Source organism: Rouxiella silvae (assembly GCF_002093625.1).
In the GTDB taxonomy this organism is placed as follows: domain Bacteria; phylum Pseudomonadota; class Gammaproteobacteria; order Enterobacterales; family Enterobacteriaceae; genus Rouxiella; species Rouxiella silvae.
In genome coordinates, this window is record NZ_MRWD01000039.1 from 1 (window position 1) to 54,208 (window position 54,208).

The 54,208-nt window shown below is 51.8% G+C and carries 48 protein-coding genes and 1 riboswitch; of the genes, 31 read left to right on the forward strand and 17 right to left on the reverse strand.

What is annotated here, in order from left to right; translation table 11 throughout:
• The first annotated feature begins 428 nt into the window (after positions 1–428).
• The gene (locus BS639_RS15820; RefSeq protein WP_055775588.1) at positions 429–791 is read left to right on the forward strand and encodes a hypothetical protein; all 363 of its coding nucleotides are present in this window, start codon (positions 429–431) and stop codon (positions 789–791) included.
• A 66-nt stretch (positions 792–857) separates the two neighbouring features.
• On the opposite strand, the gene BS639_RS15825 is transcribed toward BS639_RS15820, so the two are convergent.
• On the reverse strand, positions 858–1,643 hold the full coding sequence (locus tag BS639_RS15825; protein ID WP_084983585.1) for a DsbA family protein: 786 nt from the start codon (positions 1,641–1,643) through the stop codon (positions 858–860).
• 197 nt (positions 1,644–1,840) lie between these two features.
• Positions 1,841–2,557, reverse strand: a complete 717-nt coding sequence (locus BS639_RS15830; RefSeq protein ID WP_055775583.1) for a DUF3053 domain-containing protein — start codon at positions 2,555–2,557, stop codon at positions 1,841–1,843.
• A gap of 351 nt (positions 2,558–2,908) precedes the next feature.
• Positions 2,909–3,011, forward strand: a riboswitch (guanidine-I (ykkC/yxkD leader).
• A 68-nt stretch (positions 3,012–3,079) separates the two neighbouring features.
• Here BS639_RS15830 and BS639_RS15835 point away from each other — a divergent pair.
• The 7 genes from BS639_RS15835 (at position 3,080) to BS639_RS15865 (ending at position 11,870) form a co-directional block, all read left to right on the forward strand.
• Positions 3,080–4,144 (forward strand): putative urea ABC transporter substrate-binding protein, encoded by a 1,065-nt coding sequence (locus BS639_RS15835; protein ID WP_055775576.1) that lies wholly within the window; start codon positions 3,080–3,082, stop codon positions 4,142–4,144.
• 37 nt (positions 4,145–4,181) lie between these two features.
• The gene (locus BS639_RS15840) at positions 4,182–4,994 is read left to right on the forward strand and encodes an ABC transporter permease (RefSeq protein WP_055775573.1); all 813 of its coding nucleotides are present in this window, start codon (positions 4,182–4,184) and stop codon (positions 4,992–4,994) included.
• A 21-nt stretch (positions 4,995–5,015) separates the two neighbouring features.
• A complete protein-coding gene (locus tag BS639_RS15845; protein WP_055775571.1) occupies positions 5,016–5,729 on the forward strand; it encodes an ABC transporter ATP-binding protein in 714 nt (237 codons plus the stop codon).
• 11 nt (positions 5,730–5,740) lie between these two features.
• A complete protein-coding gene (locus BS639_RS15850; RefSeq protein ID WP_084983586.1) occupies positions 5,741–6,475 on the forward strand; it encodes an urea amidolyase associated protein UAAP1 in 735 nt (244 codons plus the stop codon).
• Positions 6,475–7,110, forward strand: coding sequence for an urea amidolyase associated protein UAAP2 (locus BS639_RS15855; RefSeq protein WP_084983587.1), 636 nt, complete (start codon positions 6,475–6,477; stop codon positions 7,108–7,110). The genes BS639_RS15850 and BS639_RS15855 overlap by 1 nt, the downstream gene beginning before the upstream one ends.
• Positions 7,111–7,208: 98 nt before the next feature.
• Entirely contained in the window at positions 7,209–10,805 is a 3,597-nt protein-coding gene (gene uca / locus BS639_RS15860) for an urea carboxylase (protein ID WP_084983588.1), read from the forward strand.
• 162 nt (positions 10,806–10,967) lie between these two features.
• On the forward strand, positions 10,968–11,870 hold the full coding sequence (locus tag BS639_RS15865) for a Kdo hydroxylase family protein (RefSeq protein WP_084983589.1): 903 nt from the start codon (positions 10,968–10,970) through the stop codon (positions 11,868–11,870).
• On the opposite strand, the gene BS639_RS15870 is transcribed toward BS639_RS15865, so the two are convergent.
• Positions 11,855–12,538 (reverse strand): DJ-1/PfpI family protein, encoded by a 684-nt coding sequence (locus tag BS639_RS15870; RefSeq protein ID WP_084983590.1) that lies wholly within the window; start codon positions 12,536–12,538, stop codon positions 11,855–11,857. The genes BS639_RS15865 and BS639_RS15870 overlap by 16 nt on opposite strands.
• A gap of 107 nt (positions 12,539–12,645) precedes the next feature.
• On the opposite strand from BS639_RS15870, the gene BS639_RS15875 reads away from it, so the two are divergent.
• Complete coding sequence (locus BS639_RS15875; RefSeq protein WP_084983591.1) at positions 12,646–13,590, forward strand: GlxA family transcriptional regulator; 945 nt, start codon at positions 12,646–12,648, stop codon at positions 13,588–13,590.
• Between the two features lie 21 nt (positions 13,591–13,611).
• Here BS639_RS15875 and BS639_RS15880 read toward each other — a convergent pair whose 3' ends face one another.
• The 3 genes from BS639_RS15880 to glyQ all read right to left on the reverse strand — a co-directional run bounded on the left by BS639_RS15880 (position 13,612) and on the right by glyQ (position 18,026).
• On the reverse strand, positions 13,612–14,802 hold the full coding sequence (locus BS639_RS15880) for a trans-sulfuration enzyme family protein (protein WP_084983592.1): 1,191 nt from the start codon (positions 14,800–14,802) through the stop codon (positions 13,612–13,614).
• Positions 14,803–15,032: 230 nt separating this feature from the next.
• Entirely contained in the window at positions 15,033–17,102 is a 2,070-nt protein-coding gene (gene glyS, locus BS639_RS15885) for a glycine--tRNA ligase subunit beta (RefSeq protein WP_084983593.1), read from the reverse strand.
• A gap of 9 nt (positions 17,103–17,111) precedes the next feature.
• Positions 17,112–18,026, reverse strand: a complete 915-nt coding sequence (glyQ, locus tag BS639_RS15890) for a glycine--tRNA ligase subunit alpha (protein ID WP_055775539.1) — start codon at positions 18,024–18,026, stop codon at positions 17,112–17,114.
• A 389-nt stretch (positions 18,027–18,415) separates the two neighbouring features.
• Here glyQ and BS639_RS15895 point away from each other — a divergent pair, with 389 nt between their 5' ends.
• Genes BS639_RS15895 through BS639_RS15905 form a run of 3 tightly spaced genes read left to right on the forward strand, consistent with a single transcriptional unit; the run spans position 18,416 to position 20,818 of the window.
• Positions 18,416–19,753: an MFS transporter gene (locus BS639_RS15895; protein ID WP_084983594.1), complete on the forward strand. Its 1,338-nt coding sequence runs from the start codon at positions 18,416–18,418 to the stop codon at positions 19,751–19,753.
• Positions 19,754–19,805: 52 nt separating this feature from the next.
• Positions 19,806–20,372 (forward strand): DNA-3-methyladenine glycosylase I, encoded by a 567-nt coding sequence (locus BS639_RS15900; protein ID WP_084983595.1) that lies wholly within the window; start codon positions 19,806–19,808, stop codon positions 20,370–20,372.
• Complete coding sequence (locus tag BS639_RS15905; protein WP_084983609.1) at positions 20,369–20,818, forward strand: N-acetyltransferase; 450 nt, start codon at positions 20,369–20,371, stop codon at positions 20,816–20,818. Before BS639_RS15900 ends, BS639_RS15905 begins: the two co-directional genes overlap by 4 nt.
• Positions 20,819–20,852: 34 nt before the next feature.
• Here BS639_RS15905 and BS639_RS15910 read toward each other — a convergent pair whose 3' ends face one another.
• Positions 20,853–21,614 carry a FadR/GntR family transcriptional regulator gene (locus BS639_RS15910; RefSeq protein WP_084983596.1) on the reverse strand — a complete coding sequence of 254 codons (762 nt, stop codon included), beginning with the start codon at positions 21,612–21,614 and terminating at the stop codon, positions 20,853–20,855.
• 253 nt (positions 21,615–21,867) lie between these two features.
• Between BS639_RS15910 and BS639_RS15915 the strand changes: the two genes are divergently transcribed.
• The 13 genes from BS639_RS15915 (at position 21,868) to BS639_RS15975 (ending at position 35,200) form a co-directional block, all read left to right on the forward strand.
• The gene (locus BS639_RS15915) at positions 21,868–22,608 is read left to right on the forward strand and encodes an SDR family oxidoreductase (RefSeq protein WP_084983597.1); all 741 of its coding nucleotides are present in this window, start codon (positions 21,868–21,870) and stop codon (positions 22,606–22,608) included.
• A 41-nt stretch (positions 22,609–22,649) separates the two neighbouring features.
• Positions 22,650–23,492 carry a fumarylacetoacetate hydrolase family protein gene (locus BS639_RS15920; RefSeq protein ID WP_084983598.1) on the forward strand — a complete coding sequence of 281 codons (843 nt, stop codon included), beginning with the start codon at positions 22,650–22,652 and terminating at the stop codon, positions 23,490–23,492.
• A 50-nt stretch (positions 23,493–23,542) separates the two neighbouring features.
• The gene (locus BS639_RS15925; protein WP_084983599.1) at positions 23,543–24,820 is read left to right on the forward strand and encodes an L-fuconate dehydratase; all 1,278 of its coding nucleotides are present in this window, start codon (positions 23,543–23,545) and stop codon (positions 24,818–24,820) included.
• A gap of 25 nt (positions 24,821–24,845) precedes the next feature.
• Complete coding sequence (locus BS639_RS15930) at positions 24,846–25,730, forward strand: amidohydrolase family protein (protein WP_084983600.1); 885 nt, start codon at positions 24,846–24,848, stop codon at positions 25,728–25,730.
• Positions 25,714–26,490 (forward strand): L-fucose dehydrogenase, encoded by a 777-nt coding sequence (locus tag BS639_RS15935; RefSeq protein WP_084983601.1) that lies wholly within the window; start codon positions 25,714–25,716, stop codon positions 26,488–26,490. The genes BS639_RS15930 and BS639_RS15935 overlap by 17 nt, the downstream gene beginning before the upstream one ends.
• Positions 26,487–26,855, forward strand: a complete 369-nt coding sequence (locus tag BS639_RS15940) for an L-rhamnose mutarotase (protein ID WP_233427686.1) — start codon at positions 26,487–26,489, stop codon at positions 26,853–26,855. Before BS639_RS15935 ends, BS639_RS15940 begins: the two co-directional genes overlap by 4 nt.
• A 148-nt stretch (positions 26,856–27,003) precedes the next feature.
• Positions 27,004–28,233 (forward strand): L-fucose:H+ symporter permease, encoded by a 1,230-nt coding sequence (gene fucP / locus BS639_RS15945; protein WP_084983611.1) that lies wholly within the window; start codon positions 27,004–27,006, stop codon positions 28,231–28,233.
• Between the two features lie 174 nt (positions 28,234–28,407).
• Positions 28,408–29,070: an OmpA family lipoprotein gene (locus BS639_RS15950; RefSeq protein WP_055775502.1), complete on the forward strand. Its 663-nt coding sequence runs from the start codon at positions 28,408–28,410 to the stop codon at positions 29,068–29,070.
• Positions 29,071–29,230: 160 nt separating this feature from the next.
• Complete coding sequence (locus tag BS639_RS15955) at positions 29,231–30,268, forward strand: LacI family DNA-binding transcriptional regulator (RefSeq protein WP_084983602.1); 1,038 nt, start codon at positions 29,231–29,233, stop codon at positions 30,266–30,268.
• A 228-nt stretch (positions 30,269–30,496) separates the two neighbouring features.
• Complete coding sequence (locus BS639_RS15960) at positions 30,497–31,279, forward strand: sugar phosphate isomerase/epimerase family protein (protein ID WP_084983603.1); 783 nt, start codon at positions 30,497–30,499, stop codon at positions 31,277–31,279.
• 88 nt (positions 31,280–31,367) lie between these two features.
• Entirely contained in the window at positions 31,368–32,636 is a 1,269-nt protein-coding gene (locus tag BS639_RS15965) for an MFS transporter (RefSeq protein WP_055775493.1), read from the forward strand.
• Between the two features lie 115 nt (positions 32,637–32,751).
• A complete protein-coding gene (ghrB, locus tag BS639_RS15970; protein WP_055775489.1) occupies positions 32,752–33,732 on the forward strand; it encodes a glyoxylate/hydroxypyruvate reductase GhrB in 981 nt (326 codons plus the stop codon).
• A 208-nt stretch (positions 33,733–33,940) separates the two neighbouring features.
• A complete protein-coding gene (locus BS639_RS15975; protein ID WP_055775486.1) occupies positions 33,941–35,200 on the forward strand; it encodes a valine--pyruvate transaminase in 1,260 nt (419 codons plus the stop codon).
• A gap of 96 nt (positions 35,201–35,296) precedes the next feature.
• On the opposite strand, the gene ibpB is transcribed toward BS639_RS15975, so the two are convergent.
• Together ibpB and ibpA are read right to left on the reverse strand one after the other, a co-directional pair.
• The gene (gene ibpB / locus BS639_RS15980) at positions 35,297–35,740 is read right to left on the reverse strand and encodes a small heat shock chaperone IbpB (RefSeq protein WP_084983604.1); all 444 of its coding nucleotides are present in this window, start codon (positions 35,738–35,740) and stop codon (positions 35,297–35,299) included.
• Between the two features lie 127 nt (positions 35,741–35,867).
• Positions 35,868–36,278, reverse strand: coding sequence for a small heat shock chaperone IbpA (gene ibpA / locus BS639_RS15985; RefSeq protein WP_084983605.1), 411 nt, complete (start codon positions 36,276–36,278; stop codon positions 35,868–35,870).
• Between the two features lie 344 nt (positions 36,279–36,622).
• Between ibpA and BS639_RS15990 the strand changes: the two genes are divergently transcribed.
• Entirely contained in the window at positions 36,623–36,967 is a 345-nt protein-coding gene (locus BS639_RS15990; RefSeq protein WP_084983606.1) for a YceK/YidQ family lipoprotein, read from the forward strand.
• A 22-nt stretch (positions 36,968–36,989) separates the two neighbouring features.
• Here BS639_RS15990 and BS639_RS15995 read toward each other — a convergent pair whose 3' ends face one another.
• The 7 genes from BS639_RS15995 to dnaA all read right to left on the reverse strand — a co-directional run bounded on the left by BS639_RS15995 (position 36,990) and on the right by dnaA (position 48,443).
• Positions 36,990–38,267, reverse strand: coding sequence for a DUF3748 domain-containing protein (locus BS639_RS15995; protein WP_084983607.1), 1,278 nt, complete (start codon positions 38,265–38,267; stop codon positions 36,990–36,992).
• Positions 38,268–38,277: 10 nt separating this feature from the next.
• A complete protein-coding gene (gene yidA, locus BS639_RS16000; protein ID WP_084983612.1) occupies positions 38,278–39,093 on the reverse strand; it encodes a sugar-phosphatase in 816 nt (271 codons plus the stop codon).
• A gap of 132 nt (positions 39,094–39,225) precedes the next feature.
• Positions 39,226–42,225: a hypothetical protein gene (locus BS639_RS16005; protein WP_084983608.1), complete on the reverse strand. Its 3,000-nt coding sequence runs from the start codon at positions 42,223–42,225 to the stop codon at positions 39,226–39,228.
• 158 nt (positions 42,226–42,383) lie between these two features.
• A complete protein-coding gene (gene gyrB / locus BS639_RS16010; protein WP_055775466.1) occupies positions 42,384–44,798 on the reverse strand; it encodes a DNA topoisomerase (ATP-hydrolyzing) subunit B in 2,415 nt (804 codons plus the stop codon).
• Positions 44,799–44,817: 19 nt separating this feature from the next.
• Positions 44,818–45,906 (reverse strand): DNA replication/repair protein RecF, encoded by a 1,089-nt coding sequence (gene recF / locus BS639_RS16015; RefSeq protein WP_055775461.1) that lies wholly within the window; start codon positions 45,904–45,906, stop codon positions 44,818–44,820.
• Positions 45,907–45,943: 37 nt separating this feature from the next.
• Positions 45,944–47,044: a DNA polymerase III subunit beta gene (gene dnaN / locus BS639_RS16020; RefSeq protein WP_055775458.1), complete on the reverse strand. Its 1,101-nt coding sequence runs from the start codon at positions 47,042–47,044 to the stop codon at positions 45,944–45,946.
• A gap of 4 nt (positions 47,045–47,048) precedes the next feature.
• Positions 47,049–48,443 carry a chromosomal replication initiator protein DnaA gene (gene dnaA, locus BS639_RS16025; RefSeq protein WP_055775455.1) on the reverse strand — a complete coding sequence of 465 codons (1,395 nt, stop codon included), beginning with the start codon at positions 48,441–48,443 and terminating at the stop codon, positions 47,049–47,051.
• A 763-nt stretch (positions 48,444–49,206) separates the two neighbouring features.
• On the opposite strand from dnaA, the gene rpmH reads away from it, so the two are divergent.
• The 5 genes from rpmH (at position 49,207) to mnmE (ending at position 53,051) form a co-directional block, all read left to right on the forward strand.
• Complete coding sequence (gene rpmH, locus BS639_RS16030) at positions 49,207–49,347, forward strand: 50S ribosomal protein L34 (protein ID WP_009637487.1); 141 nt, start codon at positions 49,207–49,209, stop codon at positions 49,345–49,347.
• Positions 49,348–49,365: 18 nt separating this feature from the next.
• Positions 49,366–49,725 (forward strand): ribonuclease P protein component, encoded by a 360-nt coding sequence (gene rnpA / locus BS639_RS16035; protein ID WP_009637488.1) that lies wholly within the window; start codon positions 49,366–49,368, stop codon positions 49,723–49,725.
• Positions 49,689–49,946 (forward strand): membrane protein insertion efficiency factor YidD, encoded by a 258-nt coding sequence (yidD, locus tag BS639_RS16040; RefSeq protein WP_055775452.1) that lies wholly within the window; start codon positions 49,689–49,691, stop codon positions 49,944–49,946. The genes rnpA and yidD overlap by 37 nt, the downstream gene beginning before the upstream one ends.
• A gap of 2 nt (positions 49,947–49,948) precedes the next feature.
• Positions 49,949–51,583, forward strand: a complete 1,635-nt coding sequence (gene yidC / locus BS639_RS16045) for a membrane protein insertase YidC (protein ID WP_055775449.1) — start codon at positions 49,949–49,951, stop codon at positions 51,581–51,583.
• Positions 51,584–51,686: 103 nt separating this feature from the next.
• Positions 51,687–53,051 (forward strand): tRNA uridine-5-carboxymethylaminomethyl(34) synthesis GTPase MnmE, encoded by a 1,365-nt coding sequence (gene mnmE / locus BS639_RS16050; protein WP_084983613.1) that lies wholly within the window; start codon positions 51,687–51,689, stop codon positions 53,049–53,051.
• Between the two features lie 75 nt (positions 53,052–53,126).
• On the opposite strand, the gene BS639_RS16055 is transcribed toward mnmE, so the two are convergent.
• On the reverse strand, positions 53,127–54,011 hold the full coding sequence (locus BS639_RS16055) for a hypothetical protein (RefSeq protein WP_139804122.1): 885 nt from the start codon (positions 54,009–54,011) through the stop codon (positions 53,127–53,129).
• Between the last annotated feature and the right edge of the window lie 197 nt (positions 54,012–54,208).

The following is a 54,208-nucleotide window of genomic DNA, read 5'->3' on the forward strand; positions in this document are numbered from 1 at the left end:
TAAAGAGACACTGCAACTTACTTATATGATGTAGTGAAAAAAATATTTAAAATTTCTATATATTTTCCAAAAATAGGTTTTCGCCCTGAGAGGTTAACTGCCCTATGCTGGAATTATGCGATTCCGTGTTGCAGCATCTCATGCCCGGTAAATTCTATCGCTAAGTCTTGCGCAACGTCCTGTGCTCGCATACGGTTTGCCTCTGGCTGCCTCTACGTCTTACCGCCAATGTTCAGTCTGATTAAAATCGAGAGTTACCTGTAATGTAAATTCGCCCGCGGTGGTTTGTAGATGACACAGCCAAGGCACTCTGTTTTGCTTATAAATCAATTTACTGAATAATAGTATTCATCAATACGCTAGATTTTATTCCAGCAGATCTTTACTCTGACCGCCCATGATCAAATCCTTTGAAATGAGTACGCGTAATGAAGAAGATTTTTCCGCTGTCAGCCATCATTATTCTGGTTATTGTTGCCATAACAGCCTGGCGGCTCAACAGAACCCCCGTACATGACCCGCACTATGATGCAACGGTCTGTGCCGCAGTGGATATTTTGGGTAAGAAACCGGTTGATGATAAGGAGTTGCTAGAGAGGATTCGTTACATTATCACTAATGAAAACAACTCTTATGCGGTCGATCAGGTGAAATATAATGCAACGTTGGCGCAGGTTTCAGTCAAGCGATATCAGGCATTAAGCACTCAACAGAAAACGTTTGCCGGTCAAAATATTGACAGCTGTATTCAGGCGATGGCCGCGGGCGCGGCAGAGAAAAACAATCAATAGCCGTTGGCTTAAAAAGATCTTTGAGTACGCAGAGCCTTCTCAGGCCCTGCGTTAACGCGTCAGTAATTACTTACCCTGCGCCTTGCTGATTGCGGCCTGCAGGTCTTCGGCAGACACAGCACCCGGCAATATCGTGGTGTTATTGGCGTTGGCACCGCTGGTTGGCATCACGATGAAACCAGGTGTTCCCTGGAAGCCCAGCGTTTTTGCCAGATCGTCATTCTTAGCCAGCGTCGCGTGCGTTTCCTGACGATGCGCATCGCTCGGCAGTGCCGCATGCACTTTTTCTACCGCACCAGAAATATCGGCGTCAGTCAGCTTGCCTTCGTCATGACCGGTAGCATAAATCGCATTGTGATAGTCCAAATAAGCCTGAGCGCCCTTCTGTTTGTAAACCGACAACCCGGTTTCAGCCGCAGTAATCGACGCCTTCCAGCGGTCACCAAAAATTGGCCACTCTTTAAACACGAAGCGTACATTTGGATTAGCTTTAATGGTCTGCTCCACCAGCGGCGCCATGTGGCTACAGTAGAGGCACTGGTAGTCGAAAAATTCTACGAATGCGACTTTCGCATCTTTTGGACCATAAGACGGGGTATCTTTATCCTGCAACAGCGCGGGCGCATTGGCTAACACGGCGGTCAAAGAATCACTGGCCTGTTGCTGCTGCTGTTGTGCTTGCAGCTTCTGGCTCGCCTGCACCAACACTTCAGGATGCGCGATGATGTAATCAGAGGCGATTTTGCCAATAGCCTGCTGCTGCGCGTCGGTAAAAGTGGCGCTGTCTGCTGCCGCAGCCAAACCAGGCATTGCGATCAGCCCAGCCAGCAAAGTCATCATATGACGTTTCATAAAAATACTTCCTTAGAGTTAGAGGCTTAAATTTTTTTCACAAATTTAAAACAGATGAATGACATAAAAACTAAAGTATTACACCGATGGCGGGCATCAATAAATTGTGAGCTTTTATTAATCATGCCGTTTTTTTGATAAAAAAAACCACGCTGCTACACGTGGTTTAGGTTTTGACCCACTTATTCAGCACGTTATCAGAGATTACCGGCAATAATCTTTTGTGCATCGACCAGCGCCTGTTGCTTACCCAGCAGGCCGGTCATCATTGCATTATACTGCGTGACCTGTTGCTGGGTCGGGAACTGCACGGCACCGTTGGCAAAAGCAACCTGCGTTCCCTGCTGCCCCAGGAAGTCACCCACGGCAATAATGTCCTGCGTGAAACCTGACAGAGCCGGAACAACCGGGATTAGAGCATTGGCCGGTTGAGTCACGTCCTGAGCATAAACTTGATTATAAATCGCTTTCAAATCATCAGGCTGCTTAAGCGCTGCCTGCGCGGTGTCGGCAGTCGCCTTGGCGGTCTGAATTTGCTGCGCCAGCGTATTGAGGGTACCGGCCGCCTGCTGCAACGCAGGCTTTTGCTGCAAATAGTCCTGCGGCACGCGAATCTGGGCAATGCTGTTCACTGCAGGAGACAAACTGTTATTAATGGACTGCTTCATCTGACGGGAGAAGGTCAGAATGATGGTGTAATCGTTAACGTAGTTGCCGAATTTCTGTCTCTGATCTTCGCTCAGCGTGGGCAGGTTCTGACCACTGCGCATCACGGTATTTTGCAAGTAGTCGATGAACGCTTTCCTTTGCTCCGGCTCTTTATCACCACAGGCGGTAAGTTGGAAAACCACCAGTAATGCAACTACAGGCGCCAGCCAGCGCGCGAAAGTCCTGCTCCTGATCCCTACAGTCATTTTCCTGACTCCTGATTTGAACTTCTTATTAAGTACTGATACCCAAAAAGTAGCTTAGTAGAATAGACCATCCTGCGGGCTTAGGATACAGCAAAGAAGCGACTGCCCAAAGCCAGTGCACGCTGCACGAATAGAGGGATTAATGCCGCCGGCGCTCGCTTAACTGCCGCGTCCCACCCTTTATCTCACGTCTGAAAACGTTTAAATAAAAATTATTAAGACGTTGATTTATCGACCCTTAGTTCTGATGTTTCCCTGATTTTTCTCACTATCTCACCAATTTGGCAAGGTTATTGCCTGTTGTTTAAGAGCAGGAGCGATAGCGGGAAACCGGTGTCGCCACACAATTTGAAATAGGGTCACTAGGGTTCCGGTCTGCACTGTGCAGATGGCTGGTCCGAGAGTGACCGACCGCCCTCTGGCGGTTACACGGCGGGATAAAAGCCCGGGAGGCCAAAGCGAGATCCAATCTCGCCGCCGACCTCCTGCACTTTTCCCGTGGTCAACGTCAGAGGAATTATCATGATTAAAGCTTGCCAACGCCTGCTGCTCAGCGCCCTATGCTTTGCCGCACTTCTCAGCCAGCCCGCCCTGGCCGCCGTTAAACCTACCTTTAAAATTGCCTGGTCAATTTATGCCGGATGGATGCCCTGGGACTATGCCCAGCAAAGCGGCATTCTCAAAAAATGGGCCGATAAATACGGCATCACGATTCAGTTCGTGCAGGTCAATGACTACATCGAATCGGTCAATCAATACACTTCGGGCGGATTTGACGGCTGCACTATGACCAACATGGACGCGCTGACCATTCCCGCAACCGGCGGCGTGGACAGCACTGCGCTTATCGTCGGTGACTATTCCAACGGCAACGACGGCATCATGCTCAAAGGCAAAGGTGACATTACCTCGTTGAAGGGCCAGTCGATTAATCTGGTCGAACTTTCAGTTTCGCAATACCTGCTGGCGCGGGCGCTGGAAAAATCGGGTATGAGCGAGAAAGACGTCACCGTAGTGAACACCGCCGATGCCGACCTGGTGGCCGCCTTTAGCACTCCGCAGGTGAAATCGATAGTCACCTGGAACCCGTTGCTGGCGGAAGCCAAAAAGCAGCCGGACAGCCACGAAATTTTCTCTTCCGCCCAAATCCCCGGCGAAATTCTCGACCTGCTGGTTGTTAACAGTAAAACCCTCACCGCCCACCCTGAACTCGGCAAAGCGCTGACCGGCGCCTGGTATGAAACGCTGAACGCCATCAAAGGCAACGGCAGCGACGCGGTTAAAGCGCGCACTTTTATGGCTCAGGAGTCCGGAACCGACCTCAAAGGTTTTGACCAGCAGTTGGCGGCAACTTACCTCTTTAGCTCACCGCAGCAAACGCTCGATTTCGTCAGCGGCGCGCAAATTAAAACCACCATGCAATCCGTGGCCGAGTTCTCCTTCAAACACGGCCTGCTGGGCGACGGTGCGGCCGATGCCACCACGGTGGGCATTACTACGCCTACGGGTAACTGGGGCAATCCGGCGAATCAAAAGCTGCGCTTTACCGATGAATTCGTGAAGCTCGCTGCCGCCAACAAACTGTAATCAAACACTTTTCATCGTTTTTTAAAAGGGCATTTCGATGCGCAAAATGATCAACTACCAACCGCAACGCTTGTCACGTAGTTTGCTTGGGCTGCTGCCCTTGCTGCTGCTGGTATTGGTTTATCTGATGGCTTCGGATGCCCGTTTGGCGGTCAATGCGTTCGACAAACTGCTGCCGAGCTTCTCCTCAATGGGCGACGCTTTCTATCGGATGGCGTTCGAGCCAAGTCCGCGCACCGGTGAATATTTGCTGTGGACTGACACCTACGTCAGTCTGACTCGCCTGCTGAGCGGCATTGCCATCAGTGCTTTTCTCGGCTTGGCGTTGGGCATATTTTGCGGCGCACTGCCCGCCGTGCGTTCACTAATTTCTCCGCTGGTGACGCTGTTTGCGCTCATCCCTCCGCTGGCGGTATTGCCGATCCTTTTTATCTGCTTTGGCCTCGGCGAACTGTCGAAAGTCGTGCTGATTGCCGTGGGCGTGACGCCGTTTATTGCACGCGATCTGCAACAGCACGTGCAGGCTATCCCGCACGAACAGTTGATAAAAGCACAGACCCTGAGCGCCCACAGCGGGCAAATTCTGTGGCGAATTATTTTGCCACAGCTGATGCCGCGCCTGCTCGATGCCGTGCGGCTTTCATTGGGTTCAGCTTGGTTGTTTCTCATTGCTGCCGAGGCCATTGCCGCTACCGAAGGGCTGGGTTACCGCATTTTCCTGATGCGCCGCTATCTGGCAATGGACGTGATTTTGCCTTATGTAGCGTGGATAACGCTGCTGGCTTTCCTCCTCGATGCCTTGCTGCGCTTGATAAGCCGCCGCTGCTGGCCGTGGTATTACGTTAAATAAGTTTTAAATACGGAGTGATGCATGAGCTTATTGAGTATGCGCAATCTCGAAAAACACTACGGCAATCAGGTGGTGCTGGAACGCGTTAACGCCGAGGTACAGGAGGGTGAATTTGTGTCGATCGTAGGCGCATCCGGCTGCGGTAAAACCACTTTTTTAAAAATGATGTTGGGAACCGAAAGCCCGAGCAAAGGCCAACTGCTGCTCGACGGGAAGCCTATCAAGCAGGAGCCGGGCGAAGATCGCGGCGTGGTTTTTCAACGCTACTCGGTGTTTCCCCATTTGACAGCGCTGCAAAACGTGATGCTCGGCGAAGAATTTGTCCAGGCACGCTGGCTGGGCCGCGTTTGGGGCAGCAAGCGCAAGGCGATTGCGGATAGCGCCAAGGAGATGCTGACTCAGGTTGGACTGGGTCATGCATTGGATAAATATCCGCATCAGCTCTCCGGCGGCATGCAGCAGCGGCTGGCATTGGCGCAGGCGTTAACCAAGAAACCGCGAATTTTGCTGCTCGATGAGCCTTTTGGGGCGCTGGATCCAGGTATTCGCAAGGATATGCATCAGTTAATCACTGAGCTGTGGAAGCAGCATCATCTGACTATTTTCATGATAACCCACGACCTGAAAGAGGGATTTTCCCTCGGCTCGCGGCTGTGGGTATTCGACAAAATCCGCCACGACCCGCAGGCGCCCGACGCTTGGGGTGCAAGCATTACCTACGATATTCCACTCTAAAGGAGAACGCGATGAGTGACTCTACAGACACCCAGTATCAAACACTGCTGCCGGCCGGTTCACACTGGTCGCTGCGGATAAAAAGCGGGTCGGCGCTGCGCTTTACCGACATTGAAGGTGGAGCCAACCTTGGCCTGCTGTTCTATAACCCGGAAAATCTGCTCGAGCGCTATAACGCGCCGGACACCTTAAAGTGCCAGCACACTTTTCGACTCACCGCAGGCCACTGTCTTTACTCCGACATGGGCCGTATTTTTTGCGGCATAGAGCACGACACGCTTGGCTGGCACGACACCGTGTGCGGCAGCATGAACGCCGCTCTGAGCGCACAGCGATTCGGCGCATTAAGCTATCAGCAAGCGCACAACGGCCGCTATCAAAACGGCTATGACAGCTTTTTAGTCGAATTGGCGAAATACGGGCTAGGCAAGCGTGACATGGCCGCCTGCATCAATCTGTTCTCCAAAGTGACTGTGGATAACGACGGCAATCTGGCGCTCGAGCCGCAACACGTCCCCGGAGCCAGCGTCACGCTGCGTTTCGCCATGGATACGTTGGTGGTGATGCACAGCTGTCCGCATCCGCTCACCGAGGTAGCGGATTATCCGCGCGCCCCCGTTGCTGTCGCCCTGCTGGCAGGGACGGCCCCGCTGCCGCCACACTGTTTGGCACAGGCTGAGAATCAGCGTGGTCAGGCAAATAATGACTTATACCATCACATCCCCTGCTGCCCAGGAGCACGCTAATGATCCAGACCAGCCCACGCTTTGTTGAGAACGCGTTAACCCACCAGCAGATTAACGCCGGTGACTATTGGTTGCACAGAATTGAAGCGGGACAAACGCTGCGCATTATTGACAGTGAAGGCAATCAGGCGGCTGACACGCTGTTTTTTAACGCCGACGACGTTGGCGAGCGCTACAGCATGACCGATACGCTACGCCAACAAAAAAATGTATTTATAACCGCGGGAAGCGTGCTGCTCTCTAACGACTGTCGCCCAATGCTGGAAATTGTTGCCGACACCTGCGGGCGTCACGACACGCTGGGTGGTGCCTGCGCCACGGAAAGCAACACCGTGCGCTATTCACTGGAAAAACGCCACATGCACGCCTGCCGCGACAGCTGGATGCTGGCAATTGCCGAGCATCCACACTACGGTCTGACTAAAAGAGATATTGCACACAATATTAACTTCTTTATGAACGTGCCGGTGACCGCGCAGGGTGACCTGACGTTTGCAGATGGCCTCTCAGCACCGGGAAAATACGTCGAAATGGTGGCAAAAATGAACATATTGGTGCTTATCTCCAACTGTCCGCAGTTGAATAACCCCTGCAATGGCTATAACCCTACGCCGATTGAAGCGGTGATCTGGTAAATCCGACCCGACAACGCGTGCCTCGGGACGACCCGCAGAACGTCACGCATCAGCAACATAGCAGGACGACCTGCCCGTCGAAGCACAGAGAGTCAACCATGTTTAAATGCGTTCTGATTGCCAACCGTGGCGCTATTGCAGTGCGTATCATTCGCACCCTCAAAAGGCTGGGCGTGCGCGCTATTGCGGTTTATGCCGAAGCAGACCAGCACTCTTTACACGTGCGTCAGGCCGATGAAGCATTTAGCCTCGGCGTGGGCAACGTGAGGGAAACTTACCTCAGCCAGGATAAATTACTGGCGATAGCCCACAGGTGCGGTGCCGAAGCTATTCATCCAGGCTATGGTTTCCTGTCTGAAAACGCCGCCTTTGTTGAACGCTGCACACAAGAAGGTTTCATATTCCTGGGACCCACGCCTGCCCAGATGTCGGCCTTCGGACTCAAACACAGTGCTCGCCAACTGGCTGAAACCTGCCAAGTACCGCTATTGCCAGGAAGCGGTCTGCTGCAAAACCTCGAGCAGGCACTGTTCTGCGCCGAAACCATGGGTTATCCGCTGATGCTAAAAAGTACCGCAGGCGGCGGTGGCATTGGCATGCAGCGCTGTGACGATGCCGCCAGCCTCAGCGAGGCCTTCATCCGCGTAAAACGCCTCGCGGGAAACAACTTCGCCGACGATGGCGTATTTTTAGAGAAGTTTGTCGCCGCAGCGCGCCATATTGAGGTACAAATTTTTGGCGACGGTGAAGGCTGTGTCATTGCTCTGGGCGAAAGAGACTGCTCCGCGCAGCGCCGTAACCAGAAAGTGATTGAGGAAACTCCAGCGCCAAATCTGCCACAGCCGGTGAGAGAAGCACTACAACAGACGGCCGTGCGCCTCGGGCAGGCCGTTAATTACCGCAGTGCCGGAACGGTGGAATATGTTTACGACGTCAGTACCGAACAGTTTTATTTTCTCGAAGTAAACACCCGTTTGCAGGTGGAGCACGGCGTTACCGAAATGGTCTACGGCGTTGATATCGTCAGTTGGATGGTGCAACTCGGCGCGGGATGTCTGCCGCCATTGGCCGAGTTGGGTCAGTGTAAACCGCAGGGTCACGCCATTCAGGTGAGGCTTTATGCCGAAGATCCGGCCAAGCAGTTTCAGCCCAGCGCGGGGTTGCTCAGCCTCGTCAGCTTCCCCGTCAGTGTGGAAAACGCCGCGCTGCGCATCGACAGTTGGATAGACAGCGGCTGTGACATTTCGCCGTTCTATGACCCGATGCTGGCGAAGGTTATCGTCCACGCCGACAGCCGCGCACAGGCACTCACCGCGCTGCGCCAATCGCTGCATGAAACGGCACTGTACGGGATTGAAACCAATCTGAATTATTTGCGCCATTTGCTGGCTCAACCGGTGGTGGTGCAGGGTAAAGTGATTACCGCAACGTTGGCACACGTTGCCTATCAGCCTGCGACCTTTGACGTGCTTTCACCCGGCACACTAACCAGTATTCAGGATTCACCGGGCCGCAGCGGCTATTGGCACGTCGGCGTGCCTCCTTCTGGTCCCTTCGACAGCCGCTCTTTTCGTCTAGGCAACCGTCTGCTGGGCAACGATGCGCAGGCGGCGGGGTTGGAAATTACGCTGCGCGGACCGACGCTGCGTTTTAATCAGGACTGTGCGTTTATTATCAGTGGGGCAGATATAGAGGCCCGACTCGATGACCAGTCGCTGCCAATGTGGAAAATCTGCAACGCGCATGCCGGAGAAACACTGCACCTTGGAAAAGTAGCGGGTGACGGCTGCCGCAGCTACCTGCTGCTGGCGGGTGGCATCGACTGCCCGCACTATCTCGGCAGCCGCAGCACTTTTACTCTTGGCAAATTCGGTGGACATGCCGGTCGCCAGCTGCGCAGCGGTGACGTGCTGCACCTTGCCGCGCCTCATAAGCAACAGCCAAAAACGCTGCCCGCCAACCTGCTGCCGGAATGGGGAGATGTGCGCACCCTGCGGGTCATTTATGGCCCGCAGGGTGCGCCGAAATTTTTCACCGAACGGGATATTGAGCACTTTTTCAACGCCATATGGCAAGTGCACTATAACTCGAGCCGCACCGGCATTCGTCTTATCGGCCCGAAACCGGAGTGGGCGCGCACCGACGGAGGTGAAGCGGGCATGCATCCTTCCAACATTCACGATAATGCCTATGCCTTCGGTACCGTCGATTTCACCGGTGATATGCCCGTTATTTTGGGTCCGGATGGCCCTTCGCTGGGCGGCTTTGTTTGTCCAGCCACGGTTATCCAGGCTGACCTCTGGCAGTTAGGTCAGCTCAAGTCGGGCGATAGCCTGCGTTTTGTGCCCGTTTCCCTTGAAGAGGCCGACCGATTATCGCATGAGGCTGAAGTTGAGCTCTCAACGCTGCTTTCCCAGCCGAAGGCTGGGATCGCGATGCAACGGCAAAATCCAGTTTTATGGCACCGAGCGGCGCAGGGAGCGCTGCCGTCGGTGACGCATCTCGCCGCAGGCGATCGATTTATTTTGGTGGAATATGGCGATCCAATTTTGGATATTTCGCTGCGTTTTCGTGCACATGCGCTGATGCAGTGGTTAGAAAACCATCCTTTACCCGGCATGCTGGAACTGACGCCAGGAATTCGATCGCTACAAATTCATTTCGACAGCCTAATCTGCCCCCGCAATTCACTGATTGATCATTTAAAACGGGCAGAACAGACGCTGGGTGATTTGCAGCAGGCCGAGGTTCCGTCACGCACCGTCTGGCTACCGCTAAGCTGGGACGACGATGCCTGCCGTGAGGCGATTGAGAAATATACCCAGTCGGTTCGCCCCGGTGCGCCTTGGTGCCCGAGCAATATCGAATTTATCCGTCGTATCAACGGCCTTGACAGCATAGAGCAAGTGAAGGAGACCGTTTTTGACGCCCGTTATCTGGTTATGGGCCTCGGCGACGTGTATCTCGGGGCTCCGGTGGCCACGCCGCTCAATCCACGCCATCGGCTAGTGACCACCAAATATAATCCGGCGCGAACTTGGACGGCGGAAAACTCGGTGGGGATCGGCGGTGCGTATCTTTGTGTGTATGGCATGGAGGGCCCAGGCGGCTATCAGTTTGTGGGCCGTACGCTGCAAATGTGGAATCGCGATCGCCAGACTGAGGCATTTGTTCAGCCTTGGCTGCTGCGCTTTTTCGACCAAATTCGTTTCTATCCGGTCAGCGCTGAAGAGCTCAAGGCAATACGCTTAGCCTTCCCCTATGGAAACACACCGCTGCGCACCGAGGAAGGCACATTCCGTCTCGCCGACTATCAGGCTGAACTTGCGGCGCAGCAAGAAGAGGTCGAGAACTTTCAGCAACATCGACAGTTGGCCTTTGAAAAAGAGCTGACACAATGGCGCGCCGAGGGCCAATTCACCTACGACAGCAGTTTGCAGGAGCAATCACCGCTGGGTGAGCAGGCCATTCCCGAAGGCTGCGTGGGAATCGACAGTCAGGTGGCGGGCAGTCTGTGGCAATGGCTGGTGAAAAAGGGAGACGGTGTTTCAGCGGGTCAAACGCTGGGTATTCTTGAATCGATGAAAATGGAAATTCCCATTATTTCGACGGTAAGCGGCACAGTAGAGAGTCTTTCACGTCAGACAGGGGCTCAGGTACAGGCGGGTCAAACGCTGGCCATCATCAAAGAGTGAACGTTACCCGTCCGCCGCCGTGGTGGACGGGGCTTTTACTGCACGTGAAGATCACATTTAAATGCAAAATTTTCATTCACCCTGACCTTTTTCGTTTAATGTCTTTTGTTTGTCTATGCTTGAATTTAATAAAATTAATTAACAGGAACGGCAAAGCAGATAATGAGCGAAAAGACCCAATTAGAAGAGCAAGAAGCGATTGTTACTTTTTCACAAAATAGCTGGGACGGGCAGCGCATTGAAGGATCTTCAGCGGTCAATGCGCTGGAGCAGGGCAAAGTTCTTTTTTTCCCCCATTTGGCTTTTCCCCTCAGTGCACAACAGCAGCGATTGTTGGACCCCGCGTTGGTTGATCCCAAGAAAAAAAATATTAGCTACAGCGTAGGCAATCACTTGATAAAAGGCGTGGCCGATGCCGCGGTTGAACCGCAGATAAGAAAGCTGCTGGAAAGCTATTACCAATCCTGCAGCGCGCTAATTTCTTCCGTTCTTCCGCAGTATCAACACGTTTTGCGTAAGCCGGTTAACAGCCTGCGCCTGCATCCCGTCACGGTGTGGCGCAACAACAGTTCTTGGCGCAAGGACGACAGCCGCCTGCACGTTGACGCTTTCCCTTTCCGCCCCAACTACGGTGAACGTATTCTGCGGATCTTTACTAATGTTAATCCACACGGAGAAGACCGCGTCTGGCGAGTTGGGGAACCTTTCTCGGAGTTGGCGACCAGAATGTTACCCAAGCTTTCATCGTATTCGCCACGAAAAAGCTGGCTGCTGGAAAAAATCGGCGTCACTAAAAGCCTCCGCAGCCACTACGATCATTTAATGCTGCAACTGCACGACAAAATGAAGGCTGACGGACACTATCAGCAGCATGGCCAACAGCTGACTCAGCGTTTCCCTACCGGAAGCACCTGGGTATGCTTCTCCGACCAAACGCCTCATGCGGCAATGTCCGGCCAGTTTATGCTGGAGCAAACCTTCCTGATGTCGGTGAAAGATATGCAAAACCCTGAGCTCTCTCCGCTAAAAACGCTGCAAAGGCTCACCCGTCAAAAGCTGATTTGACTGATATCGGCAATCACCTGTCGACGCTCTTCGCGCTGCGCGGCCATATTGCTCATCAACTGATTGACAATTTCCGGCGGCGCCACGTCGGGGTGACCGGCATTAAACGGGGGCGCGGGCGCGTATTCCAGACCCAGCTGTATCCGCTGCGCCAGCGCTTCATCTACCAACTCGGCGACCAGTGTCAGGGCAAAATCGATACCGGCCGTCACGCCGCCGCCGCTGATGATATTGCCGTCGCGCACCACTCTTTCTGAGACCGGAACCGCGCCAAACCACGCCAGCGTATCCAGATACATCCAGTGGCAGCCTGCGCGTTTTCCCTTCAGCAATCCGGCGGCGGCAAGGATGAGCGAACCGGTACATACCGAGGTGATATAGGTCGCCTTGGACGCCAACCTTTTTATTTGCTGCATAAAGTCAGCATCCTGCATTGCATCGGTACATCCCCCGCCACCCGGAACGCAGAGCACGTCACAGTCGACAAGATTTTCTAGCGACTGAAGCGACGAAAAGTGCAGCCCTTCCGACCCTATCGTTTTTCCCCCAATCGAGGCGGCAATGAGCTGTGCATCAGGCAAGCGCGACAGCACCTGCCAAGGGCCGGTGAAATCGAGTTGGGTCACGCCGGGATAAAGCGGAAAGACGATGGTTAACGGCTTTTTCATCACAAACTCCTGTTCGGTTAATTGGCATCCCTAGATTATCCGTATTATATTTGACGCAAAGGTCATATTTCCCTCATAAAACGCCATTTAACCTGAGGCACTCCATGATGAAACAGCTCGGTTTTATCGTCTTCCCCGATTTTAATTTACTGGATTTCGCCGGGCCGCTGACGGCTTTTGATACAGTATCGCGAGATTTACCCGCTCCGCTTTACCAGTGCCACGCGCTGTCGGTTGAAGGCGGTTTAATCACCAGTACACCGGGCGTTCAAGTGATGACTCAGCCGATCGCCACTGGCCTCGAGTTCGACACCTTGATTATTGCGGGCGGGCGCGGCGTGACCGCAGCCATGAATAACACACCGTTGCTGGATTTTTTACGCGACCAGCATCAGCGGGGAAAGCGCGTCACCAGCGTCTGCTCGGGGGCATTTATTCTTGCCGCCACCGGCCTGTTGGATCAGCAGCGCGTCACGACTCACTGGTCACAGGCGCAGCGTTTACAGCAGCGTTTCCCCGCGGTTAAGGTCGATCAGGACAGGATTTTTATTCAACAAGACAGGCTATGGACGTCCGCAGGCATTACCGCCGGTATCGACCTGGCGCTGGCGATGATTGAGCAGGACAACGGTGCTGAACTCGCGGCCAGAACGGCGCGGCAGTTAGTCGTTTATCAACGACGGGCGGGCGGCCAATCGCAGTTTTCGGTGCTTCAAGAGCTTGATCCCACGTCGAACAGAGTGCGCGCTGCGCTTACCTATGCCCGAGAACATTTGGCGCAACCGCTGTCGGTGAGTGACTTGGCCGATGCTGCCTGCCTGAGCCTCCGTCAGTTCGGTCGGCTGTTTCGCAGTGAAACGGGCCAAACACCGGCTAAAATTATTGAGCAACTGCGGGTTGAAGCGGCGCGTGAGCGCATAGAGAGCGGACACGGCACGCTGGAGGCCATCGCCAGACAGGTCGGATTCAATGACCCGGAGAGAATGCGTCGGGCATTTATTCGCCTGACTGGCGAGCCACCGCAGGGAATACGGCGGCGGGCGCAGCGCTGATTACGATTACCGAGATTCCGATTAAAGCCCTTTCAATGCCTGTTCGAAGTCGGCGATCAGGTCTTCGGTATCTTCAATGCCGATGCTGATCCTTACCAGCCCCTCGGTTATCCCGCTTTCAAGACGTATTTTTTCAGGCACCGCGCTGTGCGTCGTGGTGGCAGGATGGCAGGCCAGTGAATCGGTATCACCCAGCGATACCGCCTGCGTCACCAGCGTTAAACTGTCGAGGAAATGACGCGCCGCTTTTCGGCCGCCTTTCAGCTCAATCGCCATGATGCCACCGAACAGTTTCATCTGCTTACGCGCCACGTCGTGACCAGCATGTGTTTTCAGTCCCGGATAGAAAACCTCAGCCACTGCCGGATGTTCATCAAGGAACTCAGCAATCTTCTGCGCACTGTTGGAGCTGGCTTCAACGCGCAGCGGCAGCGTTTTAAGCCCGCGGGTCATCAGCGCGGCCTCAAACGGGCTTAGGCAACCGCCAAACTGCTTGAGGCACAGCGTGCGGATAGGATCAATCAGCTCGCGCCGTCCTGCCACTACGCCGCCGGTCGCATCGCCGTGGCCGCTGATATATTTAGTGGCTGAATGCAGCACCACGTCAATGCCGAGCGCCAGCGGACGCGTGAGGTAAGGCGTGGCAAAGGTGTTATCAACCACCGTTATCGCACCCGCTTCGCGAGACAATCGTGCAGCTTCTTCAAGTGAAACGATGCCCATTACCGGGTTGGCTGGCGTTTCAATAAACAGCATTTTGGTTTTTTCGGTAAATGCGCTTTGAAGTGATTCGAGGTCAGGAACAAACACCGGCTTAATGCCATAGCGCGGCAGCAGGTTGCGTATAACGCCTTCCGTACCGCCGTATAGCGCGCCAATATGAATAATTTCGTCACCGGTTTTTAGCAGCGCAAACAGAGTCGCACTGACCGCTGCCATGCCGCTGGCGCAGGCCACCGCCGACTCGGCGTCTTCCAATATCGCCATGCGCTCTTCGAAGGCGGTAACGGTCGGATTACCAAAACGGCTGTACATATAGCCGGGGTCTTCACCACTGAATCGTCGGGCACCGCTGTCGAAATCTCCATAAGAGAAGGAGGACGTGGCGACGATCGGGCTCGAAATCGCCCCGCTTTGCGCATCTGGATGCTGCCCGCCGTGAACGGCTAACGTACGCATGCCGAGTGACGAATGATTACCTGACTTTTTCATATCACAGTCCTGAGTATTGGATCCAATTAAGCCTATTTAATGGTAGCAGGATGCCAAGTTATCAATTGGTAACGTAGTTCTTATATGCGATATGAATATCACCAATCGATATAGGCGCGAAGTGGATAGAAATATGTACGCCTATTTTTTGTCTAACATGAGGAAATAACAGACAAAAAAAACCGGCTCGGGCGAGGTGCCAGAACCGGTTTTTTCAGCACACGACAGGATTATTGCAGAACTGAAATATCCGCAACCTGCAGGAACAGCTCACGCAGTTTGCTCAACAGCGTCAGACGGTTAATGCGCACCGCTTCGTCTTCTGCCATTACCATTACGCCGTCAAAGAAGGCGTCAACCGGTTCACGTAGCGAAGCCAGCTCAACCAACGCCTCTTGATACTGACCGGCAGCAAACAGCGGCTCCAGTTTGTCACGCAGCACCACCAGGTGGGTGGCCAGTTTCACTTCAGACGACTCTTTCAATACTGAGGCATGCACGTGGTCGTACAGCGCTTCGGTCGATTTCGCCAGAATGTTAGACACGCGTTTGTTGGCCGCAGCCAGCGTGGCGGCTTCGTCCAGCGTACGGAAGTAGCTCACCGCCTTCACCCGCGCATCAAAGTCGGCCGGTTTGGTCGGACGACGTGCCAACACCGCTTGAATAGTATCAACGGCGTGACCTTCTTCCTGATACCAAGCGCGGAAGCGACCGAGCATGAAATCAACCACGTCATCGACCACTTTCTCGTTGGTCAGCTTGTCGCCGTACAAACGCACCGCTTCTTCAGTCAACGTTTGCAGGTCCAGCGGCAGGTTTTTCTCAACGATAATACGCAGTACACCCAGCGCTGCACGACGCAGTGCAAACGGGTCTTTATCACCTTTTGGATGTTGCCCGATACCAAAAATACCGGCCAGCGTGTCCATTTTGTCAGCGATTGCCAGCGCACAGGCCACCAGCGAGTCAGGCAACTTGTCACCGGCAAAGCGCGGCTGATACTGCTCGTTCAGCGCAACGGCCACCTCTTCTGCTTCGCCGTCATGGCGCGCATAGTGCATCCCCATCACGCCCTGGGTGTCGGTGAACTCGAACACCATGTTGGTCATCAGGTCGCATTTGGACAGCAAACCGGCGCGCTGAGCGTTATCGACGTTGGCACCGATTTTATCGGCAATCCAACCAGATAGCGCCTGAATGCGATCAGTTTTGTCGCGCAGCGTACCCAGCTGTTTCTGGAACAACACGGTTTCAAGACGCGGCAGGTTATCTTCGAGACGTTTCTTGCGGTCGGTATTGAAGAAGAACTCGGCATCGGCCAGACGCGGACGAACCACCTTCTCGTTACCGGAGATAATCTGCTGCGGGTCTTTTGATTCGATGTTGGCTACAAAAATGAAGTTTGGTAACAGATTGCCCGCCGTGTCGTACACCGGGAAATACTTCTGATCGCCTTTCATGGTGTAAACCAGCGCTTCCGCCGGAACAGCCAAGAATTTCTCTTCAAATTTAGCGGTCAGCACCACCGGCCACTCAACCAGTGAGGTCACTTCTTCCAACAGGCTTTCGCTCAGGTCGGCAACGCCACCGATTTCAGCCGCGGCCTTCTCTGCGCCCTGCTTGATAACAGCTTTACGCTGTTCGTAATCGGCGATCACTTTACCGCGCTCTAACAGAATCTGTGGATACTGGTCGGCGTTATCGATAGTGAATTCCGGCTCGCCCATAAAGCGGTGACCGCGAACAGTGCGCGCCGAGTCAATGCCCAAAATGGTGCCAGGGATCAGTTCGTCGCCCAGCAGCAGGGTCACGGTATGTACTGGACGTACAAACTGCACGTCGGAATCGCCCCAACGCATCAGTTTTGGAATAGGCAATTTTTGCAGTGAGGTGGCAATCATCGCCGGGAGCAGCGCCTGAGCGCTTTCGCCTTTGACGTGAGCGCGATACACCAGCCACTCGCCTTTATCACCTACCAGACGCTCGGCCTGATCGACGGTGATACCACAGCCGCGTGCCCAACCTTCTGCGGCTTTGGTCGCTTTGCCTTCGGCGTCAAACGCCAGGGCAATCGCCGGACCGCGTTTTTCAACTTCGCGATCGGCCTGTGCCGCGCTCAGATTGGCAATTTTCACCGCCAAACGACGCGGAGCTGCAAACCACTGCACGTCGCCGTGCGGCAAATTGGCCGCATTCAGCTCGGCTTTCAGGTTGGCTGCGAAAGACTCGGCAAGATTACGCAGTGCCTTTGGTGGCAGCTCTTCCGTGCCGATTTCCACCAGAAATGTTTTTTCAGTCATCACTGTTTCTCACTTCTCGTTCTTTTTGCACATCGGGAAGCCCAGCGCCTCGCGGGAAGCATAATAAGCTTCGGCCACCAACTTGGTCAGGGTACGGATGCGCAGAATATAGCGCTGACGCTCGGTCACGGAGATCGCCTTACGCGCGTCCAGCAGGTTGAAGCAGTGGGCCGCCTTCAGAATGCGTTCGTAAGCAGGCAGTGCCAGCGGCTTTTCAAGCGCCAGCAGTTTCTGTGCTTCTTTCTCGTGCTGCTCAAAGCTGTGGAACAGGAATTCGACGTCGGCGTGTTCGAAGTTGTAAGTCGATTGCTCCACTTCGTTTTGATGGAAAACGTCGCCGTATGTGGTTTTGCCGAGTGGGCCATTGCTCCACACCAGGTCATACACGCTGTCTACGCCCTGAATGTACATCGCCAGACGCTCGAGGCCGTAGGTGATTTCGCCGGTAACCGGTTTGCACTCAAGGCCGCCAACCTGTTGAAAATAGGTAAACTGCGTCACTTCCATTCCGTTCAGCCAGACTTCCCAGCCCAGACCCCAGGCACCCAGCGTCGGGTTTTCCCAGTTATCTTCAACGAAACGGATGTCATGAATGGTCGGATCGAGACCGAGCACTTTCAGCGAGCCGAGGTACAGCTCCTGAATGTTGTCCGGTGAAGGTTTAATCATCACCTGGAACTGATAATAGTGCTGCAGACGGTTAGGGTTTTCACCGTAACGGCCGTCGGTAGGACGACGTGAGGGCTGGACGTAAGCGGCAGCAAAAGGCTCTGGGCCCAGCGCGCGCAGGCTGGTCATCGGGTGGGACGTTCCCGCGCCGACTTCCATATCCAATGGCTGCACGATAGTACAGCCCTGTTGTGCCCAGTAATCCTGAAGCGTCAGGATCAGGCCCTGAAAGGTCTTGGTATCAAACTTTTGCATGTTGGTTTCGCACGCGAGACAAGTGAGTTTATACCCCAAATAATTCGAGTTGCGGGAAGGCGACAAGCTCGTGAATCCCCGAGAGCTTAGATAACTAAGTGACTGGGGTAAGCGAGCACAGTCAACGCATCTGCAACTTGTAGTATGACGGGTATCAAAGAGTCGAACAGTATACCCGCTGAACGGAAGATAATCAGCTATCACTTCTTATATATGCATTTTGAAAAGCAGCGAATGCCACATCACGGCGCACACCCAACGCGAAATTGCCTGCCCATGGCGCATCAGGGCATTCAAACGCCCGCGCAGAGGGTGATTTTCGGCTCACGGCCAGACTGGCATCAAGATTGCTAGCATCCTTATGACTTGAAGGCTAAGGAGGCTCGCTTATGTCAACCGCACCATCCCAAAGTACTTATCGTTATCGAATTTTTGCGATGATTTTTTTCATTGCCCTCATCAACTATATCGATCGCGGCGCGCTCTCCTTTGCGGCCAATGATATTTCAGCAGAATTTCACTTCAGCAAGCTGCAGCTAGGTGCCGTGCTGGGCTATTTTGGCTTTGGCTATTTGTTTGGTTCACTGTGCGGTGGGTTTCTGGCCGACAGAATTGGCACCAAAAAAGTCTGGCTGATGGCGGGCGTACTGTGGTCATTACTCGAAATTGCCACCGCTTGGGCAGGCCAACTCGGCGTGGCGATGTTTAGCGGTTCTGCCATCATGGGCTTCGCGGTATTGCGTATCACCTTCGGTTTCGCCGAGGGTCCAGCCTATGCCTTGATGAATAAAACCATCGCGCATTGGGCACCGCGCAAAGAGCGCGGTTTCTCATTGGGTATTGGCCTGCTCAGCACTCAAGTTGGCGCACTGCTAACGGCTCCGCTGGCGGTGGGATTACTGCTGCTGACCCATGACTGGCGTACCATGTTTATGGTGCTTGGCATATTTTCACTGCTAGCGATCCTGATATTTGCCCGCTCGTTTACCGATACGCCCGGGCAGCATCCTAAAGTCAGTCGGGCCGAACTTGAAAAAATTAACGCTGACGCGCAGAGCGACGACAACGGGCCAGCTCAGCCTTGGTGGGCCTTTTTCACTAACCGCACGCTGGTGCTCAACGCGCTGGGCTACTTCTCTTTCCTGTATGTCACCTTTGTCTTGGTGACCTGGAGCCCAAAATATTTGCAGGACACCTTCCACTATGACCTGCATTCGCTGTGGTACGTCGCGATGATCCCCTGGACCGGTGCCTGCATAACTGTGCTGCTCGGCGGAAAAATTGCCGACAACCTGCTGCGTAAAACCGGCAATCTCAGATTGGCGCGCAACGTTTTTGCGGCGGTCACTCTGCTGCTGACCGCCACCTGTTTCGTACTTATCCCCTACGCGCACTCGCCGTTTGAAATCATTCTGCTGATGACCTTGGGTAACGCACTGAATGCGTTGGTAAATAATGTTTACTGGTCAGTAGTGATCGACGTGTCACCCAAAGCGTCGGTGGGAACCTACAGCGGCATGACACTGGCTATTGCCAACGTAGCCTCAATATTAGCCCCTACGCTGAGCGGTTATCTGGCGCAGTTTCACGGCTATGGCGCAATGTTTACCGCCACGGCAGCCGTTTCGTTTTGCAGCATGCTGTGCATGACACTGCTACAGCCTGAAAAACGCATGAAACTCGACACTGTGACGCAGGTTCCTCAGGTAGCGCTTGCAGAGAAATAGCAGAAAGACCAAGATTGCGGAGATAATTTATCCGCAATCTTGGGGCTATACGATGACGCGCTGCAGCTGGGTTTCCAACGATCCGCTTTATATTGAGTACCACGACAAAGAGTGGGGCGTGCCAGTAAAAGACCCGCGCGAACTGTTTGAAATGTTGTGCCTTGAGGGCCAGCAGGCGGGGCTTTCCTGGATTACGGTGTTAAAAAAACGCGAAAACTATCGCCGCTTCTTTCATCAGTTTGTGCCGGAACGTATTGCCGAAATGACTTCGGAAGACGTCGATGCGCTGGTGCTTGAAAGCGGAATTATCCGCCATCGTGGCAAAATAGAAGCGATTATCACCAATGCCAAAGTATGGCTGGCCATGCAGGCAGCCGGTGAAGACTTCTCGGCCTTCATCTGGCAGTTCGTTAACCATCAACCGGTCATCAATAATCCGCAGGGTCCCGGCGACATTCTGGCCAAAAACGAGGTCTCTGACGCGATGTCCAAGGCATTGAAAAAGCGCGGTTTCAAGTTTATCGGCTCGACCATCTGCTATGCGTTTATGCAGGCCAGCGGCCTGGTGAACGATCATCAAACCTATTGCCTATGCCATCCCCAACAGCAGCCTGCATAATCCGCCGATCGGCGAGTGCCGATCTTGATGAAATAATGCTGCTTTGGCTGCGCAGTACGCTAGCGGCACATCCGTTTATCGACGAGTCCTACTGGTATGAAAGTGCTGCGATGGTCAGAGAAACTTTTTTGCCGCAGTCAATAACGTGGGTGGCCAGCCGACCGGAAGACGGCGAAATTATCGGCTTTATCAGCGTACTGAATCAGCAATTCATCGGCGCACTTTTCGTCATTGAGCAGGTCTACGGCGCAGGCATTGCCCAGCGTTTGATGGCCGAGGTGAAGAACAATTATTCTTCGCTGCTGCTTGAGGTTTATCAGCAAAATCAGCGTGCCGTAGCATTCTACCGCCGGGAAGGTTTTGCGGTGATTGCTGACACTCATCACCCCGGTACCGGTTTAGCAACCTGGGTAATGAGTTGGAAGAGTGCCACACTGGCCGAGTAAATTGCTGTAGCGTTTAGCGGGCTACGTGGCTAAATCAGCCACGTCCAAATATAGCGATGACTGCATCAAGGTGCTCTTTCATGGCCTTTTTAGCGCCGCGGGCGTCGCGTGCCTCAATGGCGTTGAGGACAGCCAAATGTTCGACCTCCGAGCGATGAGGCATGTCCTGTGTCGTGTAGTGCAACTGCAGGCTGCGAAACATCGTGCCGTAGCGGTGCCCCAATAGGTGGGCAATGATAAACGCATAGGTTGGATTACTGCTGGCCTCGGCGATGCGAATATGAAACAGTCTGTCGCCGGGATGGGTAGCCGAACCTTGCCGATTGTCGCGACAGTTCTGCTCATAAGCCTGCCTGATCGCCGCAAGTTGCTCATCTGACGCGTGGCGCGCGGCCAGTGCAGCGGTCTCGGGTTCGATTAAACGTCGAGTTTGCAGCAGTGAAAAAGGGGGAAGCTCGGCGGTGAAATCAAGCTCGATATTGAGTTCGTCATCGACGTCGGCCCACTGATTACGGCCTGCCAACGCCATCACCGGTTCCTGTGATGGCGGCAATCTCCCCGCCGACGAATCACAGACAATGACGCCATTCCCCACCTTCACATCGACCAGTCCAATCACTTCCAAAGCAATCAACGCCTCGCGCACCGAAGCTCGACTCACCTGCAACTGGCTGGCCAGTTCCCGTTCCGACGGCAGGCGGCTTCCGGGTGGAAATTCTTTATTATCAATTAACGTTTTCAGTTGATCGGCTATCTGCCTATAAATTCTAGGATTTTCGAGCTTTTTAATCGGCATAGGTCACCTGAGGTCATTTTTGATTAAGCGATTCAGCTACGTTTTTTTAGAAAATTTTGTTGCCGATTTGTTTTTAATGTGTGAAATCTAATCAAATGAAAAGGCGTTTTAAGCTGAAATCTTTTAGATATCTTACCAAAAGAATCCTGCTTAACGCGCTTTTTTTTCTCCTTAATGGCCTGACCATTAGACCTTTATGAGGAGAAAAACGAGAGAAAATCCCCCGCAAAAAACGCTAAAAACAGGAGTTATGATGGACCTGACAGGCAAAAAAGTGTTGATAACTGCCGCCGGACAGGGGATTGGCCTTAATACCGCCACCCTTTTTGCACAACAAGGCGCAGATGTCATTGCGACGGACATCAACATAGATTCGCTTAAAGACATTCCAGGCATTCGCGCCTATCGGCTCAATGTGACCGACGCGCTGGCGATTAAAGATGCCGCCGACGAAATAGGCACGCTGGACGTGCTGTTTAACTGCGCTGGGGTGGTTCACAGCGGCGATATTTTAAGCTGTAGCGAGCAGGAGTGGCAGTTTGCGCTCGACCTCAACGTTACGGCGATGTTTCACACTATCCGCGCTTTTATTCCCGCCATGCTTGCCCGCAACAGCGGCTCAATCATCAACATGTCTTCGGTCGCCTCCAGCATAAAAGGCGTGCCTAACCGCTTTGCCTATAGCGCCTCAAAAGCAGCGGTGATTGGTCTCACCCGTTCAGTTGCAGCCGACTATGTTACCCGCGGTATTCGCTGTAACGCCATTTGCCCGGGAACGGTCGAGTCACCTTCTCTGCACCAGCGCATTGCCGCGCAGGCTAAAGCCGAAGGCCGCAGCGAAACCGAGGTTTATCAGGCCTTTGTGGCACGCCAGCCGATTGGCCGCATCGGTAAAACCAGTGAAATCGCGCAACTGGCGCTTTATCTGGCCTCCGACGCCAGCTCCTACACCACCGGCACCGTGCAGATCATTGACGGCGGCTGGAGCAATTAATTTTAGCTAATTGAATGGCTTAAACTTATAAGGATCGCGATATGAAGTTGTTACGTTACGGCCCACCCGGCAAAGAACGTCCGGCATTGCTGGATGACCAGGGAAAAATGCGCGACCTCTCGATGCACGTTGAGGATATCAGCGGTGAGTTTCTGCTGCCCGCCACGCTAAACAAACTTCGCCAGCTCGACGTTCACCGCCTCCCGCTGGTTGAAGGAAATCCGCGTATCGGTGCCTGCGTCGGTAAGGTCGGAAAATTTATCTGCATCGGTCTGAACTATGCCGACCATGCCGCTGAAACCGGCGCTGAAATCCCCAAAGAACCGGTGATTTTTAATAAGTGGACCAGCGCAATTGTAGGCCCAAACGACGACGTCGAAATTCCGCGTGATTCGCTAAAAACCGACTGGGAGGTCGAGCTGGGCGTGGTCATTGGCACTGGCGGACGCTACATCAGCGAAGAAGATGCCCTGTCACACGTAGCCGGTTACTGCGTGATCAACGACGTATCCGAGCGCGAATTTCAAATCGAACGCGGCGGCACCTGGGACAAAGGTAAAGGACACGACACCTTTGGCCCTACCGGCCCGTGGCTGGTGACTGCCGACGAGATTGCTAATCCGCATCACCTGAGCATGTGGCTGGAAGTTGACGGCAAGCGCTATCAGAACGGCAATACCGACACTATGGTGTTTAAAGTTCCTCAAATTATCAGCTATTTAAGCCGTTTCATGAGCCTTCAGGCCGGGGATATTATTTCTACCGGCACGCCTCCTGGCGTGGGAATGGGGCAAAAGCCGCCGGTGTATCTGCACGCCGGACAGGAAATACGTCTGGGGATTGAAGGCCTCGGCGAACAGCGCCAAAAAACGGTACAGGCCTGACTTGCATGAACGATAGCAATATTTTCCCCTTAGTAATGGAGTCGTAGCCCATGACAACGATCACCGCACTGCGCGTTGAAGACATTCGCTTTCCCACCTCACTGGCGCTCGATGGTTCGGATGCCATGAATCCAGACCCTGATTATTCAGCGGCCTATGTCATTTTAGAGACAGATAATCCGGCACTCAGCGGGCACGGTCTGACCTTCACGATTGGCCGCGGCAACGAGATTTGCTGTGCCGCTATTTCCGCTCTCGAACACTTGGTGGTCGGGCGTGATTTAGCCATTATCACCGCCGATATGGGCCAGTTCTGGCGTGATTTTACCGGCGACAGCCAACTGCGCTGGATTGGTCCAGATAAAGGCGCCATGCATCTGGCAACGGGCGCGGTCGTCAACGCGGTATGGGATCTGTGGAGTAAATCGGTGGGCAAACCCCTATGGCAGCTGGTAGCCGAGATGTCGCCCGAGGAGTTGGTGCGCTGCGTCGATTTCCGCTACATCACCGACTGTATTACCCCAGAGGAGGCGCTGACCTTGTTGCAGCAGCGCAGTGATAACAAGGCGCAGCGCCTTGAGAAACTGCTGGCGCAGGGGTATCCGTGCTACACCACCTCTGCCGGTTGGCTGGGTTATTCCGACGAAAAACTGCGCCGCCTGTGTCAGGAAGCCGTCGACGCCGGATTTGACTATCTCAAACTCAAGGTGGGTCGTGATTTACAGGACGATATTCGCCGAGTGCGCATTGCCCGCGAGGTAATTGGCCCTGAGCGTAAACTGATGATCGATGCGAATCAGGTGTGGGAAACCAACGACGCTATTCCGTGGGTCAACGCGCTGGCCTTTGCCAAACCGTGGTTTATCGAAGAGCCCACCAGCCCTGACGATATTGAAGGCCATCGCCGCATTCGTCAGGCAGTGGCGCCCATTAAAGTCGCCACCGGCGAAATGTGCCAAAACCGAATTATGTTCAAGCAGTTCATCGTGCGCGAGGCCATTGACGTGGTGCAAATTGACGCCTGCCGTATGGGCGGAGTTAACGAGGTGCTGGCGGTGATGCTGATGGCGGCGAAATACAATCTGCCAGTTTGTCCACACGCCGGTGGCGTAGGACTGTGCGAATACGTGCAGCATCTGTCGATGATCGATTATCTGTGCATTGCCGGAACCCACGAAGGACGAGTCATTGAGTACGTTGACCACCTGCACGAACATTTTGTGCACCCTTGCAACATCAAAGGCGCGGCCTATATGCCTCCGCAGGCACCCGGTTTCTCGATTGAGATGCACCCATCTTCAATCGAACAGTATCGCCACCGTGCCTGAACGCCAAGGATAAGGAGAGGGTTTGATGAGCGTTTCTGCTGTCCCTAAAATCGATGCCCACCAGCATTTCTGGCGCTACAGCCCGGAAAACTATCGCTGGATAAATGACCAGATGACGGTGCTTAAGCAGGATTTATTGCCCAAAAATCTCATACCTCAGCTAGCCGCTCATGGCATACAAGGGTCGGTGTTGGTTCAGGCCTGTTCACGTTTTGACGAAACGCGCTGGCTGCTCAATCTGGCAGAGGAAAACGATTTTGTAAAAGCGGTGGTGGGCTGGGTCGATATCGCCGGTTCGGCGCTGGGTAGCCAACTGGCGCTGTTGCAACAGCAACCGCTGCTGCGCGGCGTGCGTCATCAGGTTCAGGACGAGGCCTCGCCGGCCGACTGGCTGGCGAATTCGGCGGTGGGTCGCGGCGTCGAGCAGGTGCAAAGGCAAGGCTATGTCTATGAAATGTTAGTTAATCAGCAACATCTGGACGCGCTGGCCACCTTTGCGGGTCGCCACGACAGGCATTATCTGGTGCTCGACCACTTTGGCAAACCCGACCTGAGTCAGGGTGTTGCGCACTGGGTGAAACAGGTTAAACCTCTGGCGGCGATGCCACACGTCAGTTGTAAACTTTCAGGACTGTTGACCGAGCCAAGGCCCCGAGGCTTTGCGCCCAACGATCTGCTGCCGTGGTTTGATGCGGCGCTCTCACTTTTCGGCAGCCAGCGTCTGATGTTCGGATCCGACTGGCCGGTGTGTTTGCTGGCCGGTGACTATGGGAACGGCAAGTCTCTTTGTCAGCAGGCAACAGAGGCGCTCAGCCCCACGGAACGAGACGCCATCTTCGGCGGCAACGCCTGCAAAATTTATGCATTACATTCAGATTTAACGGGAGTCAGTCATGAATCTGCATCTTGATAAAAAAGTGGTGCTTGTCACCGGAGGTGGCTCCGGGATCGGCGCGGCCATTTCCCTGACGCTGGCAGAAGAAGGCGCTGTGCCGATTATCATCAGCAACAGTGAGCCACCAGCGGCGCTGCTCGATAAACTGCGTCAGTTTCAGCCACAGGCAGAATTTATTATTACCGAGCTGCGTGATGAAGCAAGCTGCGCCGCCGCGGTGAAAAAGGTGCTGGCGTGCCACGGCAGAATCGATGGGCTAGTCAACAATGCCGGTGCCAACGACGGCGTGAGCCTTGAGGCAGGGCGCGAGGCGTTTGTGCGCTCGCTGGAGCAAAACCTGATCCACTACTATTTGATGGCCCATCTGTGCCTCGGCGCTCTGCGCGCCTCTCAGGGTTCCATCGTTAATATCAGTTCAAAAACAGCACTGACCGGACAGGGCAACACCAGCGGCTACGCCTCGGCCAAGGGCGGTATTCTGGCGCTAACTCGCGAATGGGCGGCCTCATTGCTCAAAGACAACATTCGCGTAAACGCCGTTATTCCAGCTGAAGTCATGACACCGCTGTATGAAAGCTGGATAAAAAGCTTCGACCAGCCGGAGAAAAAGCTGCAGCAAATAACCTCGCACATTCCGCTGGGCCAGCGCATGACCACGCCGCAGGAGATTGCCAATACCGTGGTGTTTTTGCTCTCCTCGCGCGCTTCACACACTACCGGCCAATGGCTTTCTGTCGACGGCGGCTACACCCACCTCGATCGGGCGCTAACGTGAGTGCCTCTCGCGGTGAAACGCGCCGCTATTGTCAGGCACTGGACCTGGTTGATGACCCGCAGCTCATCGCCGAATACCAGCAATATCATCAGCATATTTGGCCGGAGGTTGCCCAGCACCTGCGCCAGCAAGGCATTCTAAACATGGAGATTTACCGGCTGGGCACCCGACTTTTCATGATCATGGAAACCAGCGCCGCCTTCGACAGCGCAATATTTTCACGCCGTAGCCAGGAAAACCCCAAGGTTTGCGAGTGGGAAGCGCTGATGTGGAAATATCAGCGCGCCACGCCGTGGACACCGAAAGGAGAAAAATGGGTGGCGATGGAGAGTCTGTTCTCCTTGCAGGAGCAAACGAGGTCATAACAGCAGCGTTAAAAACGTCTTTACCGAAACCTACATGAACATTGGTATTCAAGCTATCTGACATAAAAAACCAGTCGTAACAGGCTGAATCATTGAATTAATGCCCGCGCTTAATGAGATGCAGGCACCAGATACTGAGGAACGCACCATGCTCGCCAACAAAACCGAAACTCGGCCCTACAGCGGTGAAAAGCCAAAAACCAATTTCCGCGTGGCCTTTACTCTCGTCACCACGCTGTTTTTTCTGTGGGGATTGTCCTATGGGTTGCTGGACGTATTAAATAAACACTTTCAGGAAGTGCTACACGTTAATAAAGCACAGTCTGGCCTGCTGCAGGCCGCTTATTTCGGTGCCTATTTTATTATCGCCCTGCCCGCAGGATTCTTTATGGACCGCTATGGCTACAAGGCGGGTATTTTAGTCGGACTTTGCCTCTACGCACTGGGCGCTCTGCTGTTTGTACCGGCGGCGGCGGCCAGCAGCTTCGCGATGTTCCTGTTCGCATTATTCGTGATTGCCTTAGGGCTTGGTTGCCTCGAAACTGCGGCCAACCCTTATGCCACGGTGCTGGGCGACCCTTCGGGCGCAGAGAGAAGGCTTAACCTTTCGCAATCTTTCAACGGATTAGGGCAGTTTATCGGCCCAATTATTGGCGGCTCGCTGTTTTTTTCCGCACAACAGGGTGCGGCACAAGACGGGTTAGCCTCCGTTAAAATCACCTATGTGGCCATTGCGGCGCTGGTACTGCTGATAGCCCTGCTCTTTGGTCGTACTCGCCTGCCGGATATTCGCGAGCAGGAGTCGGCGCAGAGTCAGGTGCTTGAAAAAGGGCTGTGGCAGCACAAACATTTCACCGGCGGAGTGATCGCACAATTTTTCTACGTAGCGGCACAGGTTGGCGTCGGGGCATTCTTTATAAATTACACCACTGAGCACTGGCACACGTTATCGAACCAGAACGCCTCTTATCTGCTCTCGATTGGCTTGATAAGTTTCATGGTCGGCCGCTTCTTTAGCACCTGGTTAATGAGTTATGTTAAACCGGCCAAGCTGCTAATTATCTATTCGGCGATAAATATCGTGCTGTGCGGCATTGTCGTCGCCGGCATCGATAATGTTTCGGTTATTGCCTTGGTGGCCGTGTTCTTCTTTATGTCGATCATGTTCCCGACTATTTTTGCGATGGGCGTGAAAAACATGGGTTCGCAGACCAAACGTGCCAGCTCGCTAATGATCATGGCCATTGTGGGCGGGGCCATCATGCCTTACCTGATGGGTGCCATTGCCGACCATTACTCAACCGCCCTCTCGTATTCCTTACCGCTCATCTGTTTTGCCGTAGTACTGGTTTACGGGCTACGTCAGCGAGCGCAATAGCGGTCAATTTGATAAATAAACCGGCTCAAGATCCCGTGGGCCGGTAAATCTGTGTAGACACTCCCCTTTTCCTACCCTATAAGCAGACTTATCTGAGTGCTAATTTTGCGCCTTTCTCGCATAAAGAGTGCAGCAATCGCACCATGAAGAAATAACCCCAAGGGAAGAATAAAAATGAATAAACGTATTCTCGTTATTGCCAGTACGCTGTGTCTTACGCTTGGCCTGTCTGCCTGTACGACCAACCCTTACACCGGTGAGTCTGAAGCAGGGAAATCGGGGATCGGAGCCGGCATTGGTGCTGCTCTGGGCGCAGGCGTGGGCATGCTTTCTTCGTCAAAACATGACCGCGGCAAAGGCGCATTAATTGGCGCGGCAGCGGGTGCAGCTCTCGGCGGCGGCGCAGGCTATTATATGGACGTGCAGGAAGCGAAGCTGCGCGACAAAATGAAGGGCACCGGCGTTAGCGTAACCCGCCAGGGTGACAATATTGTGCTGAACATGCCAAATAATGTGACCTTCGACAGCAGCAGCAGCACGCTGAAACCGGCCGGTGCCAATACCTTGACCGGCGTGGCGATGGTGCTGAAAGAGTATCCGAAAACTGCCGTTAATATCGTCGGTTACACTGACAGTACCGGTGGCCAGGCGCTGAATATGAGGCTGTCCCAACAGCGTGCTGACGGCGTAGGCAGTGCGTTGATTACCCAAGGCGTGGCGGGCAGTCGCGTACACACTTCGGGCGCAGGCCCGGCCAATCCTATTGCCTCCAACGCAACGGCGGAAGGCAAGGCGCAGAACCGTCGTGTAGAAATAACGCTCAGCCCAATGCAGTAATATTTTCTCTAAAAAACCGGCAAGACATTGCCGGTTTCATTTCCCTGTAAAATCCACACTGCTTTGCCTCGCCGCTCTGTGCTAGTCTCGAATATCCAGAAATAACCTTTTTCTCTATTATCGCAACAGGTTAACTGGCGACCATCACAGGAGAGTAAACGTGAGCAGGGTTAAGACATCGCAGACACCCGCCCCTCGAGCAACCATCAGGGACGTGGCCAGCGCCGCCAAAACCGGAAAAACCAGCGTTTCGCGTTATTTAAACGGGGAACAGCACCTGCTTTCCGACGCATTGAAAGAACGTATTGAGCGGGCGATAGCCCTGTTGGACTATCAGCCGAGCCAGATGGCCCGCAGTCTAAAAAGTGGGGAAACGCGCCTTATTGGGCTGATCATCGCCGATATCACTAATCCCTACTCGGTAGAAGTGATGCGCGGCGTTGAAGCGGCTTGCCGTCAACAAGGGTTAACGCTGCTGGTCTGCAACACCAATAATGAGATCAATCAGGAAAAACACTACTTGCAGTTGCTGAGCAGTTATCGCGTAGACGGCATCGTGGTGAACGCCGTAGGCATGCGCGAGGATGCTATTTCATCCTTGCAACAGTCTCAGCTGCCGATGGTGCTGATTGACCGTAAAGTGGCCAATTTTTCCTGTGATGTCATTGGCTTGAACAATGCCGAAGCGACCACCGAGGTCACGCAGCATTTGCTGAAACAGGGATTTGAGGCGATTTTATTTTTAAGCGAACCCGTGACCATTAATACCCGCCTCGACAGGCTGCATACTTTCCTAAAACAGATGCAGAAAGAGCCGCAAAAGTTTGCCGAACAGGGTGAAGTCGAGTTGAGTAACAGTCAGGGGCTTGAAAAACTGCTGCAAGACTTCTCGGCACGCCATCCTGATAAGCGCCGCGCGGTTATCTCAGTCAATGGCGCACTGACGCTGGTGATTGCCCGCGTCATGCGCAAAATCGGCATGGTGTGGGGAAAAGACATTGGCCTGCTGGGCTTCGACGACCTTGAATGGGCCGAGCTGGCGGGGGTCGGTATTACTACGCTGAAGCAACCTACCTATGAAATGGGCTTCGCGGCCCTTAATCAGTTAGTCAAACGTATTCAGGGCAGTGATGAACCCATTCGTGAACACGCGTTTTCCGGTGAGTTGATCGTTCGAGGCTCCACTCATCCCCTTTAATCCCTCCTCAATGCATTACGCCGAAACCGTGACTTTGATCTCGTTCTTCAAGGACGAGATTATGTTTTCCTGTTAGCGAACTTTCTATTGGTACCGGTTCCAGTTAATGTGATGTTAACAGCTTCTTCGCCTTCGGCGAAAATTGGCCTACCTTTAACTATCGGGTTTACCGCGCTATCAGGTTTTCTTTCAAGTCTAAAAAACAACCACGCTTTAAGGATTATTGGCATGCAGACACCAGAGAATTTGGCAAAAATAGTTATTGTTACAGCAGCTTATGGTTATCAGACAGTCAAAGACCTCGGCGGCCAGGCTGAGCTACTTAAACATATTGCCGAGTCCGGCGCCGACGGCGTAGAGATCCGCCGCGAGCTGTTCGTCGAAGGTGAAATCAATCATCTGGATGCTCTGGCAGAAAAAATACGCCAGCACGGGCTGATTGCCTTTTACTCCGTTCCTGAATCTCTGTTTCTGCCGGGTGGCGAAGTCAACCCATCATTGGCGGACTTTTTAAGCGAAGCAGAAAGCTTGGGTGCGCATAAACTGAAAATTGCCCTCGGTAACTTCAAGCCGGGGCTAGATCTCACCGCGCTTAAAGTACTGGTTAAACAACACCGCGTTGAAGTGGTGGTCGAAAACGATCAAACGCCAGACGGCGGAATTCTTCATCCGATGAACGCCTTTTTCTTCGCCGCCGAATCGTTGCATCTTCCGGTTGCGATGACCTTCGATATGGCCAACTGGCTGTGGGTGGGTCAGGATGCGCTGGAAGCTGCTAAAACGTTGAGCGAACACGTCAGCTATGTCCACGTTAAAGCCGCGCAGGAACGTAATGGCAAGCTTCACGCCGTCGCGCTTGATGACAGCGACGGGAGTTGGAAACCGGTTCTGGCCGCATTACCTCGCTCAGCGCCGCGCGGTATCGAGTTCCCACTGGAAGGCGATGACCTGACTGCCGTGACGCGTTACTACGTTGATTTGTTGCGTAAGGAAGCCGCGGAAGCCCAGTAATAAACAGGAGGCAAGATGAGTGTTATCACAATAAAGTGCCGTCATAAAACGCGAAATAGCAAAACATGCTCGGGAAAAGAGGTGATAAATGAGTAAGGTAAAATTAGCCGCCAAGCGTTGGTGGTTTATTATGCCCATTATTTTTATTTCCTACAGCTTGGCGTACGTTGACCGTTCTAACTTCAGCTTTGCCTCCGCCGCCGGAATTAATGACGATCTGGGCATCACCAAGGGTATGTCCTCCCTGCTCGGTGCCCTGTTCTTTCTCGGTTATTTCTTCTTCCAAATCCCCGGAACAATTTATGCCGAGCGCCGCAGCGTTAAAAAGCTGGTGTTCTGGTGTTTACTGCTTTGGGGCGGCTTCGCCTCCTTAACCGGCATGGTAAACAGCATCCCCCTGCTGGCGGTTATCCGCTTCATGTTGGGCATTGTTGAGGCCGCGGTGATGCCTGCTCTGCTGGTTTACATCAGCAACTGGTTTACCCAATCTGAGCGCTCACGGGCCAATACCTTTCTAATCTTGGGTAATCCGGTCACGGTACTGTGGATGTCCGTGCTCTCCGGCTACCTCATTCACGCCTTCGGCTGGCGCGAGATGTTTATCTTTGAAGGTATTCCGGCGGTGATCTGGGCCGTTTTCTGGTGGTTTTTGGTGAAAGATAAGCCGGAACAGGTCAATTGGTTAAGCAAGGAGGAGAAACAAGCCTTAGCCGACGCGCTGGCGAAAGAGCAAGAAAATATCAAGGCCGTTGCCAACTACGGGCAGGCGTTTCGCTCGCGTAATGTCATCCTGCTGTGTCTACAGTATTTTACCTGGAGTATCGGCGTTTATGGCTTCGTTTTATGGTTGCCCTCGATTCTGCGTGCCGGAAAATCAATGGGCATGGTCGAAGCGGGTTGGCTCTCTTCCGCACCCTATCTTGCCGCCACAATAGCCATGATTGTGGTCTCGTGGGCGTCCGACAAAATGCAAAATCGCAAGCTGTTCATCTGGCCATTGCTGCTTATCAGTGCCATCGCATTTTTCGGATCCTGGGCCATCGGTCAGCATAATTTCTGGCTTTCGTATGGCTTGCTGGTCGTCGCTGGTGCAGCAATGTACGCACCTTATGGGCCATTTTTCGCCATTATTCCCGAAATGTTGCCCAAAAATGTGTCCGGTGGCGCGATGGCGTTGATCAACAGCCTTGGCGCTCTGGGCTCATTTTTTGGCTCCTGGTTTGTGGGTTATCTGAACGGCAGCACCGGGAGTCCGGCGGCATCGTTCATTTTTATGGCCGTCTCTCTACTGGCGTCCGTTGGTCTGACCCTGATGGTAAAACCGGAAAAAACAGCAACGCCGCTTGAGGCTCATTGAAATAGTCTCTATTTTAATCAATGCGCCAGTGTGAAAGAAAATTAGCCTTAATAAACAGTAAAAACAGCCTGACTAATTGAGTCTCTTACTAATCTTTAGCTTGATGGAGTATGTAATGAAGCCGTCTATTGTTCTCTACAAAAAAATTGCCGCCGACCTGCATCAGCGTCTTGAGCAACACTTCTCAGTCGTTGAATTCAATGGTATTAACGCCGAAAACCGTGTTCAGGTTTATGAAGCTTTGAAACAGGCTGATGGCCTGATTGGCTCCGGCGGGCCTATCAATAAAGAGCTAATCGATAATGCGCCCCGCCTGCGTGGCGTTTCAACTGCCTCCGCCGGATTCGACAGCTTTGACGTGGCGGAACTCACCCGTCGCGGCATTCCATTGTTTAATGCCCCGGCTGCACTCACCGATACCGTTGCCGACCTGGTTTTTTCATTGGTACTGGCAACCGCACGCCGCGTCGTTGAACTCACCAACCGCACAAAAGCGGGTGAGTGGAACGGCAATGCACCCACCGATTGGTTCGGCATCGACGTGCATCATAAAACCTTGGGAATTATCGGCATGGGCCGCATTGGTCTGGCCGTGGCACAGCGTGCGAATCTCGGCTTCGACATGCCGATTCTTTACAACGCACGCAGCCAGCACAGCGAGGCCGAAGAGCGTTTTGGTGCACGCAAGTGCGACTTGGATACGTTGCTAGAAGAGTCTGATTTTGTTGTGGTTATTCTTCCACTCAGCGACCAGACTTTCCACATCATCGGAAAAGAACAGTTCGCCAAAATGAAGTCTACCGGCATTTTGATCAGCGCAGGTCGCGGTCCGGTCATCGACGAGCAGGCACTGATTGAAGCACTGCAAAACGGCACCATCTACGGCGCAGGTCTGGACGTTTATGAAAAAGAACCGATGCCAAAAGATTCTGGCCTGCTGAAGCTGGATAACGTCGTCACTCTGCCGCACATCGGTTCGGCAACGGCACAAACCCGCTATGACATGGATGCGTTGGCGGTAGAAAATATCATCACTGCACTGTCAAACGAGACCAACGAGTTCTGTGTCAATGGTAAAGACCTGAAGAAATCCTGATTTCTTTCTGATTGCCTCCGCAGATATTGTTTTGCAGAGGCCGAGAGAAGGCGTGGCTCGGAACCGCTTGTCGGTTTTGTGCCACGCCCTTATTACTCCCTTACACCCCGCCCAATGCAAATTCTCTCTTAGTGTCTTCATCCGATTGCACTGCTTCGGCGCAGGCGTTAAGGTGGTCGTCACTTTTTGATAACACTAAAATCCTGCTATGACGTTTTCTGTTTTTGGCGAAAAATTTACCCGTTTCTCAGGCATAACCCGCCTGATGGGCGATATGAACGACGGACTGCGCACGCCTGGAGCGGTCATGCTCGGCGGCGGTAACCCGGCTCAAATCCCTGAAATGCAGGAATACTTTCAGGAATTGCTCGGCGATATGCTGGCCGAAGGCAAACTCACCGAAGCGCTGTGCAACTACGATGGTCCGCAGGGTAAAGACGTTTTGCGTCACGCGCTGGCCAAAATGCTCAGCGAAGAGCAGGGTTGGGAGCTTACTGCGGATAACATCGCGTTAACCAACGGCAGTCAGAGCGCCTTTTTCTACCTGTTTAACCTGTTTGCCGGTAGACGCAGCGACGGCTCGTTAAGCAAAGTGCTGTTCCCGCTGGCGCCCGAGTATCTGGGCTATGCCGATGCGGGCGTAGACGAAGAGCTGTTTGTCTCCGCCAAGCCAAATATTGAGCTGTTGCCAGAAGGTCAGTTTAAATATCACGTCGATTTTGACCATTTGCATATAGGTAAAGATATCGGCCTGATTTGCGTGTCGCGCCCAACGAATCCAACCGGCAACGTATTAACCGACGACGAACTTATTCGTCTTGACGCGTTGGCGCAGCAGCACAATATCCCCCTGCTTATCGATAACGCCTACGGTGTGCCGTTCCCAGGGATCGTGTTTACCGAAGCTACACCGCTGTGGAACCCGAATATTATTCTGTGCATGAGCCTGTCGAAACTGGGCCTGCCGGGTTCGCGCTGCGGTATCGTGGTTGCCGACGAGAAAACCATTAAAGCCATCAGCAATATGAACGGGATAATCAGTCTGTCACCCGGCAGCGTAGGCCCGGCGATGGCCAATGAGATGATTGCCCGCGGCGATTTGCTGCGCCTCTCCGAAGAGGTCATCAAGCCGTTTTATTTGCAGCGCGTGCAGGAGACGCTCGCCACGCTGCGCCGTTACTTGCCGGAAGAGCGCTGCCTGATCCACAAGCCAGAAGGCGCGATTTTCCTTTGGCTATGGTTCAAAGATTTGCCAATCACTACCGAAGTGCTGTATCAGCGTCTTAAAAAGCGCGGCGTGCTGATGGTACCCGGCGACTATTTCTTCCCTGGGCTGGAGCATCCGTGGGCGCACACCCAGCAGTGTATGCGCATGAATTATGTGCCGGAAGCCAGCCAAATTGAGCGCGGCGTGGCTATTCTCGCCGAAGAAGTTGAACGCGCGCATCGGGAACACCGCGACGCCTGAATCTGCACGCAAACAAACAAAAACCGGAAGCGCCGAGAGGGGCTTCCGGTTTTTTTTATGGCTCATTATACCGGCTTGATTTTGCTTAGCAGCGCATTACACCAGGTTACTTTCCAACGCCGCTTTTGCATCGACACCGTTACCGATGGCAATACGCTGCGGCTGAAGTGCCTGAGGCACGTTACGCACCAGACTTAAGTGCAGCAGCCCATTAACGAACTCGGCCGTCGAAACCTGCATGTGCTCTGCCAACGTGAAACTCAGCGTAAAGGCTTTACACACCAGCCCCTGATGTAAATATTCTACTTTCTTTTCGTCGACGGCGGGCGTTCCGCTTATCGTTAACCTCGGCCCTTCAACCTCAATATTCAAATCACTTTGTTTGAATCCGGCGAGCGCGAGAGAGATGCGATAATGATTATCGTCTGATTTCTCAATATTATACGGTGGGAAACTGGGCTCTCCGCCTTGCAATGAACTGGCCAACTTATCAAATCCAATCCATTGACGCAGAAGTGGGGAAAGATCGTGATTACGCATATATTAACTCCTTCTATGAAGCGAGATGTTTACATTCTCTGTGCTACCTTGGCGACAATGCCGCGGCTTAGCCCCCTTACGGCGAGCTCAACAGAGTTTTGGGTTTAATTGAAAGCTTTTTAATAAATCAAATAATATCAATGCGCCGAGGTTTTGATGATTCAGGCACAATGCGTTGTAAATCAATATAAAGTAAACCGTTAGCCAGATTGGCCGATTTTATTTGAATGTGCTCAGCCAGTTGGAATTTACGTTCAAAATTGCGCTCGGCAATACCCTGATATAAATAGGTACGCTCGGCCGGTGAGTTGACACGTGCACCCTTAACTAGCAGCAAATTATCCTGTGCCGTTATCTCTAATTCAGACTCGGCGAAACCCGCAACCGCAATAGCAATGCGATAGTGATTTTCATCAACAAGTTCAACATTATACGGAGGATATCCGCCGCCCTGATTTTGCCCAGATTCAATCAAGTTGAATAATCTGTCAAAACCAATCGCCGAGCGATACAGTGGGGAGAGATCGAAATTGCGCATTAAAACTGCCTCCTAAAAATAGTGTAGCGAGGGTGTAGACTGACCGTCCTTTAGGACCGGCCGATAACGCACAAATACCCTGACGGCGTATTCTTTTCCTGCGTCGTATGATAAAAATGGCGATGAAAAGTCACTTTTCAAGTTGCCAGAAGAAAAAAATTAAAATGAATGCTGACAATATTGCGAGTTATAGCAAATTTTTCCCTGATTTCATTAAGATATTTACCCCAGGTTAACGATAGTTTATTAAATAGGGACTACAATTTTAAACGCACTTTCTGAACCTGTTCTTGTAGGTTTTTTACGAAACATCCTCAGTCCGACAGTTAGAGATGAGTTTAAAGATGAAGAGATTTTTATTATTGCCTGTCGCGACAGGATGCGTTTTTATGGCAAGCGGTTGTTCAAGCGTGATGAGCCATACGGGGGAGTATCAAGGGTATTATCCGGGTGCAAAAGCCGACGTGAGAATGATTAAAAGTGATGAAACCAGCTGGGCCATGACGCCGCTGCTGATCCTCGACTTGCCGTTCAGTGCGGCACTCGACACCCTGATGCTGCCATACGACTATTATAATCGCGACAAAAAGGGCACGCTCGACAAAATTAAAGCAAGCGAAGAGCATAACCTGGCGCTCAGCCACGGCGTTGATATCAATCACGTTCCGCCGATGACTGCCGCAAACTAACGTTTTTTGCTGCCTTAAAATCTTAAATAGATGTGATAAATATCTGATTAAATCCTGATATTTCACGCATGTAAGCCACGCGGTTGCCATCGGGTGAAAACACCACAGCATCGGCAATAGGCGGCACGTCGGTACGCGCGGTTAAACGCCGCATTTCGCCGCTGGACGCGTCCAGCAGCATCACCGAGTTGTCGCATACCAGCGCCAGTTTTCCTCCCTGGGGATGCCAGCTAAATGCCGACTGGATATCCGACGAAGCCTGGCTTATTTGCTGTGGCTCGCCGCCTTCGGGAGAGATAAGCCACAGCTGCACCACACCCTCGGTATCCCTCATCAAGAAGGCAATCTGGCTTCCGTCCGCGGAGGCTCGCAACCAGTGGCGTGGCTGCAGCGCAATGCCCGGATAAGGCCTGTCGCCGGTGAAAGTTAATCGCCGTTGCACAACATTGGCAGGCGGCGCTGGCAAACGGGTCGAAGTACCCTGCAATGGCGCTTCCCCGGCCTGAGTATAGGCGGCATCGTCCTGCGGCAAATCCACCACAAACACTTCTGGCAGCTTTTTACCCTGCGCCGACAACGTATCGCCGATAAATGCCAACGCCCAACGTTGACGGTGACCATCAGTTCTTAGGTAACCCTGCTGACCAATCCAACCCTCTTCATAAGCACGATTTATCTGGTCACTGCCTGGCTGCGGTGTTGGTGTCGTTTGACTGACCAAAACACAATAATGGCTGCCGTCATACTCCCTTGGGTGGCTTTTCGCCACGGCAACGGGACGGTTAGCCAGCGCGATGCCAACATTGCGAAGATCTTCCGCAACGTTCAATTGGTGCATAACGTGATCGTTATAGGTAAAACTGAGGCGGGTGCCATCGGGGCTAAAAACGTGAACGTGAGATCCTCCGCGTAGCGCACCCGGGGTGTAAGGCTCGGTAATATCACACGCATCGAGAGTGGCGGGCATTGGTGAGTTTGCCGCATCAATAATGACACCGCGGCGATGATGGAAATCGTATTTCCAGTTTTCATCTGGGTTTTCCGGCCCGTGAATGAAAACATAACGTGGCGGAACTTCGGCACTAACGGTTACCACGCCAACGTGCGCCCCCTCGGTTGCGCGATAAAGCGTTTCGATCTCACCGCTGCTAACATTGATGCGCTCAATGGTTAATCCACTGAACTCACTGCCTTTGGGACGAACGTCGTAGGCTATCCACTGGCTGTCTGCCGTCCAGACGTTGATATTGGTCAGTTGATGACCACGCGCATCGAAAGTTAACTGCTTTTCACCCGCCACGTTTTTTTCCTTAGTCGTTCAGAACAAATTTTTCGACCGCATAAGCCACGCCGTCTTCAGTGTTGCTTTTGGTCACAAACTGACTGACCGCTTTAACGCTGTCCAGCGCATTATCCATCGCAACACCCAGTCCGGCATATTCCAACATCGCGATGTCATTTTCCTGATCACCCAAGGTCATAATATTTTCGCGTGGAATGCCCAGCTTTTCGGCGAGTTTTTGCACGCCCGTGCCTTTATTCACTGTTTTATCGAGAATTTCCAGGAAGTAAGGCGAGCTTTTCATGATGGTATAGCGCTCTTTGGCTTCATGAGGTATCTGGCTGATGGCAACGTCCAGGAGTTCAGGATTATCGATCATCATCACTTTCGGGAATCGTAGAGCAGGATCCATCTGTTCCACGCTGCGATAGCGCAGAGGAATACCGGTGGTAAAAGATTCATGTACGGAATAGGGGCTGATGTCTTTATTCGCGGTGTAAAGCTCACTGTGCGACAGCGCGTGGAAGCCAACGCCCAATTTACGCGCCAAACCTTCAAAATAAAGGTAATCTGCGAAATTAAGCGTTGTTTCGGCGAAAATACTGCCATCTTTCGCATTGTGAATTAGCGCGCCGTTGTTGGAAATGCAGTAAAATCCCTCTTTTTGCAGATCCAGCTCTTCGAGATAACGCTTGATGCCGATTAAAGGACGGCCGGTCGCCAAAACGACATGCACCCCTTTTTTAATCGCCGCGGTCAGTGCCTGTTTCACGGCAGGCGTGATTTCATGCTGCGGATTGAGCAACGTGCCATCCATATCTATTGCGATTAATTCAATTGCCATAGCGTCCTCAGAGTTAATGTCGTTTTTTTCCATGCTAACGCGTTTCTGCTGCGTAAAGCGAGGCAGAAAAAGGGAAAAAGGCGAATCGCTGCCTGCCTGTAAAATTCGACCAACGTGGATAAATCTTTTCTCTCAGAATTCTGAGTGCTTCATGTTTAACGCTTCGGCCGTAAAAATATTTCTTACTTTGAGCGAGTGATCGTAAGACACCTCATTTAACTTTATAAAAAATATGGGCTTATCGATTCGGGTCGGATTGCTAAATTTTACTGGGGTGATAGCGTCTATCTGGAAAAAGCTTTTGCGATTAAAGAGATACTCGCCTTCCATACGAAATTGTGTCGTTACACCATTAACGAAGGGCTTGCTGCTTTTGCCATTAATTTTAAAAACCACTATAGCAGCACCAGGCATATCTCTCCATTTCCTTACGAACATAAAGCCTTGATTCAGCGCTATATTTGCAAGCTTCCCGGAGCAGGAGGCTGACATAAATGCGGGGTAATTGCTGACAATATCACCAGGAGAAAACTTTAACATGGTGGCTTCAGGCGCATCGACGACTCGAATAAGCTGCTGACTGTTTGCCATTATAGGCAGGGCATCAATTGCTTCACTTAAATCGTTGGCGACTCTCCGCATTTCATCACTGGGTTTACCACTAAAAAGTGCTTGGTTAAGTTTAAAATTATTGTCACTATTTCCCTGTGCCCAATTTACTAGAGGGGAGTCTTTATAGCGTCTCTGCCCTTTCACATAAGTCCATCCTCGTAAAGCTTCCTTATACTTATTCGGTAACAGACTGAATACTCGCAAATAATTAAGACGGTATAATACTGAAGGTTTCGTTCCTTTCCATTTAACAGGATTGAGAATAACTTGAGTAATAAACTTTTCCCACTCAGGCGAATCGAATTTTTTGTCAAAATAAAGAGTGAAGGTATCACAGGCTCCACCAATGGACCGACGGCAACGTGTTTGCCCGAGTAATTTATTAGAGCGAGATCTTTTCAGTATGACTTTACGCAGTGGATTTTTTAATAGGCGATTCAGCATTCGCATCAAATCCAAGGGCGGTATAATAAAACAGGCGACCTCTTTTGCTGTTAATTTCGCCATTTTTGAGAGAGTAGGTTTTATAGCGTTAAAAATAGCCTGGCGTAACAAGGCCCCCGCCAATCCATGCAAACGCGCGGTTCTCATCGCACTAAGTGCCACTTTTATCCCGCTACTGCCCAGTTTGTATAACGGGATACCCAACATTATGAGTGTTAATCCCAGATCAATTATATCGCCTAACAAATCTGAAAAGGTTGGAGAATAGTGTGGGTCGTTAACCGAGCGCTGTATAACATCGAAAAAGGGAACCAGTGAGAGCACTTTTTCCGCAATCGTCTTATTCAGGTTATCTTCCCTAAAGGCGACAACAATGGCGATAAGCGCGTCATGTTGGAGTGTTATAAATGCATCATTGAGGGTAGGCGCCTTCATATCAACATTAATACTTTGGCTATATTTCTTAATGACCCACTGATTATCAGGGATCGATTTCTCCGTTCTAAGCCAAAGCAGATTATTCAACGCCTGAACATCAAGCATAGAACCTAAAAAAGTTTCATCGTTGCGCAAACTTTGTATCGACGCAATGTGTTGTTCAGATACTAGCTCACTAACATCAGCGGCCATAAATAACGGTTCCCAACTGCTGGCGGCGTAGATTTTCCCTGAATCACCCCGTAAAAAGTATATGTGTTTACCGCCAACGAACGTCCTCCAGTCTACCGGCTCTTTGGGGATTGTTTTGTAATATCCTATTCTTAACGAGAAAAGTGGGTGATAGACGCGCTCTAAATCCAGCTGGCTTATGCCCTGCATAGCCATTATCTGTTTAACGGTATTCGCGGCGTCGTCAGATGCGCTATCTCTCAGATATACGTTAAACTGCTCATAATATTTTTTAAGATCACCGATTCCACTGCGCGTTGAAAATGGCTCTGGCGTTTTACGTTGTAGAGGACGAAACTGCATTTTATAAAACTTTAAGATGGACTCAGCATTAAAAATGCGCTGACGGGTGGCGTGAGCCGCTAAAAACTGATGCTCAAAGTCTTCTTGCGAAGGGTCCAGGCCCCACTCGATGATGCGCGCCTGAATGTAATAGAGTGAAGACTCATAGCGAATAAACTTTGTGGCGAGTGACGACGTATAATATTCCGATTTACCATCTAACAATTGATTTACATGGGAAAATAAACTCTCATCTTTCAATGATTCATATTCACTCTTGCTGTATGCAATCCTGCCTGCCATCAGTCGATTACTGGCCAGTGAAAGGTAGCTGCTAAGCGGATTCTCTTTCAGATAGCGAATAATCTGATGCATCGGCTCAATCCAATGCTTGGTCTTTTCTAGCTGCTGTTTAAAGTTCAGGATCGGCGTTGTGTTAACCGGGGGCGTCGTCATATTAGAAATTGGTTGCCAATATTGCTCATCTCCTTCATTTTTTTTGTTTTTTACGTCCCTATCCAGCTGCTGTATTTTTGTTCTCTTTCGCTCGACGTTTTTGCAATAAATTCTTTGGGTCTTAACAGCGTTGTTTTTTTCGTGCCGAATTTGCGTGTGATTATTATTTTTTACGTCCGAACAAACGTTCTTACCTCGAGAATTCGAAGCGCGAGATAAGTAACCTTGAACGTTAAAATCCGAAAGAGTAACGGGCTGGATGTTCTGCGTAGCGTTCGGCGAAGACCGTATTTTTTTGTCGCGCTGCTTAATAGAATGTTGTTTTTGTAAAACATGGGGCGATGCTTGTGGTGAAAATGCAGACTGAACGGGGCGACTTAACGATTTATTATCTGCGAAAGATTTAACTTCGATAGAAGCAATTTTTGAATCCGCCTTTGCCCTGGAAACCGTAGCCAGCGCGCTAATCCCTACGGCAGCCGCCAAAAATAGACCTTTGGGCTGCCTGTCAGGCCTGCTTTTTAAGCTCGATAGCTGATGCGAAACATTTTTGCTCCCTTCCAAATAAATTCTCTCTGACTTTCCGGCTTGAGTATAAAAATCTCGGCCTTTTATTTCACTCTTCGTATAGCTGGTCGGTATATGCTGAACACTCTTAATTCCTGGCATGTTAGTACATTTCCCTCTGTATTTAACATAATACGCCAATCGACCTTTGCCGACCGCAGACAGCTAAAGTTCCTTTAATAACTTGAAATTTAGGCGAAAAAAAACCCGAAGCAGTTTCCCGCTTCGGGTTTAGAGAGAGTATCAGCAGAGTAGCGAAATTAAATATCGATATTCGCTGCTTTCAATGCATTTTCTTCAATGAAGGCACGACGAGGTTCTACCGCATCGCCCATCAAGGTGGTAAACAGCTGATCAGCGGCGATGGCATCTTTGATGGTCACACGCAGCATGCGGCGCTGGTCTGGGTCCATGGTTGTTTCCCACAGCTGATCCGGGTTCATTTCACCCAAACCTTTGTAACGCTGGATAGACAAACCACGACGTGACTCTTTCTCCAACCACTCCAGCGCCTGTTCGAAACTGGTAATCGGCTGACGACGTTCGCCACGTTCAATATAGGCATCTTCTTCGATCAGGCCGCGAAGTTGCTCACCCAAGGCGCAAAGTTTGCGGTATTCACCACCGTGTACAAACTCGAAGTCGAGATCGTAATCGGTATCAACCCCGTGTGTACGGATGCGCAGCACGGCTTCGAAAATTTGACGCTCGCGGTTTTCACGTACGATAGCGCTGTAGCTGCTACCGTGAGACTCTTTTTCATTGAGCAGAACAACCAGTTTTTCCATCCACTGCTGCACTTTTTCCTGACTGCTTAGGTCAGCTTCGCTCAGCGTAGGTTGGTAGATAAGGTTATTGAGCAGCGCGCGTGGATAACGACGTTCCATGCGGCCAATCATTTTCTGCACCGCATAGTGCTCGGCAACCAGCTTTTCCAAAGAAGGCCCTGACAAGGCTGGAGCGCTGGCATTGGTGTGCAGCGTTGCGCCGTCCATTGCGATGGTTATCTGGTACTGAATCATCGCTTCGTCATCTTTAATGTACTGTTCCTGCTTGCCTTTTTTCACTTTGTACAAAGGCGGCTGAGCAATAAAGATGTGGCCACGCTCAACGATTTCCGGCATCTGACGATAGAAGAAGGTCAGCAACAGAGTACGAATGTGCGAACCATCGACGTCGGCATCGGTCATGATAATGATGCTGTGGTAGCGCAGTTTGTCTGGATTGTATTCGTCACGGCCAATGCCACAGCCCAGCGCCGTAATCAGCGTAGCGACTTCTTGAGAAGAGAGCATTTTATCGAAACGCGCTTTCTCAACGTTCAGGATTTTACCTTTCAGCGGCAAAATGGCCTGGTTCTTACGGTTACGCCCCTGTTTTGCAGAGCCGCCCGCGGAGTCCCCTTCCACTAAATACAGTTCAGAGCGAGCCGGGTCGCGTTCCTGACAGTCTGCCAATTTACCCGGCAAACCGGCTAAATCGAGCGCACCTTTACGGCGAGTCATTTCACGCGCTTTACGTGCAGCTTCACGCGCACGGGCTGCATCAATGATTTTACCGACAACGATTTTCGCGTCGCCCGGGTTTTCCATCAGATAATCAACCAGCTTCTCGTTCATCAGGGTTTCAACCGCTGATTTTACTTCTGAAGAAACCAGCTTGTCTTTAGTCTGAGATGAGAACTTAGGATCGGGAACTTTCACAGAAACCACGGCAATCAGGCCTTCACGGGCGTCGTCACCGGTGGCGCTGATTTTTGATTTCTTGCTGTAGCCTTCTTTATCCATGTACGCGTTCAACGTACGGGTCATCGCCGTGCGGAAGCCGACCAGGTGAGTCCCCCCGTCGCGCTGCGGGATATTGTTGGTAAAGCAGTAAATGTTTTCTTGAAAACCGTCATTCCACTGCAGTGCAACTTCGACACCGATATCATCTTTCACGGTAGAGAAATAGAACACGTTTGGATGGATTGGGTTTTTGTTTTTGTTCAGATATTCCACAAAGGCCTTGATGCCACCTTCGTAGTGGAAGTGATCGTTTTTGTCATCACGCTTGTCGTGCAAGCGAATAGCCACACCAGAGTTGAGAAACGACAGTTCGCGCAGGCGTTTCGCCAATATGTCGTACTCAAATTCGGTGTTGTTGGTGAAGGTGTTGAAGCTCGGCCAGAAACGCACCGTCGTACCGGTTGCCTCCGTTTCGCCAACCACTTTCAGCGGATTCTGAGGCACGCCGTGGACGTAGGTTTGCTCGTGAACTTTACCTTCACGGCGAATAACCAGCTCCAGCTTTTCAGACAGGGCGTTAACAACAGATACGCCTACGCCGTGCAGGCCGCCGGACACTTTGTATGAGTTATCGTCAAATTTACCGCCGGCATGAAGAACCGTCATGATGACTTCTGCGGCAGAAATGCCTTCTTCTTCATGAATACCGGTAGGGATACCGCGTCCGTCATCCTGTACGGATACGGAGTTATCCGCATGAATGGTAACGAGAATCTCTTTACAGTGGCCAGCGAGGGCTTCGTCGATAGCGTTGTCCACAACCTCGAATACCATGTGGTGCAGACCAGTGCCGTCATCGGTATCGCCGATATACATGCCGGGGCGCTTACGCACCGCGTCCAGCCCTTTTAATACCTTGATACTTGAGGAGTCATAAGAATTCGACATCAACGTTTCTCGCTCATTTTTAGTCCTGTGATAGAACGGCTATTTTACCTTGTTCCACGCGGAACATCTTGCCCTTTTCACCCACCATATCGGTTACTTGTTCAGCGCCGATCGCGCTGACAAAAACCTGGGCCTGGGTGGCTATAAGGCGATCGGCCAATAACCGGCGTTTGCCGGTATCCAGCTCGGAGGCAAAATCGTCAAGAAGATACAGGCAACGCCGCCCGCTCTGTCGGGTGAGAAACTCACCCTGCGCTAATCGGAGCGCGCACATCAGCAGTTTTAACTGACCGCGAGAAAGCAAATCTTCCACCGGCGTGCCGTCGGCACGGATGCGAAAATCAGCTTTATGCGGTCCCGATGCTGTGTAAGTCAAGGCTCTGTCACGCTCAAACTGGCGCTCCAGCAGTTCCCCATAGTCACTTTCTTTGTCCCAGCCGCGCTGGAACGAAAAACTTAGGGAGAACTCGGGCAGAAATTGCGCACAGGTCGCGCTGATATCAGCGGCGATAGCCTGGCTGTACTCTGCCCGCCATTCGCTAATACGCTCGGCCAGCGGGATAAGTTCTTGATCCCAAGCGCGAATTTGCGTATAGCGACTCACCTGGCGCAGCGCGGCGTTGCGCTGCTTGAGTAACCGACGCAGGTTACTCCAGGCGATGAAAAAACCGGGATCGTGATGAAAACAGCCCCAGTCCAAAAATGCGCGGCGGAATTTCGGTCCACCGTTTAATAATGTAAAGCCTTCCGGCGTAATCAGCTGCATCGGCAACATCTGTGCCAATTCGGACACCTTGTGCCCGTCGCTGCCATCGATTCGCACCTTACTGTCGCCCTGACGGCTTTTGCTCAAACCCACACTCAACTCGCGTTCACCGCCGTCATCAATGCGGCCGTGCAGCACAAACTCCGGCTGGTCGTGACGAATAACTCTGCCCGCCTGCAAACTGCGAAAGGCGCGGCCATGCCCGAGGGTATAAACCGCTTCGAGCACGCTCGTTTTACCGCTACCGTTGGGGCCCACCAGGAAATTAAAACCGGGCGACGGCGCTAAGTCCGCCGCCTCGATGTTGCGGAAATCTTTAATCAGTAATCGCGTTAATGCCATCTATATATACAATTCCAGGGCGTCAGCGTCTTCGAAATCACAAACGCATAGGCATGACGACGTAGGCCGCAGCCTGACTGGCGCCGTCTTCAATCTGTACGCTCGACACCGAATCGGTCAGCAACAAACGGACTTCATCGCATTTCAGCGCATTAAGCACGTCGAGAACGTAGCTGACGTTGAAACCAATTTCCATCTCGGTGCCGTCATAGGCAACGTCGAGAATTTCCTCGGCTTCTTCCTGCTCTGGGTTGTTGGCCGTGATTTTCAACTGATTCTGGCTGACATAAAGTCGCACACCGCGGAATTTCTCATTGGAGAGAATAGCCGCACGCGCAAACGCCTGTTTCAGCAAATCACAGCCTGCTTGCAGGGTTTTATCCGGATTTTTCGGCAATACACGGCGATAATCAGGGAAACGGCCATCAACCAGCTTGGAGGTAAAGATGAAATCACCCACGTGAGCACGGATGTTATTGCTGCCAATTTGCAGTTGCAGCGGGGTGTCACCACCGTCGAGCAAACGCACCAGCTCCATCACGCCTTTACGCGGAACAATCACCGAATGTGACGGCAAAGACTGGCCGACAGGCATTGAACATACGGCCAGACGGTGGCCGTCGGTTGCGACAGTACGCAGCTCTTCACCTTCGGTTTCAAACAGCATGCCGTTGAGATAGTAGCGAACGTCCTGATGCGCCATCGAAAACTGTGTGGCCTCAATCAAACGTTTCAGCGTAGCCTGGGGCAGGGTGAATTCGACCTCGCTCTGCCAGTCATCAAGATTTGGAAAATCCGTCGCGGGCAGCGTAGACAGCGAGAAACGGCTACGCCCGGAGCGAACTAGCATGCGCTCGCCTTCCAGCGTGACGGTAATCTCTGCACCTTCCGGCAAACCACGGCAGATATCAAAGAATTTACGCGCAGGGACAGTCGTCGCACCGGCGTCATGAGGTTGAGACAGCGCCACTTTGGCGACCATCTCCATTTCAAGATCTGTACCCGTCAGCAACAACGCGCCCTCTGTGACCTGCAACAACAGGTTACCGAGAATAGGCAGTGTAGGTCGTCCACCCAGTGGGCTACTGACCTGTTGCAGTGGTTTCAGCAAATGCTCACGTTCAACAATAAATTTCATAGCGCTAGGAGGAGAGTGTCCTGATTAAGTTAGAGAAATCTTCTTTGATGTCATGGCTTTCTTCACGCAACTGCTCGATTTTTCGGCAGGCGTGCAACACCGTAGTATGGTCACGACCACCGAACGCATCGCCGATTTCTGGCAGGCTGTGGTTGGTGAGCTCTTTAGCCAGCGCCATCGCCATCTGACGTGGGCGAGCAACCGAACGGGAACGCCGTTTGGAGAGCAGGTCTGCAACCTTAATCTTATAATACTCGGCAACAGTTTTCTGAATATTATCAATGGTGACCAGCTTTTCTTGCAGTGCAAGCAGGTCACGCAGCGCTTCACGCACGAAATCGATAGTGATGGCACGGCCAGTAAAGTTGGCATTGGCGATAACGCGGTTTAGCGCGCCCTCGAGCTCACGCACGTTTGAACGCAGGCGCTTGGCAATAAAGAATGCCACTTCACCCGGCAAACGAATGTCATTCTCGTCGGCCTTTTTCATCAAAATAGCGACGCGAGTTTCGAGCTCGGGCGGCTCGATAGCCACGGTTAAGCCCCAGCCGAAGCGGGATTTAAGCCGATCTTCAACGCCGTTAATCTCTTTAGGATAACGGTCGGAGGTCAGAATTATTTGCTGATTGCCTTCCAGCAGGGCGTTAAAGGTGTGGAAAAACTCCTCCTGCGAACGCTCTTTATTAGCAAAAAATTGAATGTCATCGATAAGCAGTGCATCCACGGAGCGATAGTAACGCTTGAATTCTTCAATGGCGTTATTTTGCAGGGCTTTTACCATATCCTGCACGAAACGCTCGGAATGCATATAAACCACTTTAGCATTGGCCTTGCGGGCCATAATCCCATTGCCTACGGCATGCAGCAAGTGGGTTTTACCCAGACCGGTTCCGCCATATAAAAACAATGGGTTATAAGCGCCACCCGGGTTATCTGCTACCTGACGGGCCGCAGCACGCGCCAACTGGTTAGACTTACCTTCAACAAAATTATCAAAGGTATGTTTGGGATTAACATTAGAACGGTAAGACAGCTCGGGCTGTACCGGCGAGCTGTCCCAACTTGGACGTGAAGGGGCTGCGCGCGGCAGCGTACGTGCCGCAACCGGTGAACTCACGGCGGCAGCAACGGTTTCATTAACGCGTTGCACCAGCGGCTTGCTGCCTACCTCAAAACGTAACAAAGGCGCATCCGTGCCACAAAAATCGTTCAACAGACCGTTAATGTTATTTAAGTATTTGTCACGTACCCAATCGAGGACAAACCGGTTTGGTGCATAAAGCGCCAAGGTGTTGTCACTCAATTCCGCCTGCAAAGGGCGTATCCACATACTGAATTCTGTGGCAGGTAACTCATCCTGCAATCTGGCAAGACACTGCTGCCAAAGCGAAAGTGACACGGCGGACTCCACTCGAACAAGACCAAAAAAGAAAAAGGATCAGGATATTTTTTAAATCATGATTTTAGACACACGCCTCGCTCGCACATTTACAGCTACGCCACGGGATTTAACCGTAGTTCTTTAATAAATGTTGAGGAGATGTCTTGAGGCCACCCTGTCAGCGGCCAAAAGCGACGTGTGAACCGATTTTTACGGTTTTTTGTCGGCTATAAGTTTTGTTTAAAAAATCTACAAGCCGATCGGTAATCCGGGACGGATCGCCGATCGGAATGGCGGATCATAACGCAAACGGCGGCAGAGATCCTCCCCTTCCTCACACAATAGATCCTTTTTATCCACAGGCATCGTTAGCTTGGTGGGTAAGCCTAGGCAAACCTGCAACAGAACCTATGAATAGTAGGCGGGTGTCGGCAGCTTTGCACAGAAAAAAAATATTTCATCCCGCACCATTCACAGGTTTTCAACCGAGATCACAATAACAATGCTCAAGGATCAGCCAGCGATCCTTGCGATTTAGGCAGGAGTCCGTATAATCCTCAGCCCTACGTGTGATACCCGAGCTCCTGATGGTCATCGGTGAGCACGGGAATATTTGGTAAACATTTTGGCGCGCTTTATAGCAATGTAAATTGACTCAGGACTGTACAATTACTACAATCCCGCTTCTTTATATGATGCGACTAAGGCATCGGTTGTTTTTTCGCCGAAAGCCCACGCGTTTACCGATCAGTTTTAATTTTAAGTTTAGGTAGAAATCGCCATGAAACGCACTTTCCAACCGTCCGTACTGAAGCGCAACCGTAGCCACGGTTTCCGTGCTCGTATGGCCACCAAGAATGGTCGTCAGGTTCTGGCTCGCCGTCGCGCGAAAGGCCGTACCCGTCTGTCTGCTTCTAAGTAATAAAAGCTAACCTGTTTAGTGGTTAAGCTAGCTTTTCCCAGGGAGTTACGTTTGTTAACTCCCCGTCATTTCACTTTCGTCTTCCAGCAGCCACAACGGGCCGGCACGCCTCAAATCACCATCCTTGGCCGCCTGAACGAGCTGGGGCATCCCCGCATCGGTCTTACTGTCGCCAAAAAACATGTCAAACGCGCTCATGAACGTAATCGGATTAAACGCCTAACCCGCGAAAGTTTCCGTTTAAATCAGCATGCGCTGCCGTCTATGGATTTTGTTGTGCTGGTCAAGAAGGGGGTCGCCGATCTCGATAACCGTGCGTTAACGGAAGCGTTGGAGAAATTATGGCGTCGACATTGCCGACAGGCTCCCGCATCCTGATTGCCTTGATACGCGGGTATCAATTGGTAATCAGCCCAATGCTTGGGCCTCATTGTCGTTTTCGACCAACCTGCTCTCAATACGGTATTGAGGCAATTGGTCGCTTTGGCATGGTAAAAGGCAGTTGGTTGACGTTCAAACGCGTATTAAAATGCCATCCTTTAAACCCAGGTGGTGATGACCCCGTACCGCCGAAAACCGACAATAACAGAGAACACTAACGATGGATTCGCAACGCAATCTTTTCCTCATCGCTCTGCTGTTCGTGTCTTTCATGATCTGGCAGGCTTGGCAAACGGACCACGCTCCGCAAGCAGCCAACCAGACCACGCAACAGACTGCGAACACAGCCACCGGTGATGCTGCTAACCAGGCTGTTCCTGGAAGCGGACAGGGCAAACTGATCACCGTCAATACTGACGTCCTCTCATTAACCATCAACACCCGTGGTGGCGATATTGAGCAGGCGCTGTTGACTCAATACCCAGTAGCGCTGAAATCTACAGCACCATTCCAGCTGCTGGAAACGACTCCTTCTTTCGTCTATCAGGCTCAAAGCGGTCTGACCGGCAAAAATGGCCCTGACAATCCGGCTAACGGCGAACGTCCTCTGTTCACCACCAGCCAGGACACCTTTACGTTAGGTGAAGGCCAGACTGAATTGCGCATCCCACTGACTTATACGGCTCAGAACGGCGCAGTTTATACCAAGACTTTTGTTATCAAACGCGGCTCATACGCGGTGAACGTTGACTACAACATCAACAACACTACGCCAGCTCCGTTGGATTTGACCCTGTTCGGTCAGCTGAAGCAAACCGTCGATTTGCCTAAACATCGTGATACCGGGAGCAACAACTTTGCTCTGCATACTTATCGCGGCGCGGCATACTCTTCCAGCGATGACAAATATCAGAAATACGCGTTCGATAAGAGCGAAAGTCTGAACGTCACCACGCAGGGCGGATGGGTTGCCATGTTGCAGCAGTACTTTGCAACGGCGTGGATCCCTTCAGCGAAGGACACTAACACCTTCTACACCACCACCAATAACGGCATCGCCTCTATCGGCTTTAAAGGTGCACCGTTCGTTGTTCAGCCTGGCGCTCAGCAACAAGTGGGTTCAATTCTGTGGGTGGGTCCAGAGATTCAGGACAAAATGGCCGCTATCGCGCCACACCTTGACCTGACCGTAGACTACGGCTGGTTGTGGTTTATCTCTCAGCCGCTGTTCAAGTTGCTGAAATTTATCCACAGCTTCATCGGTAACTGGGGCTTCTCCATTATCATCATCACCTTTATCGTGCGCGGTATCATGTACCCACTGACCCGTGCGCAATATACGTCGATGGCGAAAATGCGTATGTTGCAGCCGAAACTGGCCGCAATGCGTGAGCGTATTGGCGATGACAAACAGCGCATGAGTCAGGAGATGATGGCGCTGTACAAAACGGAAAAAGTTAACCCGCTGGGTGGCTGTCTGCCGTTGGTAATCCAGATGCCTATCTTCCTGGCACTGTATTACATGCTGTCTGGCTCCATCGAACTGCGTCATGCGCCGTTTGCATTGTGGATCCATGATCTGTCGGCGCAAGACCCGTATTACATTCTGCCGGTTCTGATGGGTATCACGATGTTCTTCATTCAGAAGATGTCGCCGACGACCGTTACCGACCCAATGCAGCAGAAGATCATGACCTTCATGCCGGTTATCTTCACCGTGTTCTTCCTGTGGTTCCCGTCTGGCCTGGTGGTGTACTACATCGTCAGTAACCTGGTGACCATTCTCCAGCAGCAGCTGATTTATCGCGGCCTGGAAAAACGTGGCTTGCACAGCCGCGACAAGAAGAAAGCCTGATCGGACATAAATAGTTTGCGTTGACACCCTCGGCGCATAACATAATAAGAAGGCGGTCAATGCATTGACCGCCTTCTTTTTTATTAAAAATGCAGAGAACTCTATGAATACGTCAGACACTATCGTTGCTCAAGCTACGCCGCCAGGCCGCGGTGGCGTCGGTATTGTGCGCATCTCAGGCCGTGCGGCCAGCCTGATTGCGCAGGAAATATTGGGCAAACTGCCTAAGCCGCGCTACGCCGACTATTTGCCGTTTCGCGATGCTGACGGCAGCACGCTGGACCAAGGCATAGCGCTGTGGTTCCCCGGTCCTCACTCGTTCACCGGTGAAGACGTGCTTGAGCTGCAGGGCCACGGTGGGCCGGTTATTCTCGACTTGCTGATCAAACGCATCATTGCGCTGCCGGACGTGCGTATTGCACGCCCCGGTGAGTTTTCAGAACGTGCGTTCCTTAACGACAAGCTGGATTTAGCTCAGGCTGAGGCGATTGCCGACCTGATCGACGCCAGTTCAGAGCAGGCTGCGCGATCTGCGGTTAACTCACTGCAAGGGGCATTCTCGTCGCGTATTCATCATCTGGTGGAAGCACTCACTAACCTGAGAATCTATGTTGAAGCAGCCATTGACTTCCCGGACGAGGAAATAGACTTCCTGTCCGACGGTAAAATTGAAGCTCAGCTCAATGCGGTGATCGGCGACCTGAATGCGGTGCGAACTGAAGCGCGTCAGGGCAGCCTGCTGCGCGAGGGGATGAAAGTGGTGATTGCCGGTCGTCCAAATGCCGGTAAATCCAGCCTTCTCAATGCATTAGCGGGACGTGAAGCAGCGATTGTCACTGACATTGCCGGAACAACCCGCGACGTGCTGCGTGAGCATATTCATATCGACGGAATGCCGCTGCACATTATTGATACCGCCGGACTGCGCGACGCCAGTGATGAAGTTGAGCGCATCGGCATCGAACGTGCGTGGAATGAGATTGAACAGGCCGATACTGTACTGTTTATGGTTGATGGTACGACAACAAACGCCACCGAGCCGGCAGAAATCTGGCCGGAGTTTATGGCACGTTTCCCCGCCTCGCTGCCCATCGTGGTTGTACGAAATAAAGCCGACGTGACAGGCGAGACAATGGGTAAGAAAGAAGTGAATGGTCACTCACTTATTCGCCTGTCGGCTCGTACTGGGGAGGGTATTGACCTGCTGCGTGACCATTTGAAAGAGAGCATGGGCTTTAACCAGAACATGGAAGGCGGATTCCTCGCCCGTCGCCGCCATTTACAGGCGTTGGAACAGGCCGCACAGCATCTGTTACAGGGTAAAGATCAGCTTCTGGGTGCTTGGGCGGGTGAACTGTTGGCGGAGGAGCTGCGTCTTTCCCAGCAGTCACTGAGTGAAATAACCGGTGAGTTCAGCTCTGACGACCTGCTGGGCCGCATTTTCTCCAGCTTCTGTATTGGCAAATAAATCCACATAGAAGTAAGCACTTACTTACAAGATGATCAAGTGAGTAAGTGCAAAATCACTGATAGTGACTTAACGTTATACGGCCTTAAGTCGTTCAATACCACGTCTTAAACTTTCGCACATAGCTTTCATACCCTGCGTCACCAACCAGATATTACTTTCTTTATCATGCTTATCGATAAAAACATTTATTTTACTTATTAATAAGCCAGCTTTTGTTTTTGATGACTTATTTACACTCGTCTCAATTTTAATAAACTCTTCACGGAGGGCAAGCAGTCCCTCCTTAGCCCGCTCAAGGCCATTGATGCGTTCGGTTATCTTAGATTGCTTGGAGGGACTGCTTGTTTCATAGGCCTCTCTATTGTCGAATACTGTGTCATCAAAATCTTTATACGTGTTATCAAGATCGGTGATAAGTCTATTTTTTATTAAATACAGTTTCATTCTATTTATTGTTTCAGAAAAACTTTCCTGAGTCTTTACTTCGGCATTTGTGTTGTCATATTTATTAAGTGTATTCACCCCAATTGCCAGCTCTGCTTCTTGTGTGAACTTATTTCCTTGATCCAGAATGTAATTGGGGTCGAACTCCCATTTTACTGCTCCAAAATTATCTATCCCCTCCTCCCCATCGTCATTATTCGAGAATCTTTGTGCATCAGCGCTGATCCCCGACAACAGTGTGACAGCGATTAACGCAGTAAAAAATTTAATGGGGGTTGATAATTGTCTAGCTCTATATCCTGAGGCCGTTTTATTTTCCTCTCGAGATTCAAGACGGCTAAAATTAACAAGATAACTCTCATCATTTATTAACGTTAACCTCCCTGTATTCTTCACATTATTAACATATTTAGCGACATTTGTTTTATTGGTATAATTATTTTTCACATTTTTTATCGATACATACCCTGGAGCGTATTTGACATTTTTGTGCCATGTTATTTCATTCATCATTTACCTCTTTTCATTTATCATAATTAACATTTTTTAAAACTACACACAAAGCCTATTAAGAAAAATAAAAAAACAATCATGATGCGTAAATAATGAATTTTAATGATCTCGATCAAATATAAAATTACCCTCTTGGCATGGACACGCAATGAGATAATGACCTCAAGCCCTTTTATCTTTTTCTATTATTATTAGAT

Bases quoted from the DNA above. Each gene is read 5' to 3' on its own strand.
- BS639_RS15830 (WP_055775583.1), bottom strand. From the start codon at position 2,557: ATGACTGTAGGGATCAGGAGCAGGACTTTCGCGCGCTGGCTGGCGCCT.
- glyQ (WP_055775539.1), bottom strand. From the start codon at position 18,026: ATGCAAAAGTTTGATACCAAGACCTTTCAGGGCCTGATCCTGACGCTT.
- dnaN (WP_055775458.1), bottom strand. From the start codon at position 47,044: ATGAAATTTATTGTTGAACGTGAGCATTTGCTGAAACCACTGCAACAG.
- BS639_RS15920 (WP_084983598.1), top strand. From the start codon at position 22,650: ATGAAGTTGTTACGTTACGGCCCACCCGGCAAAGAACGTCCGGCATTG.
- gyrB (WP_055775466.1), bottom strand. From the start codon at position 44,798: ATGTCGAATTCTTATGACTCCTCAAGTATCAAGGTATTAAAAGGGCTG.
- BS639_RS15840 (WP_055775573.1), top strand. From the start codon at position 4,182: ATGCGCAAAATGATCAACTACCAACCGCAACGCTTGTCACGTAGTTTG.
- BS639_RS15875 (WP_084983591.1), top strand. From the start codon at position 12,646: ATGAAACAGCTCGGTTTTATCGTCTTCCCCGATTTTAATTTACTGGAT.
- mnmE (WP_084983613.1), top strand. From the start codon at position 51,687: ATGAATACGTCAGACACTATCGTTGCTCAAGCTACGCCGCCAGGCCGC.
- BS639_RS15990 (WP_084983606.1), top strand. From the start codon at position 36,623: ATGAAGAGATTTTTATTATTGCCTGTCGCGACAGGATGCGTTTTTATG.
- BS639_RS16055 (WP_139804122.1), bottom strand. From the start codon at position 54,011: ATGATGAATGAAATAACATGGCACAAAAATGTCAAATACGCTCCAGGG.
- BS639_RS15930 (WP_084983600.1), top strand. From the start codon at position 24,846: ATGAGCGTTTCTGCTGTCCCTAAAATCGATGCCCACCAGCATTTCTGG.
- BS639_RS15820 (WP_055775588.1), top strand. From the start codon at position 429: ATGAAGAAGATTTTTCCGCTGTCAGCCATCATTATTCTGGTTATTGTT.
- yidA (WP_084983612.1), bottom strand. From the start codon at position 39,093: ATGGCAATTGAATTAATCGCAATAGATATGGATGGCACGTTGCTCAAT.
- BS639_RS15915 (WP_084983597.1), top strand. From the start codon at position 21,868: ATGGACCTGACAGGCAAAAAAGTGTTGATAACTGCCGCCGGACAGGGG.
- yidC (WP_055775449.1), top strand. From the start codon at position 49,949: ATGGATTCGCAACGCAATCTTTTCCTCATCGCTCTGCTGTTCGTGTCT.
- BS639_RS15935 (WP_084983601.1), top strand. From the start codon at position 25,714: ATGAATCTGCATCTTGATAAAAAAGTGGTGCTTGTCACCGGAGGTGGC.
- BS639_RS15925 (WP_084983599.1), top strand. From the start codon at position 23,543: ATGACAACGATCACCGCACTGCGCGTTGAAGACATTCGCTTTCCCACC.
- BS639_RS15845 (WP_055775571.1), top strand. From the start codon at position 5,016: ATGAGCTTATTGAGTATGCGCAATCTCGAAAAACACTACGGCAATCAG.
- BS639_RS15855 (WP_084983587.1), top strand. From the start codon at position 6,475: ATGATCCAGACCAGCCCACGCTTTGTTGAGAACGCGTTAACCCACCAG.
- BS639_RS15870 (WP_084983590.1), bottom strand. From the start codon at position 12,538: ATGAAAAAGCCGTTAACCATCGTCTTTCCGCTTTATCCCGGCGTGACC.
- rpmH (WP_009637487.1), top strand. From the start codon at position 49,207: ATGAAACGCACTTTCCAACCGTCCGTACTGAAGCGCAACCGTAGCCAC.
- ghrB (WP_055775489.1), top strand. From the start codon at position 32,752: ATGAAGCCGTCTATTGTTCTCTACAAAAAAATTGCCGCCGACCTGCAT.
- BS639_RS15900 (WP_084983595.1), top strand. From the start codon at position 19,806: ATGACGCGCTGCAGCTGGGTTTCCAACGATCCGCTTTATATTGAGTAC.
- BS639_RS15895 (WP_084983594.1), top strand. From the start codon at position 18,416: ATGTCAACCGCACCATCCCAAAGTACTTATCGTTATCGAATTTTTGCG.
- BS639_RS15865 (WP_084983589.1), top strand. From the start codon at position 10,968: ATGAGCGAAAAGACCCAATTAGAAGAGCAAGAAGCGATTGTTACTTTT.
- yidD (WP_055775452.1), top strand. From the start codon at position 49,689: ATGGCGTCGACATTGCCGACAGGCTCCCGCATCCTGATTGCCTTGATA.
- BS639_RS15880 (WP_084983592.1), bottom strand. From the start codon at position 14,802: ATGAAAAAGTCAGGTAATCATTCGTCACTCGGCATGCGTACGTTAGCC.
- ibpB (WP_084983604.1), bottom strand. From the start codon at position 35,740: ATGCGTAATCACGATCTTTCCCCACTTCTGCGTCAATGGATTGGATTT.
- BS639_RS15850 (WP_084983586.1), top strand. From the start codon at position 5,741: ATGAGTGACTCTACAGACACCCAGTATCAAACACTGCTGCCGGCCGGT.
- BS639_RS15910 (WP_084983596.1), bottom strand. From the start codon at position 21,614: ATGCCGATTAAAAAGCTCGAAAATCCTAGAATTTATAGGCAGATAGCC.
- uca (WP_084983588.1), top strand. From the start codon at position 7,209: ATGTTTAAATGCGTTCTGATTGCCAACCGTGGCGCTATTGCAGTGCGT.
- BS639_RS15835 (WP_055775576.1), top strand. From the start codon at position 3,080: ATGATTAAAGCTTGCCAACGCCTGCTGCTCAGCGCCCTATGCTTTGCC.
- BS639_RS15975 (WP_055775486.1), top strand. From the start codon at position 33,941: ATGACGTTTTCTGTTTTTGGCGAAAAATTTACCCGTTTCTCAGGCATA.
- BS639_RS16005 (WP_084983608.1), bottom strand. From the start codon at position 42,225: ATGCCAGGAATTAAGAGTGTTCAGCATATACCGACCAGCTATACGAAG.
- BS639_RS15825 (WP_084983585.1), bottom strand. From the start codon at position 1,643: ATGAAACGTCATATGATGACTTTGCTGGCTGGGCTGATCGCAATGCCT.
- BS639_RS15950 (WP_055775502.1), top strand. From the start codon at position 28,408: ATGAATAAACGTATTCTCGTTATTGCCAGTACGCTGTGTCTTACGCTT.
- BS639_RS15965 (WP_055775493.1), top strand. From the start codon at position 31,368: ATGAGTAAGGTAAAATTAGCCGCCAAGCGTTGGTGGTTTATTATGCCC.
- fucP (WP_084983611.1), top strand. From the start codon at position 27,004: ATGCTCGCCAACAAAACCGAAACTCGGCCCTACAGCGGTGAAAAGCCA.
- ibpA (WP_084983605.1), bottom strand. From the start codon at position 36,278: ATGCGCAATTTCGATCTCTCCCCACTGTATCGCTCGGCGATTGGTTTT.
- glyS (WP_084983593.1), bottom strand. From the start codon at position 17,102: ATGACTGAAAAAACATTTCTGGTGGAAATCGGCACGGAAGAGCTGCCA.
- recF (WP_055775461.1), bottom strand. From the start codon at position 45,906: ATGGCATTAACGCGATTACTGATTAAAGATTTCCGCAACATCGAGGCG.
- BS639_RS15960 (WP_084983603.1), top strand. From the start codon at position 30,497: ATGCAGACACCAGAGAATTTGGCAAAAATAGTTATTGTTACAGCAGCT.